Genomic DNA, 57,671 nt, shown 5'->3' with positions numbered 1-57,671 from the left:
CACCCTGACGGTAGCATTCGCGGAGTTCCTTGCTGGAGTATGGCTTGTCCGCACTGACGTCCCGTTCGGCGTAATTGCGGAGCCTGAATTCGAGGGGATCGATTCCGAGCTGATCCGCAAGTTGGTCCATGGTGGTTTCGATGGCCAGCATTCCCGTACTGCCTCCGGGCGCGCGCATGTCGAGGGGGGTGAAGCGATCGAGGGGAACGAGCTTGTAGTCCAGTGCGACGTTATCCGCCGGATAGAGCATGTTGGCGTGATTGACCACTACTTCGTTGTAATCCTCGAAGCGGGAGGTCTCCGCCAGGGCGACGTGATTAATGGCGGTGAGCTTGCCATCAGCCGTAGCTCCGAAGCGGGTATGCTGAATGGTCTCCGGCCGGTGGCCGAAGGTGAACATCTGGGCGCGGTCCATAACTACCCGTACGTTGCGCCTGAGCTGCAGGGCGGCCATTACGCACAGCACGAGTTGGTACTGCGGCCGCAATCCCGACCCGAAGCCACCGCCAACAAAGGGAGCGATGACGCGTACGTCCCTGAAACTCAGACCGAAAAGATTGCTGACGTAAAGTTGGGAGTTGGTCGTCCCCTGAGTCTTATCGTAGATCGTCAGTTTGCCGTCCCCTTCGTACACCGTGGTGGTGGCAAATAATTCGAGCGGATTATGGTGCTGGGAGCCGTGGTGAAAGTGTCCTTCGAACCGAGCATCCGCTTGCGCGTAGGCGGTTTCGAAATCCCCCCGTGGGCCGGGAGGTAGCGGTTTGATCAGCGTAGCCAGTCCCTTAGATGGCTTCCGCGCCCGGGCCAGATTGGTCAATAGGTCGACGTCAAACGATTCCTCCTCATAGTGGATATTCAACAAGGAGGCCGCGTAACGCGCCGCCTCGAAGGTTTCGGCAACCACCAGGGCAATGGGTTGACCGTTGAACCGGATGTTTGCATCGTACAGTGGTCGGAAGGGGGAACCGGGCGGCGCATCCATATCCGAGTAAATCACGTCGAAGCCGGGTAATTTCGAGCGGCGTTCGTGGTGAAAGATCTCCACCACTCCCGCTACCGAGCGCGCGGCGGCTTCGTCGATGGCCGTGATCCTGCCCCGGGTTATGGTACTGTTGACAATGTATCCGTACAGCAGATCGGGTACATTGTACTCTGCCGCATACTTGGCCTGGCCGGTAACCTTTCGTGCACCCTCGATGCGTCGGCGTGGTTGTCCTATTTGCTCGTGCTCATTCATGATCGGGGTGCTTTAGAGGGAAGGCTGGGCGCCGGGTCTTTGGGTGGAAGGATCGAGTGCCATCATACCGTTGCGAATGATGGCGCGGCGGGCCAGTTCGATCTTGAAGTCGTTGTGGCCGTAACCGGTTGCTCCGGCCAGCAGCAGATCGGCGGCTTCCGCAAATGCTTCCGGAGTGGGCGCTTTATCCACGAGGATGGCCTCGGCGGCCGGGACTCGCCACGGCTTGTGGGCAACGCCGCCCAGCGCGATGCGGGCATTGCGTATGCGTCCGCCCTCGATCTCCAGGCCGGTGGCCACGCTGACCAGCGCAAAGGCGTAGGAATTGCGATCGCGTAGCTTCAGGTAGCTGTGGTGATCCGCGAAGCCGGTAGACGGCAGATCGATCGACGTGATCAGCTCGCCGGCACCCAAGGTGTTGTCGCGCGCCGGTTCCGCTCCCGGCAGTCGGTGAAAATCGGCGATGGGTATTTCCCGCGCGCCCTCCGGTCCGGTGACCCGCACGGTGGCCTCCAGTGCGGCCAGGGCCACGCTCATATCGGAGGGGTACACGGCGATGCAGTGCTCACTCTCCCCTAGAATGGCGTGCAGTCGGTTGTGTCCCGTAATGGCCGGACACCCCGAGCCGGGATTCCGCTTGTTGCAGGGGGAGGCCGCATCGTAGAAGTAATAGCAGCGCGTGCGCTGCAACAGATTGCCGCCATTGGTGGCACTATTGCGGATCTGGGCAGTCGCACCGGCCAGTATGGTTCGGGATAGCAGGGGGTAACGTTCCTGCACCAGTGGGTGGTAAGCGGTGGCGTTGTTACTGACGAGAGCACCCAGGCGCAGGCCACCGTCGGGCAGTTCCGAGATCGCCTTCAACTCGCTCAGTCCATTGAGATCGACCAGCATTTCGGGGTGGGTGAGGTCGTATTTCCACAGATCGATCAGATTCGTACCACCGGCGATAAATTGACCCTCGGACTGGGTAGCTACCGCACTGACGGCCTGATCGATGCTCTCGGCTTTCGTGTAGTTGAAGTTATTCATACTTTCCTTCCTTTACTGCCATGATCGCATCGATGATGTTCGTGTTGGCCCCACAACGACAAAGGTTGCCGCTCATCAGGTCCTTCACCTCCTCGCGGGATTCGCCGTGACCGGCGTCCAGCATGGCTACTCCGCTGCAGATCTGTCCGGGGGTGCAGTAGCCGCACTGAAAGGCATCGTAATCGATGAACGCTTGCTGAAGGGGATGCAGTCGGTCTTCGGTGCCGATGCCTTCGATGGTGGTGACCCTGGCGCCATCTTTCATCACAGCCAGGGTGAGGCAACTGAGTATTCGATCTCCATCGCAGATTACCGTACAGGCTCCGCACTGCCCGTGGTCACAGCCCTTTTTGGTACCCGTCAGGTCAAGGTGATCGCGCAAGGCATCGAGCAGCGAAACCCAGGGGGGTACCCGCAGGGTAGTTTCCAGCCCGTTGACCTGTAGGGTGATATGATGGGATGAAGGGTTATCTCGGATGGTCACGGGCTTAGGCATGGGCAGGGAATTCTGACGAACAGTCTCACCAAGGCCAACTGCTATACGTAACGGTGATGTTCGCTAATGAGCGAAATGATCACACAAGTGAATTTGGGTTCACCAGTCAACAAATCGTTGAGATGGTGTCCGCATTTGCGCACCAGTAGTCGAACACCATCCGGCACGCACTGGCACACTGGCGGGTGAAGGGATGCGCGTACTCTTCCCAGTTCGTGGCGCTGAAGGCACAAGCTTCGGCACAGCTACGCAGTTTGTCGTAGGCCTCCTCGCTGCGGAGTTCGATCAGGATCGTGGCGACCTCCAGGGCGAGAATGACGTCCGGCAGGGACTCGTGGCAGGCTTCCTCCGGCGTAGTTTCTTCCAGACAGTGGCGGCACATTCCCAGGCAGGCCCGGCAGCGGACTAAGTATTCTGTATAGGCTGGCGTGATCGGTGCGGGCATGGTGTCCTGAAAGTTATGCTCAATAGATCGGCGGCCGCCCCCATCAGTTGGTCGGGCCCGAGTTAGAAAAGGCAGACGGCCAATTTTTGGAATAGCGAGCCGCAGCGTCTTGAAAATATTCGACCCTCCGCGAAGGATTTGTACTTTCCGACAGTCAAAGTACAGAATATCGGGCGTTGATGACCGAAGTAACCGACCAGGAGTTGATCGCCGGCATCGCCGCACAGGACGCCGAGGCGCTGCGTGCCCTGTACCATCGTCACAACGCCCGCGTATACAACACCGCCCTGAGTTACCTCCAGGATACGTCCGATGCCGAGGAGGTCACCCAAGATGTATTCGCTAAGGCGTGGCGCGCTGCCGCAACCTTTAAGTCCGAAAGCCAGGTAACGACCTGGTTGTACCGCATCACCGTCAATACCGCACTGACGGCGCTGGATAAGCGCCGACGGCAACGCGGCATCTTTGGCGCGCTCTCGGCCACCAGAGATCCGCCCGATTTTTACCATCCGGGCGTCCAACTGGAGGAGCGGGAAACGAGCCGCGCCCTGTTTGCCGCTATTTACCGCCTGCCGCCGCGGCAAAAAACGGCCTTCGTGCTCAGCTACGTAGAAGAACTGCCCCGCCAGCAGGTCGCCGAGGTGATGGAACTGACACTGAAGGCCATCGAAGGGTTGCTGATGCGTGCCAAGAAAAGCCTGAAAACCTACTTACATGCCGAATATCCCCACCGGGGCTGACACTAAACTCAACCTAAAATGGAAAAACTCGACCCTGATTTTGAAGACCTGATCGGACGATTAGGCAACTTACCCCGGGCACGCCCCGATCGTGACTTACTGCCCGGGATCGAAGCCCGGATCGCGAGGCCGGAGGCGGTGGTCGTCCCCCTGCGGCAGTGGCGCGCGATGGTAGCGGCGGCCGTTCTGCTGCTGCTGTTAAATGCGGCGGCGATTACTTTTTACACTAACGAGTCATCCGGTCAGGACCAAACCCTCGCCCTGGTTTCCGATTACCTTCTCTACGAATAATGGACAAGCTTAAGGTCTACCAATTTGCCGCGATTGGCCTGTTGCTGCTCAATCTTGCGCTCCTCACGTTCATCGTACTCGCTCCCGGCCGGATGAGCCACGGTCCCCTGCAGGCCGTCAAACGCTTTGATTTCGACGCCGCCCAGCACGATCAGTTCATGACTTACGCCCACGCCCACGATGCTAAGATGAGGGCGTTTAACCAGCGACAAGCCGCCCTACTGGAAACCTACTTCCGGCAGTTGACCACTCCGCAGGCCACCGATCCCGGACCACTGCCCTCCGAACTCGGTACGCTGGAACTGGAAAAAATATTGACTACGTACGCCCACTTTCTGGAGGTAAAGGATTTGCTCCGACCAGAACAGGAGGAACACTTTCCCGCCTTTGTCGATGCGGTGTTGCAGCAAATCCTGCTGCGAAAGGGAGATAAGCGAGCTGGACCCAGTGGGGGAGCCAGGGGATCCGACGCTGACTAAGCCAGCCATCAGGGGTTCCGAGCCGGGGGGGAGTACTTTCGTGGAGTGTAAGCACTGGAAAACCCACCGGAATGAACTACTACTTAATCGCCTCGGGCCTGATCTTTCTGGCCGCCGCCTTCGGCTACCTCAACGTTCGTTTCCTGAAGTTGCCGACCACGATCGGCCTGATGCTGATTACCATCGTGTACACCCTGGGAGTACTGGCCGTCAGCGTATTCGATGATACGCTGCTGAAGGCGGAAGCGGAGTTGATCCGACAGATTGACTTCGAGACGATACTGATGGACTACATGCTTAGTTTCCTGCTGTTCGCGGGGGCGCTGCACACCAATTTTCAGGAGCTCAAAAAGCTGCGTTGGCCGATCATCGCCTTTGCTACCCTCGGGGTGATCACATCTACCTTCCTGATCGGAACGGCGACGTACTATCTGCTCGCAGTGCTGGGTACTCCGGTCAACTATATCTACTGTTTGCTCTTCGGTGCGGTGATTTCGCCTACCGATCCGATCGCCGTGCTGGGGATACTGAAGCAGGCAAACGCCCCGAAAAAGCTGGAGATAAAGATCGTCGGGGAGTCGCTCTTCAACGATGGCGTCGGTGTGGTGCTGTTTCTAACCCTGTTCAGCATTGCTTCGGCTACCGGCCCGGCCGTGGGACCTGCGGACATTCTAAAACTGTTCGGCCAGGAGGTGTTCGGCGGCATCCTGCTGGGACTGCTGATCGGGTGGATAACCTACCGGTTGCTCAAGTCCATCGATGACTTCAGTGCGGAAGTCATCATTACCCTGGCGGCCGTGATGGTCGGAACGGTTATTGCCGACGAATTGCATCTCTCCGCTCCCCTCGCCATGGTGGTGGCGGGACTACTGATCGGCAACGATCGCGCCAGAAGCGCCGCCATGTCAGAAATAACCGAGCAGTACGTGGATAAATTCTGGGAACTGATCGACATTCTGCTCAACGCCCTCCTGTTTGTGCTGATCGGAATGGAGATGCTGGTGCTGACCTACGAGACCAATTATTTGCTCGCCGGCTTGCTGGCCATTCCGATCGCACTGCTCTGCCGTTACGCTTCCCTGTGGGTACCGGTGAAACTATTCGAACGGAAGCTGGATTTCGTTCCCCACACCAATTTGATCATGACCTGGGGAGGATTGCGGGGCGGCATATCGATCGCGCTTGCCCTGAGCCTCTCGGAAGAGATGAACCGGGAAATGTTTCTCGTGATGACTTACGTCGTTGTCGTTTTTTCAATACTGGTGCAGGGGCTTACGATCGAAAGGGTGATCGGACGACTGCTGCGCGACAGGTAGGTAAATCCGAAACTCGCTGTCACTCCGAAATGGGTACATCGAATTTACCGTCGGTAATCCGTAGGGTGACGTCTGCGTCATCGGCCGAGACCAGCACCATTTCGAAGGTTCCGCGGAGGGCGGGACCTTCGTCGCGCTCGTAGGTTTCGTAGGTTAGATTTACCAGTGAGCCGGGTGATGAATCATCGCTCTCGAAGGTTGCATCAATTTCCCCGTCTTGGTATGAGAAGCCGTAAGCACCCCATACACAGGGTATGTCGTTATCGAAACAATCCTCATTCATGCTATAACTTCCACTGGCGGGAACTGTCGGACTTTCGAAGAGCGCCACGATATAGATTGCCTCCCCGTCTTCGTCATTGCGGATGTCGCCACCGATGATCGAAAGAGCGGATAAGCCGGAATTATCGACGTTCTCTCCTTTCTCCGCCCAGGCAATACGGCCCCTAAAGGACCGACCGTCGATACGGGCACTCAGCTCGCCCTCACCGTACTCCTCCTCAAATTCGTCTATCTCGTCGCCCGTAAGGTTGTTTACGCATCCGGTACCGAGAAATAAAAAGAGCAGTACCAATAGGGGAAATAGGGTCTTCATGGATATGTGTTTATCCCAAATTATCCCCCCAAACGACTTTGTACAAGTTTAGACGTACAATACGTACATTAATACCAAGATATAGTGACCCGAGATATCTTCTTTTGGTCTGACAGCAGAAACGCCGGTGTGGCATTCCGCAAATATTGCTTACTTTATTTGCCGCTTCGCTTTGGGTTATCGACCGAGCTACGCGGACACACGCCTAAACAATTGCACTATGAAACTAGCCGTACCCACCCTGTTGCTCTTCGCTCTTCTCTGCTCCTGCGACCCCGCCACCGAAACCGTTTCGGAAACACCGGAGGTCACGACGTCCGACCCGACCGAAAACAGGGCCCAACTGGTCGATATTGATTCCGACGAGGCGCGCATCGCGACCGCCCTACTCGCCGCCCCCGCCGCCAGTCGGGATGGCGCCAAGGTGATCGGGTACAACGCGGCCGGGGAATTCGTGACCCTGCGGGAGGGCACCAATGAGTTTATCTGCCTGGCGGACGACCCCAACAAGGACGGGTTCAACGCGGCCTGCTACCACCAGAGCCTGGAACCTTTCATGATGCGGGGGCGGGAACTACAGGCAGAGGGAAAAAGCGCGCAGGAGATCTTTGCCCTCCGGGAGGAGGAAGTAAAGTCGGGCAAGCTAACGATGGGCGATGCCGGCTCCACGCTTCACGTCTACTCCGGCCCGAACGCAACCTATGATCCGGAAACGGGCAAGGTGGACGGTGCGAGTTACCGCTACGTGGTATACATGCCCTACGCTACCGCCGCTTCTACGGGTCTGCCCGAATCGCCCATTGCCCCCAATCACCCCTGGATCATGGATCCCGGAACCCACCGGGCTCACATCATGATATCGCCTTTGAAGGGAGAAGACTAAGCATACCCGGGCATCTCCGCATCACGTCCGCGTAAACAGCCGGCCGATGAAGACGGCTATGTTCAGGGTAAGCAGTTTGCGCCGTATGGTAGACGCGGAAAACAGTTTGATGGGGTGACTGACGTGACGCCAGTACAGCTTATCGGTGAAACTGGGCCGTTCTCCGGTCTTGAGGACATTACTGACGAAGTGCTTGCTCCACGGTTTGCTGCGACCCGCGGCGTGCGACATGACGTACCCGTATCTGTGAAAATCCATTGCATCCGGCCCCATCAGGCTGACCCGTTCGACCAGGTCCTTGGTCACGTTGAGGGCGTCCTGGTCCATGAAGTGGAACATGTTCCAGCGGTCGGCGATACCGATGCGGTCCTGCTTGCCCGTGTGTAACTTCATGTACTGTTGTACTTCTTCCCACCGCTCGGCGAAACCCCGGTCGCGCCGGTTGATGCCGACGAAGCCGCCGTTGACGTAGACCGCGTCCCGTGGCTGGTAATCGATACCGAATTTCGCGTAGTAGGCCTGCCACTGCAGTCGGAGGGGGTGTGACGGTGGGATCGGGGAGTTCATATCCTCGCACATGGCAACCCCGTGCTGCGCCCACGCCTCGAAGTGCTCCCACTTGGCCTTGATCACGATGTCGCAATCGATGTAGAAGACGGTTTCCACCTCCGGCCCGTACCGTTCCCAGACCTGCTGAATCAGGGCCGGCTTAATGTTGGCCAGCATTTCGTCGGTTTCCTGGTACGCAAAGTGAACCGTCAGCTCCGGGACCACCTCGAATGCCGTGATGCCGCCCTCCAGAGGTACCGTATTCACCGCCCAGGGGGGCAGTTCGCCCCGGTATCCCGCATAAATGACCCCCCGGTATTCGCAGCTGTAGAGGGAATTGATCAATGCCCCCAGGCCATAGTGGTAATGGTTCTCGAACAACGTACAGATTACACTTTTCGCCATTTGTATCACGCCCGGAGGGAAGATTTGGTTGATTGTAAAACGATGAGCCCACAAGTCTACGCTCAACTATCATATCTACGTAACGCCATAGGAAGTTGTGTCGAACCGCAATTGTTAACTATTAACGAACCACCTTCTGTTGTCGTACCTATCTTGCGCTGCCCCGCCCCAGGCCGCTAACTTCCCCCCAAAATTGCTGCATATGCGCACCCTGCTTTTTCTGATTTTCTTTGCTCCCGCGCTTGCCGCCCAGGAAAAAGTTACGCCGGTCGTACCCTTCGGAGGCATCTACGACGTGCCGGAAGCCACCGTACTCCTCGATACGAACCTGACCTACAACTTCGTGGTGGACGTAGCCTCGGGAAGCCAAGAGCCCGACAGCCTGAGTGAGGGCCTCTACCGCGTCGCGCGCATGATTAACCTCTTCGCCGTGGGCGGTGTGCCCGACGAAAAAGTAACCATCGTGCTGGCCATCCACGCCGGCGCTACGGTAGGCGTGATGGACAATGCCCACTACCGCGAACGCTTCGGCGTCGATAACCCCAACATCGAACTGATCCGCTCGCTCAAGCAGGCCGGGGTGCGGGTGACGGTTTGCGGACAGTCCCTCCTCGGACGCAATGTGCCCCCTGATGCTGTCATTCCGGAAGTGGAAATCGCTACCTCCATGCTGACCACCGTAGCCATGTACCAGATGAAAGGATACGGGGTGTTCAAATTTTAAATTGGGAATTTTAAATTTTAAATTTTCCGCCGTGATTGAATTAGTTGACCGTGCACAGGAGTTCGCAGACCGCACCGCCGTAGTCAGTAACGGGCAGAAACATAGCTACCGGGAACTGTTGGACGCCTCGGCTCGCATTGCGCGGGGCCTGCTTGCCGGCCGTGAGGACCTCAACGAAGCACGCATTGCCTTCCTGGTGCCGCCCGGATTCACCTACGTGGCCCTACAGTGGGGCATTTGGCGGGCGGGAGGGATCGCCGTGCCGCTGTGTACCAAGCACCCCACCCCATCGCTCCGCTACGTGATCGAGGATACGGCCGCCGAGCACGTGCTGTATACCGGAGAATTTTTAGACCAGCTTGCACCACTCATTGAGGAGAACATCTCCTCCTTTGCACGGGCGGAAACCTTCGGGTCGGCTACCGATGGTCCACTTCCTGACATCAGTTCCGACCGCCGCGCCATGATCCTCTACACCAGCGGCACCACCGGTAAGCCAAAGGGTGTGGTGACCACCCACGACAACATCCGGGCGCAGATCGTAGCACTAGTCAACGCTTGGGAGTGGTCCGCAGACGATCGCATTCTCAACATTCTGCCCCTGCACCACGTCCACGGCATCATTAATGTGCTGTCCTGCGCACTCTGGAGCGGGGCGAGTTGTGAGTTCCTGCCGCGCTTCGGGGAGGAGGCCATTTTCGAACGATTCCTCAGTGGGGAGATTAACGTTTTCATGGCCGTACCCACCATCTACTTTAAGCTCATCGGCCACTACGATTCCCTGCCCGCCCACGAGCAACGGAAGATCAGTGCCGCGCTAAGTGACTTTCGCCTCATGGTCTCCGGCTCCGCCGCCCTGCCCGTCTCGGTGCTGGAACGCTGGCGCGAGATCAGCGGCCACACCCTTCTGGAACGCTACGGCATGACCGAAATGGGTATGGCCATCAGCAACCCCTACCGTGGCGAGCGCAAACCCGGCCACATCGGCCAGCCGCTGGACGGCGTACACGTCAGGCTGGTAACTGAGGCGGGGACGCAGGTGCCGGCAAATTCCGTAGAAAGCGGAGAAATTCAGGTAAGGGGCAACAATGTTTTCCGGGAATACTGGGGCAGACCGGAAGCCACGGCCAGGGAATTTACCGAAGACGGCTGGTTCCGCACCGGCGACATCGCCGTCTTCGAGGGCGGTGCTTACCGCATCCTGGGCCGCAACTCGGTCGACATCATCAAATCCGGAGGCTACAAGATCTCCGCCCTCGAGATCGAGGAAGTGTTGCGTACGCACCCCCTGATCCGGGAGTGCGGTGTGGTGGGGCTACCCGACGATGAGTGGGGAGAGATCATCGGTGCCAGTCTGATCGCCGACCCCGCCGCCGTGAACCTCGAAGAGCTCGCCGCCTGGCTCCGTGAGCGACTGCCCGGCTACAAGCTGCCGCGGCGGTACATCTTCCAGGACGACCTGCCGCGCAACGTGATGGGGAAGGTCACCAAGCAGGAGCTCAAACGGGCCTTCGCATGACCATCTATGGCGTAGCCCTTCTTGCGTTCTGCTTTCTGGTTGGCAAGATCACCGGCACCCTGCTGGGCGCGGCCATTGGCATCGACGGCGACGTGGGGGGCGTGGGATTTGCCATGATCCTGCTGGTGGCCGGAAACACCTGGCTGAAGCACCGCGGCGGATTACCCCCGGCGACCGCGGGCGGCATCCTGTTCTGGAGCGCCATGTACATTCCCATCATCGTAGCCATGGCCGCGGTGCAGAACGTCAAAGCGGCCCTCTCCGGCGGTTGGCTGGCCCTGCTGGCGGGAACGGCGGCTACCGTGGCCGGACTGCTGCTCGTGCCCGTCCTCTCCCGCATCGGTCGCCCCGACCTACCCCAGCCACGAGCCGATGATTGAGCTGGTCGAAAATGTACTGATTAAAAACGGACTGCTCTTCGCCTTCCTCTGCGTGGGCGTGGTGATGTGGGCGGCCTTCTGGGTGTCCCGCAACGTACTGGGTGGTAAGATTCCCGGCGTGGCCCTGGCGATCATCGCGGGCCTGGCGCTCGCTTTTCTGGGGGATAAAAAGGGGCTGGCCGACATTCCACTCTTCGCCGGCCTCGCACTGCTGGGCGGCTCGATGCTGCGCGACTTCGCGGTAGTGGCCACCGCCATGGGGGCCGACCTGGATAAGATCAAGACGGCCGGACTGGCGGGGGTAGTGGCGTTGGGACTGGGCATTCTATCGGCCTTTTTCATTGGGGTAGGCGTTGCCTTCGCCATGGGCTATGCGGATGCGGTGAGTCTGACGACCATCGGGGCGGGGGCTTGCACTTACATCGTAGGGCCGGTCACGGGTTCGGCGCTGGGTGCCTCCTCGGAGGTGATCGCCATCAGCATTGCGGCGGGGGTGGTCAAGACCATCGTGACTACGGTAGCAACACCGCTGCTGGCGCGCTTCATCGGGCTCGACAATCCACATTCGGCCGTTGTTTTCGGCGGACTCATCGGCACCACCAGCGGCGTAGCGGCGGGACTGGCGGCCACCGATCCGAAACTGGTTCCCTACGGCGCACTGACGGCAACATTCTATACGGGACTAGGGTGTTTACTCTGCCCTTCGGTACTCTACCTCCTGCTGGACTGGATCATGGCTTAGGCCTTGCGCACGATAGCTTCCAGGTCCGGCAGCCGCGCCAAAAATTCCTTGGTGAGCCGCAGCTGATTGCGTGCCCGCATGAGATTGTGGTCGGGGGAGGCAACTTTGTAGTACACATCGCCCGCCAGGTAATCCGTCAGGAACCGGACGCCCATGATGTAGGCCATGTACGCTCCCGACAGGCCCAGGTACTTGAGTTCAATCGCGGACAGTACGTCGCGGGTGACTCCCAGATAGCCAGAGGAAAACCCCCGAAACTTTTCCAGGTCGACGGTGACTAGGTTAAGGTCCGCCTCATCTTCGTTCGCGGTGCCGGTACCCGTGCGCACGCCGTCGCCAAAATCGAAGTGGACGATCCCCGGCATAACGGTATCGAGGTCGATCACGCACTTGCCCCGGTCGTCGGGGGTGAGCAGAACGTTATTGAACTTGGTGTCGTTGTGGGTGACGCGCCGGCGGATTGAGCCCTCCTTATGCAGGCGATCGATGGCTAACAAAGCATCGGCCAGGCCAAGTACGCTGGTGATCTCATCGCGACAGGCACTTTCCCTCCCCGCGGCGGGTTGTTCCTGCACCGTCCGGAAAGCCCGCAGCCGAAGATCGAGGTCGTGAAATCCGGGAATCACCTCGGTCAGTCTGTCGGCCGGAAAGTCGTCTAAAAATCTCAGGAAGTACCCGTAGGAGCGGGCGCCTTCGTACGCCTGCTCCGGCGTCGTTACCAGATCGTAGGCCACGAGTTCCTTCAGAAATTCGAATACCCGCCAGTAGTTTCCGTCGGCATCCCGGTGAAATCGCCCCCCGGTATGCGTCGGTACCACTTGTAGCGTCGTCTGCTCGTTTGCGGGGTAGGGCGCTCCGGAAATTCTGCTCCTTATATGGTCGGTGACGAGGTCGATGTTCTCCATCAGGCCCGCGACGTCCGGGAAGACATGGTGGTTGATGCGCTGCAGCAGATAATCCGGTGCACCGGTATCGCCGTTAAACACCCGGTAGGTATCGTTGATGTGCCCGCCGCCGAAGGCTTCGATGCGGTCGATGCTTCCCTCGAGGTGAAAGCATTGTGCGATTTGATCCATATTCCGTTTCTGACGATTTACACCCCTACCCTAAAACCCGCTTCAGCAATCCATTACCGGCTCTTCGGGTTGCGCGCGGCTGTTTTCCAGGATGCGCTCGTAGTAGGTTTCGTACATCGGAATCATTTCTTCGATATCGAAGCGGGCGGCTTGTTCGAGGGCGGCATCACGAAAGCGCTGCAGCGTCTCGTCGCTTTCGAAGATTTTCATAACGTCCTCAGCCATTTTGTCGACCATGCCTACTCCGGAGGTAAAGCCGGTGACGCCGTCGATATTTACCTCGGGAATACCACCGACATTGCTCGAGATTACGGGTACCTGACACGCCATGGCTTCCAGAGCGGCTAGTCCGAAACTCTCACTGGCAGAGGGGAGCAGAAATACGTCGGCCACCGCCAGCAGTTCCTCCACGGCGTCCTGCTTGCCGAGGAAGCGAATATCCTTGGTAAGGCCCAGGCGGCGACTTAGGTCCTCGCACTTGCTCCGCTCGGGACCGTCGCCAATCAGCAGCAGCTTGCTGGGCGTTTGGTCGTGGATGATCTTGAAGATGTAGATCACGTCGTCCACCCGTTTGACCGGGCGGAAGTTGGAAATGTGGATCAGGATGCGTTCGCCGTTAGGGGCAATGGCGCGCTTGAAGTGCTCCTTGTTGTTGCGCTTAAAGCGCTTGAAGTCAATGAAGTTATAGATCACCTCGATGGGCCGGCAAACTTCGAAGTTGTGTAGGGTATCGGCTTTGAGTGATTCCGAAACCGCCGTCACGCCGTCCGATTTATTAATGGCGAACGTGATGGTAGGTGCGAAGGCCGGATTAGATCCTACCAGCGTAATGTCGGTACCGTGCAGGGTAGTGACAAACGGCACGTAGCGGCCCCGGGCGTGAAGAATCTTGCGTGCCATATAGGCTACCGCGGCGTGGGGCACGGCGTAGTGCACGTGCAGCAGGTCGAGGCCATAATTCTCCACCACGTCGACCAACTTTGAGGCCAGAGAGGTCTCGTAGGGAGCAAATTCAAAGAGGGGGTAATCGGCACCGCTGTCCACCTCGTGATAGAACACGTTCTCGTGGAAAAATCCCAGTCGGGCGGGTCGCCGGTAGGTGATGAAGTGAATCTCGTGTCCGCGCCGGGCCAGTCCCAGACCGAGTTCGGTAGCCAGGACACCACTTCCACCGTAGGTGGGATAACAGACAACGCCAATCTTCATACAACCTTCGTTTACCCCAAAATAACTAAGCGGATGCGGGGGTCTATCTCAAATGCAAAAGTGCCGTAAATAGTTTGGCTACTCGTCGGCTACTCGTCGGCCGACTCCAAGTCGTCCGCCGAGTAAGCTGGGGGGAAAAGATCCGAGCAGCTAGATGAATAGCATTACCCGCCACCAAGTCGTCCGCCGAGTAAGCCGGGGGGAAAAGACCCGAGCAGCTAGACAAATAGCATCACCCGCCACCAAGTCGGCGGACGAGCCTCGTGCCTCGGTCGACCGACGACGGCTACTCGTCGGCCGACTCCAAGTCGTCCGCCGAGTAAGCCGGGGGGAAAAGATCCTAAACAGCTAGACGAACAGCATCACCCGCTAACAAGTCGTCAGACGAGTAAGCCGGGGGGAAAATATCCAAGTAGCCAGACGAATAGCATCACCCGCCACCAAGTCGGCGCACGAGCCTCGTGCCTCGGTCGGCCGACGACGGCTTACTCGTCGGCCGACTCCAAGTCGTCCGCCGAGTAAGCCGGGGGGGAAAGATCCTAAACAGCTAGACGAATAGCATCACCCGCTAACAAGTCGGCGGACGAGCCTCGTGCCTCGGTCGGCCGACGACGACGCACTCGTCGGCGGACGACCACGTGAACCTGCTCCCCCCAGACGACCTTACTGCACTATGATCATCAAGCTACTGCCGGCAACCGGAGAAGACGAATACTCCGAGGCCGTTCCCCCCGATACCTACCTGCGCACCGTCACCCCACCTGGGTTCATTGCACGTCTGCCGGAAGACGCGGCTCCTGCGTCCGCGCAAAACCTGGGACAGCTCCTCAGCCACAAGGAAGCAAAACACCTAAACGGCGAAGTAGAAATCACCGCCGAGGGGGTGGAAGACCGGCTTACCGCTGCATTCATCGGTGGCCTGCGCCTGGGCGCCTACTCGGCCGGACACCTGAAGGAAGATCACGAAGCACACCCCCTGGCGGAAGGCAAGATCCACTGGGGCGGGGACGCAGGTGCAGTGGAAATTCTGGCGAGCGTACAAAATCGGATACGCGCCCTGGTCGATGCCCCCGCCAATAAGAAGCGGCCACAAGATCTAGCCGCTTGGGCTACCGAAAGTGGAAAAACCTACGACTACAGCGTCAGGGTGCTCGACAAAGCTGCCTGCGAGAAAGAAGGACTACACGCCCTCTTGGCCGTCAACCGGGGCAGCGAAGATCCCGCCGTACTCATCGTAATGGAATACCGCGGCGGCAAGCCCAACGACGATACCACCGCCCTCATCGGCAAGGGAATAACCTTCGATACCGGCGGAGTAAGCATCAAGGGAAGCCAGAACCTGCACCTGATGAAGAGCGACATGGGCGGCGCGGCGGCCGTCTTCGGGACTCTCGAGGCGGCGGCCCGACTCAAGCTCCCCGTAAACGTGGTCGGTATCGTACCCGCCACCGACAACAGCGTCGATGCCCTAAGCATCAAGCCCAGCGACGTCATCGAGAGCCACGCCGGCAAAACCATCGAGATCATCGACACCGACGCCGAGGGCCGCCTCATCATGGCCGACGGACTCAGCTATGCCGTAAAACACTTCCAACCCACTACCCTGATCGACGTCGCCACCCTAACGGGCAGTGCCGTCCGCACCTTCGGCTACGAATGCGCCGCCACCCTGAGCAAGAACGAGGAACTGATCGAGCAATTCCGCCGCGCTGGGGACGCAGTTGGCGAACGCGTCTGGCCCCTCCCCCCCTGGGACGATTTCGCAAAGGGACTCAAAAGCGACGTTGCCGACGTAAAAAACTTCAGCGGCACCCCCCTACACGGCGCCACCGATGCCTTCAAATTTCTCGAAAACTTCACCCACGGCCACGAGCGCTACATCCACTTCGACATCGCCGGAGTAGCCCTCAAACAAGGACCCTACGCCAAAGACCGCCAAGCCACCGGCTTCGGCGTACGCCTATTCATAGAGTGGCTGAAGGGAACGATCGAAGCCTAAAATCCGCGTAAATCCGTGCCCGAGCGCAGCGAATCCGCGCCCCGGCGAAGCCGATCTGTGTTAAAACCACCCACCGCACCGCCCGCTTATCAGGGTCGCCTTAGAAAGGCTCAACCTCTGAAAATCCGCGTAAATCCGTGCCCGAGCGCAGCGAATCCGCGCCCCGGCGAAGCCAATCTGCGTTAAAACCACCTACTGCATGCCCACCCTTCAGGGTCGCCTTAGAAAGGCTCAACCTCTGAAAATCCGCGCAAATCCGTGCCCAAGCGCAGCGAATCCGCGCCCCGGCGAAGCCAATCTGCGTTAAAGCCACCCACCGCACCGCCCGCAAATCAGGGTCGCCTTAGAAAGGCTCATCCTTCGCCTACCGACTGCAATTGTTTTGTTTTGAAAAATACCGAACAAATAGTTTGTATTTACCTTATACTTATCAAAAGCAAAAATATGAAAGTCAACGTACAGGAAAAACCCCGCCTACAGAACGGTCGCCACGTAGTGACCATCACCGAGATCTCCGAAGGGGAAAGTGAGTATAAAGGAATCCCCTTCTTCGCCGCCCGCATGGAAACGGACGACGCCTTCGTCGAGCAACGCTTCTACGACAGCGAGCCCAGCAAACCCATTCTGGCAGAACTGATGCGCGCCGTAGAGATGGAAGGAGAAACCCTCGACACGGAAAAACTCGTCGGCAAGCAACTCTCCGTGGAAGTCCACGAGCGCAGCTACCCCGATCCGGATACCGGCGTGGAAAAGACCATCACCGAAGCCGGCCATTTCCGCAAAGTAGGTGAGGCCGATACGAGCGATCAGCCCAAATAAGACCGTCGGCCGTCTAAACACGGTAACCGTTCATCGAATAGTACGGCCGCAGCTAACCCGCCCGCGCTCAAATTGGTTAAAGGGGGTAGATGAGACGAATGCTACCCACCTTATTATTGATGGTCCTTGCGACCACCATCGGTCAGGCCCAGACCAACGTGACCGTCAAGGGATACGTGCGGGATGCCTCCAACGGAGAAACCCTGATCGGGGCGACCGTCTACCTCGAGGAAACGAGCAAGGGCACGGTCACCAATGAGTACGGCTTTTATTCCCTTACGGTATCGCCGGGCACCTACACCCTGGTGGCGAGCTATCTCGGCTTTGCCGATCAGCGGCAGGAGGCGGAGTTGTTGGGGAACGCTACCTACGATTTTGCCCTCGGTGAATCCGGTAAACTCCTTACGGAAGTGATAGTGACCGCCGAGGAGGAAGACCGCAACGTCAGCACGGTGCAAATGAGCGTGGAGCGGCTCGACATGACCACCATCGAGAAACTTCCCAGTCTGCTCGGAGAAGTGGATGTACTCCGCAGCATTCAGTTGCTGCCGGGAGTAACCAGTGTCGGCGAAGGGGCGGCGGGCTTCAACGTACGCGGCGGCAGCATCGACCAGAACCTGGTGATCCTCGATGAGGCACCTGTTTTTAATTCCAGTCACTTGTTTGGCTTCTTTTCAGTGTTCAATCCGGATGCGGTAAAGAGCGTCAAACTGTATAAGGGTGGCATACCGGCGCGCTACGGTGGACGCCTATCCTCAATCCTCGACGTACGCATGAAGGAGGGGAACAACCAGCACTTTGAAGTACAGGGGGGCATCGGCACCATTTTTAGCCGCCTGAGCGTAGAAGCACCAATCGTAAAGGACCGGTCTTCTTTCCTTTTGGCCGGCCGTCGGAGTTACATCGACGTTCTTGCCGGCCCGTTCTTAAACGATGACCTCGCGGGGACGAAGCTAAATTTTTACGACCTCACCCTCAAGACCAACTACCGCTTCAGCGATAAAGACCAGGTGTTTTTGTCTGGCTATCTGGGACGTGACATTTTCAGCCCGGGTGATGCCGCCGGATTTAGTTGGGGCAACGCGACGGGCACCCTGCGGTGGAATCATTTGTTTACGGACAAGCTATTCTCCAACCTAACCTTCTACTACAGCGACTACGACTACGCAATCAATTTCGGCGACGAGCCCGAAGAGGATGCCTTCAACTGGGATGCGAGCATCATAAATACAAGTGTAAAGCCTGAGTTTTCCTACTTCATCAGTCCGACCAACGTCCTACGCTTCGGCGGTCAGGCCATTCATTATCGTTTCGAGCCGGCCAACGCCGTTGCGGTGAGCGACGGGGATGAGATCGACATCAGCATCAGCCGGCAGTGGGCCCTCGAATCCAGCTTGTTTGTAGAAAATGAGGTGACCCTCTTCGACCGGCTAAAACTCAACTACGGACTGCGCGTAAGTCACTTCGCTTACCTCGGAGGGCGCAACGTGTACGAATTTGGCGAAGCCCCCCGCGTCGGCCTGCCCCGCCCCCTCACCGGCATCACCCCGACCGATCGGGACGAAACGATCAAGGATTGGTTCAATTTCGAGCCCCGGGCCGCCGCCCAGTTTTCCCTCAACGACAACAGTTCCCTCAAGGCCAGTTACCAGCGTACGGTGCAGTACATACACCTGCTTAGCAACACGACCGCCTCGATCCCCCTCGACATCTGGACGCCCAGCACCAACAACATCGATCCCCAGTTGGCCGATCAGTACGCCATCGGCTACTTCCGCAATTTGGCGGAAAATAAGTACGAGCTGAGCCTAGAAACCTACTACAAAGACTTCTCCAATCTGGTAGACTACATCGACGGGGCCGATCTGGTCCTTAATGAGTTCGTGGAAGGGCAGGTGCTCGCCGGCAAGGGCCGGGCCTACGGTACCGAACTCCAGCTAAAGAAAACCGAGGGCCGGGCTTCCGGCTGGCTCAGCTATACCCTGGCGCGTACCGAGCGGCTGGTCGAAGGCATCAACAACAATACCTGGTACCCCACCCGCTTCGACCAAACGCACAACTTCAACCTGACCGGCTTCTACGAGCTGAACGACCGCATCACGCTGAGCGCGACCTTCGTCTACAACACCGGCACCCCCCTTACCCTGGCCAACAGCGGCTACTACCAACTCGGCTACTTCGTGCCCAACAACGCCGGGGATGCCCGCAACAACTTCCGCATTCCCGACTACCACCGGCTCGATTTCTCCCTAACCCTCGATCCTAAAGCGGAGAAATCCGACCGGCGCTGGCAGGGGCAGTGGATCTTCGGCGTGTACAACCTATACGCCCGCCGCAATCCCTTCACCGTGTACGGCGACCAGGTTGACGGGCGCACCGCACCCGGCGCGGCCATCAACACCGAAGCCATTAAGCTTTCCGTGGTTGGAAGCATCATCCCCTCCGTATCCTACAACTTCACCTTCAAATGATGCGCGCCCTACTGCTTATCCTGCTGGCCGGCGGTCTCTGGACCTGCACCGACGTCATCGAACTGGAGACGGACTTCCAGGAACCCGAGTTGGTTGTAGATGCCTGGCTTACCGACGAGTCCGTACCCCAGACCATCCGCCTTACCCTCAGTCAGGATTACTACGCCAATCGCCTGCCCACCGGCGTGGAGAATGCCGAGGTAGTAGTGTGCCGGACGCAGCCCGACACTACTTGTTTTATTTTCGTTCACCAGGATTCCGGACGGTACGTTTGGACACCCGCCGCCGGGGAAAAGCTCGGGGACGTAGGGCAGGAATTTACGTTGGGAATCCGGTACGAGGACGGTGATTACGTCAGCCAGACCAGCATGCGCCGGGTGCCGCCGATCGACAGCATCAGCTTTCAGTTTGAGGAGGATCAGCTGGGGCTCGATGAAGGGCTTTACGCCCAGATCTACGCCCGGGACCTCCCCGGCGCGGGTGATGCTTACCTGATTCGGAGCACCATCAACGATACGCTTCTCAACCGCCCTTCGGAGCTTAACCTGGCCTACGATGCCACCTTCGACGCGGGGAGTGGTACGGACGGTATTGCCTTCATTTTCCCGATACGCTTTAGTATCAATAAAACCGACGAGGACGGGGCCTTCGTTCCACTGGTATCCGGAGACAAGGTCGAGGTGGAAATTTGGTCGCTTAGCCCCGAAGCGTTTTATTTTCTGAGTATTGCCCGCGACCAGATTCAGAACGGAGACAACGGAATATTTCAAATACCGGTGGCCAACGCACCGGGCAACGTATTTAACGTCGATACTGGGGAGGCCGCGCTCGGTGTGTTCAACGTGGCGGCGTCCAGCAGGGCCGTCAGAGTGGTGGAATAAGCGCGAATTTCTGGTGCATATGTGACGTCCTTCGTACTTTAACGTCTCACCTTTAGAACTCGAACACGTTCGGGTCGCGCACAACAAATTACATGCCAAGCGGAGCACCAACCAAAGGCTGTGATACTTCGATGGAGGATATAGACATCATTCGCGCCTACCGGGAACGGAGGCACGCTACCTGTTTTCAAATCCTTTACGATCGCTATTCCACGAAAGTGTACAGCAAGGCGGTGACTATGCTGCGTAAGCAGAGTGAGGCGGAGGACGCTACCCAGGAAATATTCACCAAGATCTTTCTGAACCTGGGAAAATTCCAGGGGCAGTCAAAGTTTTCCACCTGGGTGTATTCCATCACTTACAACTTATGCATCGACAAGATCCGCCGGGAGAAAAAAGTAAGGGACCTCTTTAACACCGAAATGGAGGACCCGCCGGATACCGTCGAGGAAGTACCCGACGAGGCTCTCCTGAACCTACAGCTCAACGAACTGAAATACGTGCTGAGCAAACTCACCGACACCGAGCGTATGATGCTCCTAATGAAATACAAGGACGGCGTAAAGATCAAGGCCATCGCCAGCTTGCTGGACAAGAGCGAGTCCGCCGTCAAAATGCAACTTAAACGAATCAAAGAAAAAGCGAAACGGATCCACGAGCACCGGTTTGCGTCTACACCTTCATGAGTCAGATGAACAGTTTTCTAGCATTGCAGGAACAGGAGCTGACCGCTTTCACCGAAGCGCGGCAAGTCCGTGTGCGCCAGCGTGTCGAGCGTGAACTCAAGAGCGCGGAGTTCATCGGCAGCCTCATCGAGCTCTTCGGGCCGGTCATGGCCGATACCGTAAATGTCCTCGGTGGTGGCGACCCCCTCGTCCAGGACGAGACGTATTTGCTGCTACAGGAGTCTGAGGACGATGACCCCTACGGCAGCCCGCCCCCCGGCCCCGGAGATTCCGGACAGATTATCCGTTAATTAGCCCTATGGAGTCAGTAATTAATATTCTCAAGTTACAAGCCTACCAACTGCTCACGGTAATCCCCGCCCTGATCAAGGCAGCGGTCATCTTTCTGGTCGGCTACGTGATCGCCCGGGTGCTTTACCAAGTTATTCGCCGGGCGGTGGCGGCCTCCGGTCTGGATCGCCTGACGGACCGGCTGCTGAATATCGATCTCTTCCGCAACACCGATCTTAAAATCCTCCCCAGCCGGGTACTGGCGAGCATCGTGTACTACTTCGTGCTGATCGTGTTCGTTATGGCTGCGGTAGACGCCCTGGGCATGCCGATGCTTTCGGCCATGATGGCCGACCTGATCGCTTACATTCCCAATGCCATCACCGCCTTCATCATCCTGATCGGAGGTATTTTTCTGGCCGACTTCATCAAAAAGCTGGTGACCAACACCTGCCGGTCGCTCGGCATTCCGTCCGCCAACCTGATTGGCAACGCCATATTTTACTTCATCCTGCTCAACATCGTGCTGATCGCACTCAGCCAGGCCCAGTTGCAGACGGAGTTCATGGAGGCCAACATCAGCATTCTACTTGCCGGGATCGCAGGAGCATTCGCAATTGGCTACGGCATGGCTTCCCGGCACATCATGGGAAACATACTGGCGAGCTTCTACAACCGCAACCAGGTGCGGGTAGGCGACGAGATCAGCATCGACGGTAAGCGTGGAGAGGTCATTCAGCTCAGTAGCCTGTCGATCACCCTCCAGGCGGAAGATTCGGAGCACACCATTCCCTTCAGCAAGCTCAGTAGCGACGGTTTCGAGGTACACTCTCGGCGGGAAGACCGCACTGCCCTGCCCCCCAACCTTGGCAGATAGCCGTATCATTGCACCCGCGTACCCGTCCTAAAACTTCCCTTAAGCAAGTCTCCATGTCCAAGGCGAGCCTGTTCCTCCTTTTTTTATTTGTCACCGCTGGGCTGATGGCGCAGAAAAAAGAGGCCGAGGAAATCCCCGAAGGCTGGAACCGGGGCGCGGGGGTAGGCTTTGATTTCGCGCAACTGCTGCAGATCAATCCCAAACAGGGGGCGGGGCAGAACAGATTGGGCCTGGGTGGGGCGTTCGACGGATTTGCCAACTACAAGATGGGCCGTCAGGCCTGGGACAACACCGTGCTCTGGCAGTTTGCCGTACAGCGACTCGGAGCCGGCGTAATTGCCCAGGGAGCCACCTCCAAAATTCCATTCCAGAAAACGATCGATGAATTCCGGCTGGGCAGCAAGTACGGATTTCAGATCAAGCCGGACGGCAAACTCTACTACTCCGTCAACGGGACGTTCCTAAGCCAGTTGACGTCTACTTACCAATTTCCCGACCTCTATTCGGGCAATTTTGTTTCCGACTTTATCGACAGTGGCCGTAGCCCGTTGTCGAAGTTTCTTTCTCCCGCGACGGTGACCCTTTCCTTGGGTATCGACTACAAGCCGAACGATCAGTTGTCGATCTTTTACTCGCCCCTGGGCAGCAAGTTCATTATCGTGGCCAGCGACAGCATCGCCAGTCGCGGGGTGCACGGCAACGAAGTGAGCGGCGAGCCCACCAAAGGTATCTATCCCGAATTCCAGAACCTGGATGCGCAGATCGGTTCCCTGGCACAGATCAAGTATAAGGTGACCTTCGGCGGAGAAGACCGATTTGGCTTCTCGTCTAACCTCGGGCTGTACTCCAACTACCTCGACAATCCACAGAACGTGGATGTAGACTGGCAAAACACCCTGTCCTTCGCCTTCACCGAGAACCTGCACCTCAACGTTTTCCTCAACGTGTTCTACGACGACGACATCCGCGTGCAGATCACCGACTACAATGCCCCCAACGGGGTGGCCGGCCTCGGTAAGCGCGTCAGCATCACCGAGCAACTCGTGATTGCGTACGCCCGTAGTTTCTGACCCCGGATGGCGAAGGGCTACACCCCCACTTACGAGCATCCCCTACTGGAGCGCGCCCGGGCGTGTGCCGTTTGTGCGGAGCATCTTCCCCTTGGCCCCAATCCGATCTTTCGCATCCACCCCGAGATGAAGGTCGTGCTCATCAGTCAGGCACCGGGGCGGTTGGCCCACCTGTCCAGTGTAGCCTGGGACGATCCGAGCGGCCGCCGGTTGCGGGAGTGGCTGGGGGTGACCGACGCGGAATTTTTTCAAACCCCGACCTTTGGGATTCTACCCATCGGCTTCTGCTATCCCGGCAAGGGGAAGGGTGGTGATTTACCCCCGCGGCCGGAGTGTGCCCCCCTCTGGCAGGATCCGTTGCTCTCGCTAATGCCTAAACTGGAGTTGAAAGTGCTCGTCGGGGCTTACGCTCAGGCGCACTACCTGGGCGATCGCCGGAAAAAGAGCCTGACGGAGACCGTCCGCAACTACCGGGAATACCTCCCGGAGTATTTTCCCATTCCCCACCCCAGTCCGCGCAACCGAATATATCTACGGCGCAATCCGTGGTTCGAGGAGTTGAACGTACCGCACCTGCAGGAGATCGTGGCCGGTCTGCTCGATTAAATGCTGCCCAGTCCACCGTCGACTCCGATCACCTGACCGGTAATGGAGGCGGCCTGATCGCTGAGTAGAAAGGCGGCCATGGCAGCGACTTCGGAAGCGGGAGCAACGCGGTTGAGGGGATGGCGCTTGGCACTTGCTTCCCGCTTTTCATCGCTGGACAGCAGCTTTTCCGCCAGTGGCGTATCGGTGAGCGAGGGAGCGATGGCATTGACGCGCACCGCGGGTGCGTACTCGGCGGCCAGGCTGCGGGTGAGTCCTTCGATGGCCCCCTTCGCCGCGGCGATGGAAGCGTGAAACGGCATACCCCGTTGGACGGCTACCGTAGAAAAGAGCACCACCGAAGCCGAACCGCCCTTTTTAAGGACCCGCTCCGTGGCCTGCAGGCAACGCACGGCACCTACTACATTGAGCTCGAAGGCTTCGCGGAAGGCGGCGGGTTTCAGGCTGCGGAAGGGGCGCAGGTCGATGCTGCCCGGACAGTAGGCCAGTCCGTGCACTTCTTCGGGTACGGCGGATTTGAGGTCACTTGCCTCGTCGGTGACGTCGATGGGGGTGAAGCGAACCGTACCGGGTAGGTCACGTTGCTCCCGCGCCCATACGTGTACCTCGGCGTCTTCCCGGGTAAGGAGCTGGTCTACGAGGGCACGGCCGATGCCGGAGCTTCCGCCGATGATGAGGTAGGTGGGCATGGGTGGGAGGGGTTAGATTGGGAATGGAGATAAACGAGAACGACCCGGCCGGCGGGTGCCGGTCGGGTCGTTGTGACGGGCCACGGGGGCCTAATGGAAGCGGGTGGTTTTAGTTGACCGACTCGCTCAGTTTTTTCCCGGGCTTGAATTTTACCACGTTCTTTGCCGCAATCTGGATGGTTTCATTGGTGCGGGGGTTACGTCCTTCACGGGCGGGGCGGTTGTTCACCGAAAAAGTACCGAAGCCGATGAGGCTTACGCTGTCTTCCTGCTTCAGGGCATCTTCAATAGCTCCGAGCATGGCGGTCAGTGCGCTTTCTGCTTGATCTTTGGTGAGGCTGGCTTTGTCGGCAATGGCCGATACGAGATCTCCTTTATTCATTAGTCTGGATTTTGAAAGGTTAAAATATGGCAAGTGCAGGTTGCCGTGGAAAATGGTTAGTTATTAGGTAAATTAGGGCCGGAACGTTGCTTGCGCCCCAGCTTCCCTAGTTCAGCCTACAAACGTATGAAAAACCGCAGTGTTTATCCCCTTTTCCTTATTTTACTAGGGTTCGTGGTCTTATTCACCTCGGCCTGCAACCGTAAATCGGGCTGCGCGGCGCTGGACAAGTCCGTCAAAACCGATACCAAGAAGAAGCGGGGCGGTAACCGTGATCTATTCGGGCGCGGGTACTGAGCCGGTCGATCGATCGCGTGCCGTCGCCTGCGGGTTCGCGGACGGAGCGAGGGGCAGGGCATGGGTACGCTTTACCTCCCTGATCTTGTAGGGCCGTTTGTCCTGGCTCTCGTAGTAGGTTCGCATCAGCACTTCAACGATAATTCCTACCGTAACCAGTTGAATTCCAGCAAGTACGAGCATTGCTCCGAGAATAAGCAGGGGCTTCCCCCAGATGTCCTGGCCCATAATTTTGAGCACCAGCAGGTAGGTATTGATGAGGGCACCAAGGGTAAATAGGGCGAGTCCCGCCTGGGCGAAAAGGTGCATCGGACGCTGTAGGTACTTCTTCAGAAACAGCATGAGGAGCAGGTCGCTGACGACCTTAAAGGTGCGTCCCAACCCGTACTTGCTCTGTCCGAATTGGCGGGGATGGTGCCTGACCGGGACCTGAGTAATACGGGCCCCTTCCAGGCTAGCCAGCACGGAAATAAATCGGTGGAGCTCCCCATAAATACCGATGTCGCGGGCAATTTCGGTGCGAAATACCTTCAGGGCACAGCCGTAATCGCGTAAATGGACCCCACTCAGGTTGCGGATGATCCAGTTAGCGATGCGGCTCGGGATGCGGCGCAGGATGGCCCCGTCCTGCCGGTTGACGCGCTCCCCTACCACCAGGTCCCACCTACCGTTCTCAACCAAGTCGAGCATGGCCGGGATATCGGAGGGGTCGTTCTGCAGGTCACCGTCCATGGTGGCAATGTAGTGCCCCCGTGCTACGTCAATGCCCGCCATCAGAGCGAGGCTCTGTCCGTAGTTCTTGCGGAGTTCGACCACCACCAGGCGGGGATCGTCGATGGACTTAAGGAGTTCGGTGGATCCGTCGGTGCTGCCGTCGTCGACGTAGACGATCTCGTAGTCGTAGTCGTAGTCCTTCAGGGCCGCGTGGGTGCGTTCGATCAGGGGCCGGATGTTGTCCAGCTCATTCAGGATAGTGACGACGACGGATAGGTGCATGAAGGAGTTACAGTTTAGGGAGTACCGTTTACAATGTAGGGTTTACCGCGTACCGCGCTTATTCGATCCGTATTCCGGATCCCATTCCATCGCGGAGATCCGCGTCGTCCGAACCGGGGACCGGGATGGGATTGGCCAGATGGCCTACCGGATAGAGGGTATCCAAATGGCGGAGGTAAAGGGAATCGGTAGCCCGGATGCGAAGCTCACGGTACTGAAGGGGGCTGCCGACGTAGATCGCCTGCGGGTCGTAACGATCGAAGTGGCGGGGGACGACCCGGCCGTATGCTTCCGAGAGATAATACCCCGTCGCTGGCTCGACGAGGGTGTAGCGGTAGATGGCTAGTTCCCTTCCCGCATTGGTGCGCACGACAGACTGGGCGGTAGCACGGACGGCATTGCCCCGCTCGTTGGTGGCGGCGCGAACCGGAAGAACGAACAGATTGAACCCGATCCGCAAAATCAGCAGGAAGCAGCACAGGAGAAGTAGAAAATTGCGTCGGTCGCGCCAGCTGCCAATTAACACTGCACCCGCGACCCCGCCCAAAACGATGCTCTTGACCCAGGGGAAGGTCACTGCTTCGACCTGAGGAAGCAGCGGCACGAAAGGAAGGGCGATGGTGCAGAGGGTCATTATACCCAGGAGCAGATAACGCAGGCCGGTATAGGTTTGGGTGCGCCGCTCGGCGTGCCAGCGATGGAGGTACAGCAGACCGGCAAAGAGCAGGGGGAAAAGCATGAGCAGGTAGCGCGGGTACACTTCCGGCGAAAGCCAGTACACGGGGATATTGACCAGAAAGGCAACCAGGCAGAAGGCGGCAAAGTCACTGGATTTGAGTTTCCGCCAGGCTCCGCGCCGCAGCAGGTAGACGAGCAGCAGCGTCCAGGGAAGGAAGTGGTAGCTCATCTCGAAGGGAAAGGCAAAAACATGTCCCACCGTCTCCCAGATTCCGTGGGCGGCGGCCGTGCGCTTACCGCTTTCGACAAAGAGGCGGCGACCGACCTGACTCAGGTCAACATACTGGCTGTACTGTAAATAGTAAATCCCCAGCAGCGCGACGCAGACCAGGCCGGTGATCAGGTGGGCCGGACGGATGAGTTGACGCCACTCCCGCCGCCAGCCCAGAAGGGCGAAAATGCTGAGTCCCTGGAATACTATGGCCGGCAGTCCTTTGAGCATGAAGGTGGCCACCGTGAGCAGGTAGGTGCAACCAAAGGCGAGCCACCAACGTCCTTTACTACCGAAATGATAGAGGAGCATAATCTGAGTATACACCAGCCAGCTGAAGCACACGTCGATGAGCCCCAGCATACTGTCCCAGAACAGCATCCGGCCGCAGGTGACCACGGTGAGCGCGTGAACGGCCGCCAGGTAGTTGCCGAAGTGCCGGCGGCTGAAGAGGAAGGTAGTGAGGGCGAACCCCAGGAGGCTGAGGACCGTCGGCAGTCGGGTGGCCCACTCGCTGGCGCCTCCGTGGAGGGTGAAGCTGGCGGCGAGGATCCAGTTCCAGAGGGGTGGCTTGTTGAGGTAGGCATCGCCGTGCATGGCCGGGGCGACGAAGTTTCCGGACCACAGCATTTCCTGGGCGACCAGGGAGCGGATGGCTTCATCGTCAATGAATACCATCAGGCCCAGGTTGATCAGCAGGGCCGGAAAGAGCAGCAGAACTGCCAGAATGAGGTACCCTTTTCGCACCGGGGCGAAGATACGGCAGTGGGGCAACCCGGCCTAAAATCAAATTAATGTGGTGTTAAACAGCTTTATGGCCGGGGTATTACTCAACAACCCTTCCCCGCAAAACATTTACATACAGCAACTCCGGAAGTACCTGTACTGAAAATGGGTAATCGTGGGAGATGTAAAAAGAATCTATATGAAAACGCGAGGCCCCCTGCTTTTTTCTGCCTTAGTGCTCGTCTTTGCCCTCTTTGCGGCCGTAAATCCGACCGCGACGCCTCCCGGTGATGCCCCGTCGATCATCCTGAAGACGATGCTCACCAACCTGCAGACATACCACTACCAGCCGACCGACATCGATGACGCCTTCTCGGAGCGGGTCTATGATCAGTACCTCAACGACCTCGACGGCGCCCGGCTGTTCTTTACCCAGGACGACATCGACGCGTTCGCTCCCTACCGAACGCTGATCGACGATGAGAGCAAGGCCGGTGAGTACACCTTCTACAACCTAGTACAGGAACACTGGACGGCGGCCCTCGACAAGACGGAATCATGGTACGAGGAACTGCTGGCCGAACCCTTCGATCTGGCTAAGTCGGGCAGCTTCAAGGACCGGGACGAAAACTCCGGGTGGGCGGCCGACGACGCCGAGCTTAAACAATACTGGCACGACTACATGAAGCGCGACCTGCTCAGCCAGATCGTCGACAAGCGGGAAGAGATGGCTAAGGACACTACCGGAGCCGTGCAACCCAGCCTCGATTCGCTTGAAGTAGAGTACCGGGGCAAGATCCTCGAACGCTACCATGATTGGTTCAAGCGGATGCGCGAGATGAAGCCCAGCGTAAAGACCTCCCAGTACCTCAACTCCATGACTGCGGTATTCGACCCGCACACCAGCTACTTCCGTCCCAAGGACAAGGAGAGCTTCGACATTCGCTTCAGCGGCCGACTCGAGGGAATCGGTGCCACGCTTCAGACCGACGACGAGTACACCAAGGTAACCTCCGTGGTCGTAGGCGGCCCGGCCTGGAAGGGCAAGGAGCTGAAGGAGGACGACATCATCATGGGCGTTCGCCAGAAGGGAGAGGAAATGGTCGACATCAAGGGCATGCAGCTCGAAGATGTCGTGGACAAAATTCGCGGTAAAAAAGGCACTGTTGTTAGCCTGAAGGTGAAGAAACCAGATGGCACGATCCGTGATATTTCCATCGAGCGCGACATCATCATCATCGACGATACCTACGCCAAATCGCTGATCATCGACGACAATGTGGGTGGTGAAAAGATCGGATACATCTCCCTGCCCAGCTTCTACGCCGATTTCCAGAACGACGACGGCCGCTTCTCCGCCAAGGACGTAGCTGCCGAACTCGATAAACTCAAGGCACAAAATGTAGACGGCATTATTCTCGACCTACGCAACAACGGCGGTGGCTCACTGCGCGACGTGGTGGATATGACCGGCTTTTTCATTCCCGAAGGCCCCGTCGTACAGGTGGCCGGGCGCAATATGGACAAAGAAATTCTCGAAGACAAAGATCGCCGGGTGCAGTATGACGGACCCGTAGTAGTCCTCGTAAATCAGTATTCCGCATCTGCCAGTGAGATCCTGGCCGCCGCCCTGCAGGATTACAACCGCGCGGTGATCGTCGGCAGCACCTCTACCTTCGGAAAGGGTACGGTACAGCGCTTCATCGACATGGATCGCACCATCAGCGGCCATAACGACATCAAGCCCCTCGGCACGGTAAAACTGACTATGCAGAAGTTCTACCGCATCGACGGAGGTTCCACCCAACTACGTGGCGTAGTACCCGACATCATTCTGCCCGACAGCCGCTCCCTACTCGAGACCGGTGAAAAAGAGCAGTCGGCTCCCCTGGCCTGGAGCGAGATCGAACCGGCCAAGTACAGTCAGGACGTCTACCGTATCCGCAACATCGACGAGCTCAAAGCCCGTAGCGCAAGCCGCGTGGAGAACAGCCCCACCTTCACCCGCATCCAACAGAACGCCGAACGGGTCAAGCGCCAGCGCGATCGTGATACTTACCCACTCGCACTCACCGACTTCGAGGAATTGCAGCGCGCCACCCGGACCGAAGCCGAGATGTACGACGACCTCTTCGAAGACGTAGTCAATCCCGGTGTGCTCAACCTCCAGGTAGACCTCGAGCCCATCCTCTCCGACGAAAGCAAGACCGCCCGCAACGACGACTTCAAGAAGAGCGTCAGCAAGGATGTCTATATCCGCGAGGCAGTGAGCATTGTGGAGGATATGATTAAGCTGGAGGGAAAGTAGATTAGTACGGTAGTAGTTTTAGTACGGTAGTACGGTAGGGTGCACTACCGTACTATTGTACTACCTAACTACCGTACTAAAACTCCACCTCCTCCTGCTCCCCACTCCCCATATCCTTCACCGTATACCTCCCGCTCTGTGCTTCGCGGCTTCCGATGATGATGACTTTGGGCACATTGCGCTGGTCGGCGTACTTCATCATCTTGCCGAGCTTGGCGGCCGTGGGATAGAGATCGACGTGGTGACCGGCGCTGCGCAGTTTACCGAGAAGCTGAAATCCGTGTAGGAGGGTTTCGTCGTCGAGGCAGACGATGAGGTAATCGAGGTCGTGGCTGGTGTCTTCGGGGAAGAGGGCGAGTTCTTCCAGTACGTCGTAGACGCGTTCGGCTCCAAAGCTGATGCCTACGCCCGGAAGGTCGCGACCGCCGAAAATACCGGTCAGGTCAGCGTAGCGGCCGCCGCCGGCGATGCTGCCCATTTTAATGTTCGGGTGAGCGTCGGTATCGACGGCTACCTCATAGATGCAGCCGGTGTAGTAATTCAGGCCACGGGCGAGGGTGACGTCGAATTCCAGGCGATTGGTGAGTGGGCCGACGGTGTCGAAGACGGTCTGTAACTCGGCAATACCCTGACGGCCGATCTCGCTGTCGGCGAGCAAGGGCGCTACCCGGTCGAGACTGGTCACGCCGAGAAACTGCTTGATGACATCCACCGCAGCGGCATCTACGCCCCTTTCCAGGAGTTCTTTTTCCACGCCCGCTTCACCGACCTTGTCGAGCTTGTCGATGGCGATGGTGATGTCCATCATTCGATCGGCGTGACCGGCGATCTCGGCCAGCCCGGCGAGAATTTTGCGGTTGTTGAGGCGGATGACGGCTTTGAGCCCGAGTTCCGCGAAAACGGCATCCAGCAGTTGGGTAAGCTCCGCCTCGTAAAGCAGGGAATCGGATCCGACCACATCCGCATCGCACTGGTAAAACTCATTGTAGCGTCCCTTCTGCGGCCGGTCGGCGCGCCAGACGGGGGCGATGGCGTAACGCTTAAAGGGAAAGGCAAGGTCGTTTTGGTGCATCACGACGTAGCGGGCAAAGGGAACGGTAAGGTCGTAGCGCAGTCCCCGCTTCGAGATCTGGGGCAGCACGGCATTGCTGTCTTTGTCGGCCAAGTTTTGGGCGTCGGCCTTGCTCAGAAAATCGCCGTTGTTGAGCACTTTGAAGAGCAGTCGGTCCCCCTCTTCACCGTACTTTCCGGTTAGGGTCGAGAGATTCTCCATTACCGGCGTTTCGATGGGCTGGTAGCCGTAGCGGTGGAAATGCTTACGGATCACATCGAAGAGGTAGTTGCGCCGACGCACTTCGCCGGGCAGAAAATCACGGGTGCCTTTGGGTATGGACGGTTTCATGGGCGCGAAGGTAGGGAATTGATGGGGTGTGGGTAAAGTAGGTGATGCTTCTCGGGTATTTGATTGAGTGGTTGCAGGGGCACATTAAGGTTACGGGTCGCTGGGGAAGTTTCCGAAGAACAATCAACTGCGGTTGCGGAAAAAGATGCTATAATTGCTACGTATCGACGCCGGTACGCAATCGATTGATCTATGTACATACACTCCTTCCTCTCGCATACTTTTAGTGCCCTATGTTTTCTCCTGCTTATTTCCTGTGGCCGCCCGGCATCCACCGATTCAATAACCACCCAACCCATTAGTACCGGTATTGGGGCTGCCTACCAAGACCACTTCTACATCGGGGCGGCCGTCAACCGGTCCCTGCTCGATGGGCGGGACACGGCCGGACTGCGACTACTCGCCGAGTTCACCTCCATTACCCCGGAAAACGTGATGAAGTGGGAAAACATACAGCCCGCAGCCGATTCCTTCGCGTGGGAAGCCGCCGATGCTTACGTCGAACTTGGGGAAAAACAGAACAAGTGGATCGTCGGTCACACCCTGGTCTGGCACAGCCAGCTGCCGGATTACGTAAAGGAAACGACCGACCCGGACCTGCTGCGGCAGTACCTGCGCGAGCACATCACCGCCGTGGCCGGCCGCTACCGGGGGCGCGTCGACGGATGGGACGTCCTGAACGAGGCCCTGAACGAGGACGGCAGCTACCGCGAATCCGTTTTCTACACCGTGCTGGGTGAAGCGTACATCGTCGAAGCCTTCCGTCTCGCGGCCGAAGCCGCCCCCGATACGGAACTGTATTACAACGACTACAACCTCAACAATCCCCAAAAACGGGAGGGGGCCGTCCGCATCGCCCGCTTGCTACAGGACAACGGCGTTCGCATCGACGGCACCGGCATGCAGGCGCACTACAACCTCAACGGGCCGCCCATCGACGAGGTCCGTGGAAGCATAGCCGCCTTTGCCGCCACCGGCGTGAAGGTCATGATCACCGAACTCGACCTCACCGTGCTGCCCAATCCCTGGGACCTGGAAGGAGCCGCCGTGGAACAGAATTACGAGGGAAGCCCCTACATGAACCCTTACCCCGATCAGCTCCCGGATTCCGTCGCCACCCGCCTGGCCGATCGCTACGAAGAACTCTTCCGCCTCTTCCTGGAATACGACGACGACATCACCCGCGTGACGTTCTGGGGCCTCCACGACAACCAGACCTGGCTCAACAACTGGCCAATCCGGGGTCGTACCAATTATCCCCTGCTGTTTGACCGGTCCTACCGCCCCAAGGCCGCCTACGAACGATTACTACAGCTCGCGGCCAAAGGCTGATCCCTGCCATCCACCCTAATCGATCATGCCCTCATCTATATACGGCCGCCCCCTGGACTTCCCACCAAGTGTAGGTCCCAGATGCCGCCGAAAAGGATGGAATATACCACCTGTGCGAATGGCGGGGAACGTGGTACCTGTTCTACCACGATTCGATCCTGTCCGGTGGGGTCACCCACCTGCGCTCCGTTGAAATGGCGGAGATACGGCACGACGAAGACGGAATGATCGAAACCCTGCACTCCTACCGTCCGGCCTAGGTCAGGAGGATGCCCGTGGAACCACCTTTGTGTTCAGGCGAACGGTGATCGCGGTATTCGTTTCGGCATCGGGCTGTGTGATAATTTCCAGGGCCTGCCGTAGGGCCAACCTTCCCATTTCGGCGGCCGGGTGGCTCATCGAAGTCAGGTTCGGGGTAATGATCGTACACATCGGATCGTCGTTCATTCCGATGAAGGCCACGTCCTCGGGGATTCTTTTGCCCACCGACTTGACGTACTTCATCGCACCGATGGCCGCCGAGTCATTGGTAGAGAATACGGCATCGGGCGGGACGGACAGCTTCAACATGCCGGCGATCAGGGCCGTGCCTTCCTCGATGCTCAGGCGGTGGCTGTTTCCGATCAGGGACTCATCGATCGGAATTCCGTTATTCCGCAGGGCGGCCACGTAACCGTCGTACCGGTCGCGGTATATCTTCTGCTTTAGCGATCCGGAGAACAGGGCGATCCGCTTCCGGCCCCGGTCGATCAGGTACTGGGTCGCGTCGTAGCCGGTCTGGTAGTTGTCGATCATGACCTGATTACCCCGGTAATTCATCGGTACCCGATCTACGAATACGACCGGCGTTCCCTGGCGCACGGCATCGTTGAAGTGACTATAATCGGTGGTTTCCATCGCCAGGGAGACGATAAGGGCCTGCACCCGGCTGTCCACCAGCGCCTTCGTGTTCGTCACTTCCGTTTCGTAAGAATCCTGCGTCTGCGCGATGAGCACGTTGTACCCGGCCCGCTGGGCGGATTCCTCTATGCCGCTGATGAGCGTGGAGATGAAGGGGCGGTTCACCCACGGCACCAGTACCCCGATGGTGTTGGAATGTTGGTTCCTCAGATTGCTTGCCAGTACATTGGGCCGGTACCCCCGCTGCTTAGCGAGGGCCTTGACGGCCTTGGTCGTCTCCTGGCCGATGCTGGTGTGATCTTTTAGTGCTCTGGATACCGTGGAGGGAGATACGTTCAGTTCCTTAGCCAGATCGTAGATGGTTACCCGCTTGTTATTTTTCTGGCCCATTTGGTACTGCACTATTTAGGACAACTGTTGGGCAAAATTACCATCCGAATCATCATCGCGCTTACCATTGCGGCCGGATCCCGGGCGCGTAGGGATACGTCAGGGCTTTGTATTCCTCGAGTGTTTGGGGCGGTGCGGGTACTCCCTCCGGCAGGGGTCTGCCGGACACGGAGCGGAAGTACGCCAAACATGCATCGCGCCACCACTCGGCTTCCCGCTGCTGGATAGCGAGATGCTGGCTGACGTGCCGGAAACGTTCCGCGTCGATGCGCCCCTCCAGGCCCGACCAAATGTCCGCCATCTCCCCGACCTGTTCCACGCCTAGCTGGTACCGCAGGCCGAGTTCCCGCCAGAGCGTGTTCCCGCCGGCCAGCTCGTAATCCCAGGGCAGCCGGTGAAACCACAGGAGAAATTTCTCGGGCGTAGTGGCCGGATCCGCGTACCGGCGGGCAAAACCCTCGGGGTACTGGGAGAGGGCATCGCTGCCGGTCGACGTACGATCAAAACCGATGCTGTCCCGGGTAGCCCCGTGGTAGTAATAAGGGTTCCAGTCGGCCCGACCGAGGTCGTCGATCCAGGGACCGGGGCCGTAGTGGTGGCCCGTATTCATTATGTGGTGGAGACCCAGGGGGGTCATGTAGTTGACGCAGGCGGGATACGAAAGCGCAAGCATTTGGGTAATGGAATCGATCACCTCCGGATCGCGGCCGAAGGTGAGGCCAGCCCACTCCGCAAAGATTTCCCGGGCGGCCGTTTGCGGTGCCCAGGCCAGGCGACCAAAGGCAAACCAGTCGGCCTGACCGAAGAGGTTGCCCGTCCAGTTGCGGGCCGTCCCGATATTGCTCACACCGGCAATCCCCGAAATGAGCTGGTGAACCTCCCCACCGGGTTCCGTCGGGCGCAGGTCAGTACCGAGCACCTCTTCGTACATGCTCGCCAGCCCGACAAGGTGAGTGCCCTGGCCCAGGTACTCCTTCGTGATCTGCAATTCGAGCATCAGGGGGGTCCGGGGCATAGCGGCGAAGAGCGGCGATACGGGTTCCCGGGGCTGGAAGTCGATGGGTCCGTTCTTGATCTGGACCAGCACGTTGTTACGAAAGCGGCCGTCGAGGGGCGTAAATTCATCGTAGGCCTCCCGAAACCGGTCCCGGCCCGCCTCGTCCGAGTACACGAAGGCCCGCCAGACGACGATCCCACCGTGGGGGGCCAGCGCATCGGCCAGCACGTTCGCCCCCTCGGCGTGGGTACGCCCGTACTCCCACGGTCCGGGCTGTCCCTCAGAGTTGGCCTTTACCAGGAAGCCGCCAAAGTCGGGGATGCGCGCATAAATTTCTTCGACCTTCTCCTTCCACCAAGCAATCACCGCCGGGTCCAGTGGGTCGGCGGTGTCCAACCCTCCCAGTTCCATGGGAGAACTAAACCGGGCCGTCAGGTACAATTTGATGCCGTAGGGGCGGAAAATGTCCGCGAGCGCCTTTGCTTTGTCTAGGTAGTCTTCCCGGAAGATCAGCGAGTTAGCGTTCACGTTCGTAACCACCGTGCCGTTGATGCCGATGGAGGCGTTGGCGCGCGCGTAGTCCACGTACCGCTGGTCGATGTACTCCGGCAACTGGTGCCAGTTCCAAATGGAAAACCCGGCGTACCCCCGCTCTACCGTGCCGTCGAGGTTATCCCAGTGGTTGAGAATACGGTGCGCGTAGGCCGGTTGCTCGGTACGGTTGAGCGAGCGAAGGTCCGTCAGGGCTTGTACCTGCCGCAACAGATCGAAGGCACCGTACAGTAAGCCCGGCTCGTCGTCGGCCAGCAGCAACACATCACCGTCGTGGTACACCAGGTGATAGCCCTCGGACCCCAGATCGGGCACGTCGGCGGTGGCCAGGTAGTGGTCAAGACGCGCGGAACGACCGCGCAGCCCCAGGTAGATCCCGTGGGCACCGGCTTCTCCGGGCCCGCGGAGCGGTTGTACGCCCAGCAGCTCGCTGAGTCCGCGCCGCAGTTCGTTCGTGGCGGTAGTGGCGACCTCCCCGCCGCCGGTACTGCCGTCGATGAAGGTTAGCGCCGCTCGGTAGTCCTGTCGGACGATCGAATCCTCGATCAATTGGTGCCCGAGCCACAGGGCGTATCCGTCGGAGCCGGCCAGGGGGCAGGAGAGGCAAATGACAATAATCCACAGGAGGGTCCGCATATTGACATACAGGTTTTTGGAAATCCCGGAAGTAGCGCGGCCAGTTCCGCCATTTCAAAACTTCCCTAAGGTATTCCCTTCAAATGATTTCGCGTATTTTACGCAATCGATAGCGTAAAGCTACGGCATCGCCCTAACACTTGTAGTATGAAAGCTGGTCCCCTGCTGATTTTACTCATCATTCTGCTTACTGACCCGGTTGCCGCACAGGTACGGCTTCCCCACCTGATCTCCGACGGGATGGTCCTGCAACGGGACGAAAACCTTGCGGTCTGGGGCTGGGCTGGCGCCGGCGAGGCGGTGGAAGTCCGCATCGGCGACGAAAGCTACCGGACCAGTGCCAACCCTGACGGCCGGTGGTCCGTCACCCTAAACGCGCGGCCCGCCGGCGGACCGTATGCGATTACCGTGAAGGGCACCAACGAGATCACCGTCCGCAACGTCCTCTTCGGCGACGTATGGCTGTGTACCGGCCAGAGCAATATGGTACACCAGATGAAACTGCACCGCGTCCGTTACGCCGACGACATCGCGCAGGCGGACTTCCCTGAGATCCGCCACTTCTCGATACCCTCTACCCCGCAGCTGGCCGGCCCCGCCAAAGAATTGGCCGGAGGGGAATGGAAAGCCGCTACCCCGGAAAACGTCCTGGAATTTACCGCCGTCGGCTACTTCTTCGCCCGCGATATTTACGAGAAACACGGAGTACCTATCGGACTGATCAACGCCAGCGTCGGCGGAACCCCCATCGAGGCGTGGACCAGCGAAGCGGGACTGCAGGATTTCCCCGACCTCACCGCCACCATTCACCAAAACAAGGATACCGCCTACGTAAATCAGGTGAACCGCCGCGCACGGCAGTTCGCGAGCGAAGCGACGCCGTCCGACGCGGGCACCGCCGGCCCCACCCCCTGGTACGCTGAAACGCTTGTGCCGGGACCGAACTGGCGCCCCATCAACGTACCGGGGTACTGGGAAGACCAGGGTTTAAGCAATTTGAACGGCACGGTCTGGTACCACCGCGAAGTGGACCTCCCCGCCGGAATGGCAGGTCAGGAAGCCGAGGTCTTTCTCGGGCGTATCGTGGATGCCGACGAGCTGTACATCAACGGCCGGCACATCGGCAGTACCGGCTATCAGTACCCCCAGCGCCGCTACCCCGTACCGGCCGGGCTGTTGAGGGCCGGGAAGAACCGCTTCACCGTCCGGGTGACCAACCACGGGGGCAAGGGCGGCTTCGTGCCGGACCGCCCGTACCAGATCCATACGGCTTCCGACACCGTCGACCTGAAGGGCACCTGGCAGTACCGGGTGGGCGTGGTATTCCCCCCACCCCGGTCTCGCTCCGCTCCGGGGATTTCCGCCCAGCACCAGCCCACCGCTCTTTTTAACGGCATGCTGGCACCGGTCACGAAGTACGCCATCAAAGGAGTACTCTGGTACCAGGGTGAATCCAATGCCGGCCGGCCGGAAAGTTACGCCGCCCTCCAGGCCGCCCAGATCGCCGATTTTCGGCGCCAGTGGGATCGCCCCAACTTGCCGTTTTTCTTCGTTCAGCTTCCCGGCTTTATGGACTTTACCTACCTGCCCGCCGAGAGCAACTGGGCCGCCCTGCGGGAAGCCCAGCGCCAAACCCTCCGCATCCCCCATACGGGCATGGCCGTGGCCATCGATCTGGGCGAGTGGAACGATATTCACCCCGACAACAAGCGGGACGTCGGACTGCGGCTGGCCCGGCTCGCCCGGCAGCAAGTGTACGGAGAACCTTTGGTCGCCAGCGGCCCGCTCCCCGATCGAACCGAAGTCCGGGACGGCGTAGTCCGCCTCTACTTCACCGATTCCGGGGGTGAACTGATGAGCAGCGACGGCGAACCGCTGCGCGAATTCGCCCTGGCCGGATACGACGGAACGTTCCACTGGGCGGAAGCGAAGATCGTCGGGGACCACCTAGAAGTGTCTCACCCCGATATCCCGTACCCGCGTACCCTTCGTTACGCCTGGTCGGACAACCCCCGGGTGAACCTTTACAACCGCCAGGGATTGCCCGCGGCACCCTTTGAAATGGTCGTCGGCGCTCCGGCCCCGCCGCGCTGGCACGGCAAACAAGCCGCCGTAGTGCTTACCTACGACGATGCCCTGGAAGTACACCTCGATCATGCCCTCCCCGCTCTCGACGAGCGAGGCCTCAGGGGCACGTTCTACCTCACGGCCGCCGCCCCCGCCAGCCAAAACCGTCTGGAAGACTGGCGCCGGGCAGCCGCAAACGGGCACGAACTCGGCAACCACACCCTGTACCACCCCTGCGACGCTACCCTGCCCGGCCGGGAGTGGGTGCAGCCGGAGCGTGACCTGAGCCGGTACACGACCGCCGATATCGTCGCCGAAGTCCGCATGACGAACACCTTCCTGCACGCCGTCGACGGCAAAAGCGAACGAACCTTCGCCTACACCTGCGGCGATACCCAGACCAGCGATGGTTCGTTCATAGGAGCCATTGCCGACGATTTTGCCGCCCTCCGCGGGGTGCGCGGCAGACTCAGTACCATCGACAACGTCAACCTGCAAAACGTAGACACTTACGTCGTCGACGGCCACTCGGCCGAAGACATGATCGGGTGGGTTAAGCAAGCCGAACGGGAAAACGCCCTGCTCGTAATCCTCTTCCACGGGGTCGGCGGCGGGCACGGCCTAAATGTCTCCCTCGACGCCCACCGGGAATTACTGGATTACTTGTCCCATAACGCAGACACCCTGTGGGTAGCCACCATGCTGGAGGTCGCCCAACACGTCAAAGCCTTTCGACCATGATCAACCTATTGCATTTAGGCGGGGCCACAGGAGCAATCGCCCGGGTAAAGCAAGCCGCTACGGCACTGACCCTCCTGCTCTGCCTGGCGCTGCCGGTAGCCCTGCCGGCACAGGCCGACCCGCCGGAACCCGTAACCCTTACCGACGAAGAAGCCCGCGCCGATATGCTGAGAAAACTGGGCATCACCCAACTGAGGCCCGGCCCCAGCGGCGACCCCGCCGCTCCCAACGCCGCGAACTACGACGAGGCGCTGGCCAACCCCTGCCCCGACCTGCCCCCCGTCTTCGAAACAACAAGTGGTGAGCCGGTCACTACCCCCGACAAGTGGTGGGACGTACGGCGCCCCGAACTGGTCTCCCTTTTTGAGCAAGAAGTCTACGGACGGGTCCCCGATCGGGTGCCCAGCGTTACGTGGACCACCAAAGTCGAGGATCGGGAGTACGTCGGCCGCATCCCCGTGGTGGCCAAACAACTGATCGGCCACGTAGACAACAGCAGCTACCCCGCGATCGAGGTGGACATCGAAATGATGCTGGTCGTGCCTACGAATGTGTCCGGCCCGGTGCCGGTGCTCATGATGTTCGGCCGCCCGGAATTTCCCGCCCCCGCCCAACCGAACAAGGAAGACCTCGAAGTTTTGAATACTGCCTTCAAGGAAATGCTGATCGAAGCGCGGCCGGACACCCGGGAAATATTTGACCGTTACCCGGCCTATACGCCCATTACCCGCCTACCGCCCGCTAATTGGTTCGCCCCACCGCCCAATGGGGACTCTCCCACTACGGAGCAACTCCTCGCCGCCGGTTGGGGGTACGCCACCATCAGTCCCGCCAGCATCCAGGCCGACAATGCCGCCGGCCTGACCCGCGGCATCATCGGCCTGGTAAACCGGGGGCAGCCCCGTTCGTCCGAGGACTGGGGGGCCCTGCGGGCCTGGGCCTGGGGAGCCGCGCGGGGACTGGACTACCTCGAAACCGATTCGCTCGTCGACGCCCGTCGCGTGGGCATCGAGGGAGTTTCCCGCTACGGAAAGGCAGCACTGGTGACCATGGCCTTCGAACCGCGGTTCGCCGTGGCACTTCTCGGATCTTCCGGAAAGGGGGGCGTGACCCTCCACCGACGGGTGTTCGGCGAAGCCGTGGAGAGTCTCGCTGGCTGGGGCAGTTACTGGATGGGCGGCAACTACGTAAAGTACGGGGCCGAGCAATCCACCTTCGGTAAACTAACCGGCTGCGACCTACCCGTGGATGCCCACATGATGCTGGCACTCTGCGCCTCCCGGCATGTGTTTGTCAGTTACGGTATACCCGAGCAGGGCGATGCCAAGTGGTTGGACCAGCGCGGAAGCTACATGGCCACCGTGGCGGCCGGCAAGGTGTACCGGCTGCTGGGTGCCGCGGACCTCGGTGTCACCGACGACTACCTGAACGAAGCCATGCCCCCCGTAAACACCGGCCTCCTGGACGGTAATCTCGCCTGGCGACAGCACGACGGCGGACACACCGATCAACCGAATATCCAACACTTCATCCCCTGGGCCAATCGAGTGCTGGCCGCGAAGCCGGAATAACCGATAGCTCCCGATAAATCACCACTCACGCAGGAGGTTACGGGCCGCGGAGGCGTAGGGGTGGCCAGCCTGCATACCGATTGCCTCCAACTGAACGCGGGCTGTCCCGGTGTCACCCGTGCCCATAAGCGCCAGCGCCCGGTACCATTCGGCCGCGTCCGCGTAGGGGCCCAGTGGGTCGACGCGCTCGAACCATTCCCGCGCCCGGGCCGGATCCCCCAGTGCCAGCGCCGATACACCCAGGTAAAGTGGGGCGGCTGGATAGGCATCGGCAGTAGGCAGCAACTCCTCGTAAGCCGTGTGGTAATCGCCCCGGTCGTAATCGTACAGGATGCGCTGCAGGTCGCTCTCCCCCTCCGTCTCCGGGGGCACGTCGGTAAAGACATTTGGGTAGGGAGTGAAGTATTCGGTATAAAGCTCGTCGGGAGTCTGCTGTCCGAAGGTATCGTACATCAACCAGAGGAAGATACCAAAGACCACGGCCGCCACCACCATCCCCGGAGCCGGCAGCGAAAGGGACGGCCGGTAGCGGGGGGACAACTTCACCTCGGAAGCGGCGGTGGGCGGGGGCGCAGGAGCGGAGAGCTCGGTCCGCCGACTTTCTTCCCGTTCGAGGGTCTCAATCAGGTCCAGCCGGCCGGCTACGGTCACAACGTCGGGCCAGAGAAGCGAAGCATCAGAAATTTGCTGTTCGAGGTCGGCGCGGCAGTGCAGTACTCGGTCTGCAATTGGTTCTCCCGTTTCGTCTCCACTGAAGGCCCGCGACAGGGCAGCGTCGGACAGGCGGTGGTAATCGGCCAGCAACAGTAATTCCCGACACTCGGTACCGGAGCCCTGGAACCGGCGCAGCAGTTCCTGCCCTTCCACCGAAAGCTTAACCGTACGCGGGAAATGCCCGATCGGCCGGTCGGTGGGATTATCCTTCCCGAAGTACACGCGAGCGATCGCCGTTACGTAAGGCAGCAGTTCGCCCCGGTAGGGATCGTCTTCGTCGATGCTTGCCTCGTACCAGGCGACCAGGGCGCGCCGGTAATTTACCAGGGCTTCCGCCCGCGCATGCCCGTCCTCCTTAGCCCACATCAGATATTCTTCCCGGTAATCCGAGTAGTGCTGAATAAGCTGAGTGAGAAAGTGTCCGTCCTGCATGGGTGGGGGTTTACCGACTTTGGCGAGCGTAATATACCGTGATGCGCAACCGGACCAAGGTAAGCGAAAAGCATTCCGGGCGTAGGACCTGAGTCTACCCGGATCGATTATCTTGGGCGGGATGACGCGACAAACTTATCCCTGGCCCATTTTTTTCGTTCTGCTCTCTCTGTTCCTCCCGGGATGCCACCGAAGCCCGTCGAAAACCGTGGAGACCGGACGGGGGGAGGACTCCCCAAACATCATCTACATCCTGGCGGACGACCTCGGCTACGGTGACCTGGGCGTTTACGGGCAAACCAAAATCGAAAACCCCAACATCGATGCCCTGGCCGCCGGAGGGATGCGCTTCACCCAGCATTATTCCGGTGCACCGGTCTGCGCACCCGCCCGCAGCGTTCTGCTCACCGGCCGTCACCTGGGCCACTCCCCGGTTCGCGGCAACGACGCCTGGCGTTCGCGGGGCGACGTGTGGGACTACCGGGCCGTGATCCAGGATTCTACGCTAGAGGGCCAACTGCCCCTGCCCGCAAACACCCACCTATTCCCCCAATCCCTCCAACGCGCCGGCTACCGTACCGGCATGGTCGGTAAGTGGGGACTCGGCGCCCCGCATACGGAGTCCATCCCCACCCGCATGGGCTTCGACTATTTCTACGGCTACAATTGCCAGCGGCAGGCCCACAGCCTTACCCCCATCCACCTCTACGAGAACGAGCACCGCGTATATTTACACAACCGCGATACCATTGTGCCCGGGACCGGCATTCCCATGCACGCCGACCCGCGGGATCCGAAGTCCTATGCGGCCTACAATCAGGAGGATTACGCGCCCACCCTTTCGTTCGCCAGGCTTATGGAGTTCGTCCGTCAGGATAGTGACCAGCCCTTCTTTCTGTACTGGGCCACCCCCATCCCACACCTTCCCCTGCAGGCGCCACAGCGGTGGGTAGACTACTATGTGGATAAATTCGGTGACGAAGAGCCCTACTACTTCCGCGAAGGCGAGAAGGGCGCGTACTTCCCGGTACGGTATCCGCGCGCTACCTATGCGGCCATGGTGTCTTACCTGGACGAGAACGTCGGAAAATTGGTCGCCTACCTGAAGGAAAGTGGTCAGTACGACAACACGCTCATCATCTTCACCTCCGACAACGGGCCCACTTACGTTGCTGGCACCGATTCACCGTGGTTCGATAGCGGCGGCCCCTTCCCGGAAGAGTACGGTCGCGGCAAAGGATTCCTGTACGAAGGGGGCATCCGGGTACCGATGATCGCCAGTTGGCCCGGACACATCCCCGCCGGAACGGTCACCGATCACGTTTCGGGATTTCAGGACGTCCTGCCCACGGTCTGTGAGATCATCGACCGCCCCGTTGCGGATAGTACCGACGGCATCAGTTTCCTCCCTACTCTTCTCGACCGGGGCGAGCAGCCGGAGCATGAGTACCTGTACTGGGAATTCCCCGAGTACAACGGACAGGCAGCCGTGCGCCTCGGTAATTGGAAAATGATCTGGAAGGAAATCAAACAGGGCAACGAAGCGGTGGAAGTATACGACCTGACTACCGACCCCGCCGAACAGCTTGACCTGGCCGCCGACCACCCGGAACTGGTGACCAGATTCTACGAGATCATCCGCAGGGAGCACGAGCCACCCGCCAACGAGCGTTTTTCCATCCCGGGGCTGGAGGCGGTTTATCGGGGGCGGTAGCGATTTCGGACTGGGACCTTACTCTTTCTCGAGCTTCCAGGTGCGCACCCAGTCGATGTACATCGTATTGACCGAGTCGTCCAGCAGGTCGTTGCGGTCTGGGAGTCCGCCCAGCCAGGGTTCGTCGACGGTCCACAGGTCCCAGATCAGGTTGAGGTCACGGGTGAAGTCTCTTTCCGAGACTACGCTGCCGGCCGGCTCGCCGTCCAGATAAAATTGGATGTGCCGCGCATCTTTCCACCATACGCCCACAACGTGGTATTCCTCGTTCCAGGGGATTCCCTTCAGGGGATTGTCGTCCGACAAATTACGGTTGTCGAAATTACCCTTCGCCCGCCGGGTGTCGTCGTCGATCACGTGGAAGTACTGGGCATTCATTTGCCAGGGAAAGTCCGGCTGACAGCCGCAGGACGGCTTCGAGTTGTTCTCAATAACGTCGATCTCGTTGCGGTTCGAGATGTTGCCGTTGTTGAGCCAGAAGGTATTGTAGGCAGAGAGGTGGGCCGTTTTGATCCGGCTTTCGGTGTACATGGGGTAACTGATGCGGGCGCGGGACTGAATCCGGGATGTCTCGAACCACCGCTCGGCTCCATCGTCCAACGTCGCTCTGATCCACAGATTTCCGTCCGCAACCCCGGAATTCTCGGCGCGCATTTGCACCGGAACGCCGTAGTTCCACAGCGATTTGAACCACTTGCCGGTATCCCAGCGGTCGAACGCGTCGGTCAGTGAGTCGACTGCTACCCACTTCATGCCTTCCGGCGTGGTATCGTCGACGGACACGAAGAAGGGCTGATCGGGATCGGGGTTCGTAAAGCGACCCACCGGTGCGGGAGGGGAAGTAAGCATTTCTCCGTCGTCCTGTCCACAGGCGGAGGCCACCAGGAAAAGCAGAAAGACGTAGGGGAGGAATTTTTCAGGGTACATATACAGGGGTCGGGTAAGGAGCAAATTGAATCCGGCTCCCAATAAGCGATCAATCAACCGATTAGTGACCGCCGCGATCCATCCGTTGTGGAAAAATGACGATACGTCCGCGTCTTTTTTGTCCCGGATGGTTTTGGCTGCTTGGTGAAGAAGGTTGCTGTTCCGGTATTCCAGTGCACCCGCGTCCCCGCCCACCTTTTGCCGGGGCCGTTGAAAAGTGAAGGGTGCAATACATTTGTCCGGGAAATCGGAGAATAAGCGCAGACTTAATTCGGCGGGAACGCAGGAGCGGGGAACAAATGGCGGAGCGATGGGAGTAAAATGCCTAAATTCGCGGCTTCGCGCCATCGCGATAACAAAAAAATCACCCCCCTACATGGCAGATATTCAGGAACTCAAACGCGTTGCCTCGCAGGTACGGCGCGACATCATACGTCAGGTATACCTTTGCCAGAGCGGCCACCCCGGCGGAGCCCTCGGTAACACCGACCTGCTCGTCGCCCTATTTTTCGAGGTGATGAAGCACGACCCCAGCTTCAACATGGAGGCCCACGGGGAGGACGTATTCTTCCTCTCCAACGGACACATCTCTCCGGTGCTCTACAGCGTGCTGGCCCGCGCCGGCTACTTCCCGGTGGAGGAGCTCAAGACCTTCCGCGCGATCAACAGCCGGCTCCAGGGCCACCCCACCACCCACGAGGGACTGCCCGGCGTGCGGGTGGCTTCGGGCTCACTCGGACAGGGCGTAAGCGTGGCGTCTGGCATGGCCCTCCAGAAGCGCATGGACGGCGACGACCGCACGGTCTTCGTCCTCACCGGCGACGGCGAACAGCAGGAAGGACAGATCTGGGAAGCGGCCCTCTTCGCTCCCCACAACAAACTGGAGAACCTGGTCCTCATCATCGACGACAACGGTCAGCAGATCGACGGCCCCACCAGCGAGGTACTGCAGCTCGGCAGCTTCGCCGATAAGTACGCTGCCTTCGGTTGGGACATCATGGAAATGGACGGCAACAACCTAGAAGAAACCATCGAGGTGCTCAAGAAGGCGCAGGCGAAGCGCAACGGCAAGCCGACCTGTATCGTCATGAAAACCGATATGGGCATGGGCGTAGATTTCATGGTCGGTACCCACCACTGGCACGGCAAGGCTCCCAATGAGGAACAGGCCATCAATGCACTCGGACAGCTGGAAGAAACTCTGGGCGATTTTCCTGCGGAAGGGATCTGAGCGCATTCAAACTTAACAACCCTCCCGACACTGCTCGGGAACCAAAAATAAACTATGCTAAGCCTAGATAAACTTCAATCCACCGGCAAGAAGGCCACCCGCGACGGTTTTGGTGCCGGTCTCAAGGCCGCCGGTGACCAGCACGACAACGTGGTTATGCTTACCGCCGACCTGCGGGGCTCCATGAAATCGGAGGACTTCATTAATACTTACCCGGACCGCTTCATTCAGGTGGGCATTTCGGAGGCGAATATGATGGGACTGGCTTCCGGTCTCGCTACCGGTGGCAAGATCCCGATGACCACCACCTTCGCCAACTTCAGTACGGGCCGGGTGTACGACCAGATCCGCCAGTCGATCGCCTATAGCGACAAGAACGTGAAGATCTGCGCCAGCCACGCCGGACTGACCCTCGGGGAAGACGGTGCCACCCACCAAATCCTCGAGGACATCGGCATGATGCGGATGCTTCCGGGCATGACCGTCATCAACCCCTGCGATTACAACCAGACCAAGGCCGCCGTACAGGCCATCGCGGACCACCACGGCCCCTGCTACCTGCGCTTCGGTCGTCCGAGCTGGCCCATCTTCATTCCCGAAGACACCAAGTTCGAAATCGGCAAGGCCCTGCACCTCAACGAAGGTTCCGACGTTTCCATTTTCGCCACCGGCCACCTGGTGTGGTACGCCGTCGAGGCCGCCCGCCAGCTGGAGGAGGGAGGCATCAGCGTCGACCTGATCAACATCCACACCATCAAGCCCCTCGATGAGGAGGCCGTCATCGCCAGCGCCAAAAAGACCGGTGCCGTCGTCAGCTGCGAAGAGCACAACAAGTACGGTGGACTGGGTAGCGCCATCGCAGAATGCCTCTCCAAGCACCAGCCCACCGCTCAGGAATACGTAGCCACCGACGACACCTTCGGTGAATCCGGAGAAGCGGAAGAACTGCTCGAGAAGTACGGCCTCGGCGTGAAGGACATCGTCGCGGCGGTGAAGCGCGTGGTGAATAGAAGGGATTGAGGGATTGATGGGTAGAGGGATGGAGGGGTTGAGGGATTGAAGGGTAGATGGATTGAGGGGATGAAGGATTAATGGGTAGAGGAGTGTGGTACACCCGTCCCCTCAATCCTTCAGTCCCTCACTCCCTCACTCCCTCATTCCATCATTCCTTTATTCCCCTAACTTCGGTAAGTACTTCACCGGACGACTATGGAACCAATCAAGATTACCCTTGCGCGGAAGGATGCCCAGCTCAAGCAGATTCTGGAGCTGCAGCGGATCAACGCCCTGGAAAGTATCGATGCGGATACGGCTAAGGCGCAGGGATTCGTAACGGCCCGTCACGACCTGCCGCTGCTTAAGCAGATGAATGCCTCGGCGGCTTCGGTAATCGCCTTGCAGGAGCGGAAGTTGGTGGGGTACTGCCTGGCGATGACCCGGGAGTTCAGCAAGTCGCTCGCTTCCCTGGCAATTCTTTTCGAGCGGCAGGATGTGATCGAGCACCGTGGGCAGTTGCTTGGCGAGGTTGAATACTTGGTGATGGGACAGGTGTGCGTTGCCGAAGAAGCCCGGGGTCAGAAACTGGCCGACCGGATGTACAAGTACTTGCGTGCCTGCTACCACCTGCGGTTCCCCTATTGCCTTACCGCCATCGATGCCCGTAATACCCGCTCCCAGCGCGTGCACGAGCGCATCGGCTTCGAAGAGCTTCACCGCTTTACCGCTCCCGACGGCCGCAATTGGATCCTGATCATCTGGAACTGGCGCGACGGCATGGAGGGCTTTTAACCAAGTTACTCACTCGGGCGTTATTCGTGTACGTACATCAAATATACGGTCATGACTCCTCGCTCCGTTGCCAATATCCTGCCGGCCCACGCCATCGACATGGGCGGCACCACCATCTATCAGCCCCTGCCGACGCAGCGGGTGGACCAGATCGACCCCTTTCTGTTGTTGCACCACTTCGGTCCCTTTACCGTGGAGCCGGGGGGGCGGGATTCGCTGGACGTAGGTCCCCATCCGCACCGGGGGTTCGAACCCGTCACCTTCCTGTATTCGGGGGGGCTGCGTCATCGCGACAGCCGGGGCAACACCGGTTATCTTAAGGGAGGGGACGTGCAGTGGATGACCGCCGGGCGGGGCATCATCCACAGTGAGCGGGCCAGCAAAGAATTTGTCGAGCGCGGCGGTACAATGGAGGGCATTCAGCTCTGGGTCAACCTGGCTCCCGAGCATAAGATGGTGCAACCCCGCTATCAAGACATTAAGGCCAACACGATTCCAAACGTCGCATTCGACGGCGGTGCCAACGTACGCGTCGTAGCCGGGGAATTAGCCGGGAACGCAGGAGCAGCGAAAACCCACGGTGCCGTCCTCGCCTGGCACCTGGAGCTACCCGAAAATGCAACGGTTGAATTACCCGTTCCGGCCAGTTATAATCTGGCGGCCTACTTACTGGATGGAGCGATCACATCCAGCACCGGCTTCGAATACGGGCCCCGTACCCTACTCCACTACCGCAACGACGGCGACGGCATCCGACTCACCGGTAAAGCGCCCCTGACCCGTATCCTCCTGATCGGCGGAGAGCCTATCGGCGCACCCGTAGTCAGCCACGGCCCCTACGTCATGAACACCCAGACCGAGATCATGGAAGCCATGCGCGACTACGGAATGGGAAAGATGGGCTTCTACGTCGAAGAGTAGCGTCGGCTTCAGCCGCAATGCTGTATATCTCGTTTGTAATAACAGCAGCTGGTCGGCTGAAGGCCGACGCTACTTAGAACGGCTCAAGCGGTCCCACCGCTAAAGCCGTCCGACGGGGTGACCCCCTCGGCGATTTGAGATGGTGGACGGAGTGTAAGTTACCGGCGCACCCGCCCGCTGCCATCGCCCTCCATCAGTTCGACGACTTCTCCTTCGGTGACCAAGTTGACGTCGCCGGGTATGGTATGCTTGAGGGCGGAGGCAGCTACGGCAAAGCGGAGGGCATAGGTGAGGTCGTTCGGCCACTTGATGAGGCCGTGAATCAATCCGCCCATGAAACTGTCGCCCCCGCCGACCCGGTCGACAATGTGGGTGAGCTCGTAGGTAGGGCTCGAGTGGAGGGTGTCTCCGTCCCACAGGAGGGCAGTATAGGTATTGTGGCTGGCCGAGATCGAATCCCGTAGGGTGGTTACGATATGGCGTGCCTTGGGAAATCGCTGTCGTAGTGCCTTCGCCAGTGGGGTGAAGTCTTCCTTATCCTCCACCTCGATCCCAAAGTAGCGTTCGGCTTCGTAGCTGCCGCCGACGATTACGTCACAGAGTTCGACCAGTTCCGGCATGACTTCAGCGGGTGTTTTGCCGTACTGCCAGAGCTTACTGCGGTGGTTGAGGTCCACGCTGATCGTGATGCCCCGCTCGGCCGCGGCCCGACACGCCTCCAGGCAAACCGCCGCCGCAGAAGCACTGACCGCGGGGGTGATGCCGGACCAGTGAAACCAAGAAACCTTGTCGAAGGTCCGGTCCCAGTCGATGTCGCCGCTCGATAGGGTGGCCATGGAGCTGTCCTCCCGGTCGTAAATCACCTTGGAGGGTCGCTGTACGGCGCCGGTTTCGAGGAAGTAAATGCCCAATCGCTTGCCGCCGCGCACGATGTAGGAAGTGTCGATGCCCGCCGCCCGCAGGGATCGAATGGCGCATTCTCCGAGGTCGTTGTCCGGCAGTCGGGAGACGAAGCGGACTTGCTGTCCGTAATTGGCCAGGGAAACCGCAACGTTGCTTTCGCCACCGCCGTACTCTACTTCCAGGTTACTGGCCTGACGGAAACGCTGGTGACGGGGGGTAGTGAGGCGCATCATGATCTCGCCGAAGGTGACTATTTGCATGTGCGAAAGGTACGCTAGCCGGAGAAAATGTCGGCTTCTGTCGGTTACACTGCACCTGCGCGCCGCCGCTCACAAATTACGGTGCAGGATATCAAGCCAGTAAAGAAGTATTGCTTCCTCCCGTTTGGCCCAAATATTTCAATTGTGCCGAAAAATAACAGTAGACATTTGGATAACCCGAAAAAGGGCGTATATTTGGTCAACCAATTATTGGTCAACCAATTCCTGGTCAACCAATATTCTGGCTAACTGCGATACGGAGCGGTTAAAGTCGAGTGCATACCCCGGGTGGGTTACAGTGTGGGCAATAGAGATTATAGCGATACACTGTTCAGTACCTCTAGCAAAGATTTACGCCTTCGTACGATATGAAACAATGGTTCTCGTGGGGAGAATCTCAGCTTAATTTTAAACAATTCCGATCATGCATACGAGATATTTACAGTCACGCTATTTATCGGGGAGAGTTACGCTACTGTTGCTTCTGTTCATGTCTGTAGCCACTGGTCAGTACGCCCGGGCAAACGACGTTACGGGTGCCGACGAACGGACGGTTCTGGAAGTAGTGGAGATCACCGGAACGGTTACGTCCGCCGAGGACAATTTCCCCCTTATCGGGGTATCCATCACCGTACAGGGCACTTCGAGTGGTACGGTAACCGACTTAGACGGGAACTTCTCCCTGGACGTCGAAGAGGGTGCCGTACTCATCTTCAGCTATACGGGTTTTGCTACCCAGGAGGTGGTCGTCGGTTCACAGACAACCTACAACGTTGTGATGCAGACCAATTCCGAGCTTCTGGAGGAAGTCGTCGTGGTTGGCTACGGTACGCGTAAGAGGTCACACAATACCGGTGCGATCGCACAGGTGGGAGGTGAGGATGTTGCAGCCATTCAGGCCAGCCGCGTTGACGATGCCCTGGCGGGTAAGCTGGCGGGCGTCCTGATCCAAAATCAGGATGGAGCACCGGGTGCGGACCCGAAAATTCAAATCCGTGCGGCTTCCTCCATTTCGGGCGATTCCAACCCATTGATCGTAGTAGACGGCTACCCGATCTCCGGAAGTTTGGCCACGGTCAACCCCAATGACATCGAAAGCCTGGAAGTACTGAAGGATGCCGCCTCAGCGGCCATCTACGGTTCCCGGGGAGCGAACGGCGTCATCCTGGTCACGACCAAAAGCGGAAGGACGGGCGCGCCCAGCATCAGCTACAATGCCTACGTGAGTTCTTCAAACAGGTACCGCGGCGACGTGGAACAACTTAAGACCGCGGGGGAATGGGCCAACGAACTGAATACCGGCATCGCCAACGGCACGTACGACGTCTCCGAGCTGGATCCGGCATTCCTGAACTACAAGCTCAATGCCTACGCAAATTCGCCCGACGTCGTAGCGGTTGAAGATTGGCTCTTCCGTACGGGGTACAGCACCAGCCACGACTTCAGCATTAGCGGCGGTACGGATAATGTGAACTACTATGCTTCGCTCGGGTACCTAAACACCCAGGGTATCGTAATTACGCAAGGCTTCGAACGATACAACACCCGGTTGAACGTCGACGCTAGGCTGGGGGATAGATTCAAAACGGGACTGAACTTCAACGGTTACCTCGGCGACCGGGACATCGTAGGTCACGATATGCGGGACCTTCTGAGAGCGTACAGCGTTCATCCCATCTACCACACGGAAGCGTCCATCGCGTTCGTCCAGCAACTGGACCAACAGGCCCAGGCACTGGGTCTGGAAGGATTTGACGAAGGATACCGGGGAGGCGAATCGCCCTTCAACAACAGCATCTACACACTGGAACCCGGCATGACCGCCCAGGACTGGCACTACGGCAGAAACGGCAACGGCATCGGCGGATCGGGTGACGCAGGACCGGCCACGAAGCTGGACAATACCGACCGCTACGAGAAGACCCTGTTCGGAAACGTGAGCACCTATCTGGAGTTCAGCATCCTCGAAGGATTGAACATACGGACCGTACTGGGTGCCGACAGAAGAGATGTCAAGGATTATTTCTGGAGGGGACTGGAGTTCGACTCCCGCGGCCGCACCAACCAAACCGCGCTGGACCAAACGGACGTAGCCAGATCTTCCGTACTGAGCGAAACCACGCTGAACTTTGCACGGGTGATCGGTCGCCACGACGTATCCGCCGTCGCCGGTCTGGAATTCCAGAACTTCTACGTCGACGGGCTCGCCCTGAGGGGTACGAACGTTCCCTTCGGTCAGCCACGCAACTTCGCGCTCCTGGATCCGGCGGACATTGCCGTTACGGAGCGGGATGAGACGATTGCACGTCGCAGTGTTTTCGGCCGGATCAACTACGCGTACGACAACCGCTACCTTGCCTCGGTATCCGTGAGGAGAGACGGTGATTCCCGCTTCGGGGAGAACAATCGTTTCGAAACCTTCCCGGCCATCTCCCTGGGCTGGAACGTCCACAACGAAGCGTTCTACACCTCGAGTATTCTGACGGACCTGAAGCTCCGGTACAGCCTCGGATCACTGGGTACGACTTCCTTCCTGGGAGCCTACAACTCGCTGAGCCTCCTGAATCCGCAGGCAACCATATTCGGTACCGGATTCCTCATCCCCTCGGATGTGGCCAACCCCGATCTGACGTGGCAAACGAATACGGAGGCCAACTACGGCATCAACCTGGGCTTCCTGGATAACCGTTTCCGGGTCAGCGTTGATTACTACACCTCCGACATTCAGGATATCCTGATCAACCAGAGCGTATCCGAGGTGCTCGGTACCACTTCCATCGCCCTTAACTCCGGAGATGTCAGAAGTTCCGGCGTAGAACTCGAGCTCGGTGCGGCACTAATTAACAAGCCCGGCTTCCGGTGGAACGTCAGCGGAAACCTTTCTACGGTCAATTCGGAAATCACCGACCTCGGTGGCCTCGATGAGCTACCCCGGGTGATCTACGGCCAGTCCGGTCGCGGCCCGGTATTCAGAAACTACGTCGGCGGAGCCATCGGCGAGATGTGGGGACTGGAAACCATCGGCATAGTCGAGTCGGAATACATCGAAGACCCGACGCGTGCCATCGGCATCAGCAGCTCGGAGTACTACGTTGTCGATCAGAACGGCGACGGGGTGATCGACCGGAACCGCACCGTAGAAGAAGGGGGCGACCTGGTCAAAATAGGACAGAACACTCCCGACTTCTACTGGGGCCTGAACAGCCAGATGACCTTCGGAAACTTTGATGCGTCGCTGCAGTTCCAGGGAGCCCAGGGCGGTGAAGTGTTCAATATCGACGAGATCTACTGGAGATCGGAATTCGGCGGCAGGCTGCGGTCCAGCTTCGATGCCGACAACGACGGCTTTGCCGACCACAACGGCCTACCGTACACTCAGTCGAGAAACCAGCTGGATGCCCAGGTACAGGATGCATCTTACTTAGCCCTGAGAAACATGACCATCGGTTACACATTCAGTCCGGACAGGGGTATCGGCAGTTACCTGAACACGCTGAGGGTATACGCCGCCGCTACCAACCTTTTGTACCTAATGGCGGACAACTACACCTCCCTTAATCCGGAAGGCGTAGAGACTACGCAGAGTGACTACCTGGGCCCGACGACCTACGGGGTGCAGGTAGGCGCGAGCCCGACCGTGAGAAGCTTTACGCTGGGACTGAATGTTAACTTCTAAATAAAAGACGATGAAATCTTTATATATCATATTAGGATCATTGCTGATGTTAACGGCGTGCGACAATGATCTGGACCAATCTCCGCCAAACATCGCCAGTTCGAGCTCGCTGACCGACTACGAGCAGGTCCTGAACGCCGCGTATTTTTATCAGCACGGATCCGTCACGCCCCTTGCGGTGATGGGTGATTTTCGGGCCGATAATGCGATCATGCAGGAACCGCCCTTTACTGAGTTCGACATGTTCGGTCCCAACCTGACGGCCATGGAAGATCAATTCTTCGGCCCCTTCTACACGGCACTGTACAAATCGATACTGAGTGCCAACAACGTCATCGAAAACTCGACGCGTGCAACCGACGTAGCCGAAGCCAAGTTCCTGAGGGGCCTGTCTTACTTCAAACTGGTGCGCGTATTCGGGGATGTGCCGGTGAATCTATCCGGTTCCCCTAGTGTAACCGATGAGTCGATATTAGTCCGTCAACCGGTCGGCGCGATATACGACAACGTAATCATTCCCGATTTGGAGGATGCAATTGCGGCGTTGAGCAATTCCGGATTAACGACCGGACGGGCGTCTAAGATCGCCGCTCAGGCACTGCTGGGCAAAGTATACGTGGAAAGATCCGATTACGCTAACGCAGAACCCTACCTGGCCGCCGTCGCAAACGGAGCTGCCGAGGCGGGAGTAAGTCTGGTAGCCGATTACGCCAATATTTTCGGCGTCGATAACGACATGAATTCGGAGATCATCTTTGCCACCCAAATATCGGGTTCCATCAACGACGAATACGGTTTCTCCGAATTTTGGTCGTGGTACGGCGGTCTCGATACGAAGTCCCTCGAGCCCCTGGATCCGGACCTGATTGCCGCCTACGACGCAAGCCCCGGAGATTTGCGTAGAGACGTCAACATCGATACGGCCCTCATGGCATCTAGGAAGTACCCGCAAACCGGAGGTCCCGATCACGACTGGATTGAAATCCGCCTGGCGGACGTTATTCTCCTCTACGCGGAAACGCTCAACGAGCTCGGTTCTTCTCCCGAGGAAGTACTCAATCTCCTCGATCCGATCCGCACCCGGGCAGGACTGGACCCGTTGGACCATACCGTATTGAATACCCAGGAGCTGGTTCGCCAGGCCATCCAGGACGAAAGAAGGCTTGAGTTAGCCTTCGAAGGCCAGCGGTGGTTTGACCTGGTCAGAACCGGTACGGTCAACGAAGAAATGGGACAGTCAATCGATAGTGACTACTATCTGTTCCCGATTCCCACCTCGGAAGTACTCGCAAGCTTTGGGGTAATTACCCAAAACGACGGCTACTAGTTTCCAAAAACAGATTGTCTAATCCGTGCGCAACGGAGGGAGCGGGTAATTTACCACCTTCGTTTGCGATGCGCCTTCTGCAGGGGTAACCGTGGCCCGCATACGGTTCCCCACTAAATTCTTATACCAACTAATAACTCAACATGAAATTGAAAGGAAAAACAGCCCTTATAACTGGCGCAACCGGCGGCATCGGCTTTGAAGTTGCCCAACACCTAGGGCGGCAGGGCTGCACGGTAATTCTGAACGGAATCAGCGACGAGCACGGAGCCGAACGGCTGCAAACACTCAAGGAAGAAGGCATTGAGGCGGAGTACTACGGTTTCGACGTAACGGACGAAGACCAAGTAAACAAGAACATCAAAGCCATAGGAGACAAATACGGCAAGATCGACATCCTAATCAATAACGCCGGCGGACTGGGTGGAAGATCCAGATTCGAGGAAATGACCACCGAATTCTACCGGTCGGTCATGGCGCTGAACCTTGATTCGACCTTCTTCGTCTCCCGAGCCGCGATCCCCTACCTCAAAAAGGGCACACACCCGACCATCATCAACTTCACTTCCAACGCCGCCTGGAACGCCGGCGGCCCGGGAGCAGGAATTTACGGCACCTCGAAGGCCGGTGTACACGCCATCACGCGGGCGCTGGCTAAGGACCTGGCCGAGTACGGCATCCGGGTCAACGCCGTGTCACCGGGCACCATCGATACGCCCTTCCACGCGCAGATAAAGTCCACTAAGCCGGAAGTTTTCGCCTCCTGGAAGAACAATATCATGCTGGGAAGGCTTGGACAACCCCGGGACGTTGCGGCCGTAGTCGCTTTCCTGGCTAGTGAAGATGCCGCCTTCATTACCGCCGAAACCATCCAGATCGGTGGCGGACAGGCACTGGGCATTTAAATCGAATAGAAAACGTAGAATTTGTGAAAAAACTTACAGGCAAAGTAGCTGTCGTAACCGGCGGTTCCCGCGATATCGGCCGGGCCATCGCCATCAAATTAGCTAAGGAAGGTGCCAACGTGGTCGTAAATTACCTCAATACGGAAGCCGGTGCGCTGGAAACGGTAAAGGAAATCGAAGCACTCGGTCAAAAAGCCATCGCGGTCAAGGCCGATGTTTCGAAACTGGCCGACATCACCAAACTAAAGGACGAAACCGTTGCCGCATTTGGCGATAAAGTGGATATTCTGGTCAACAACGCCGGGGGGCTTTTCGCCCGCAAGACCCTGCCCGAACTGGATGAGGCGTTCTACGATCAGGTCATCAACGTCAACTTTAAATCCACCGTATTCGTATCCCAGGTGTTCGAACCGCTGATGGGTCAGGGTAGTGCGATCATCAACATATCCTCCCTAGCAGCGAGGGACGGCGGCGGCGGTGGCTCCTCCCTCTATAGTGCCTCGAAGGGTGCCGTAACCACCTTCACCCGGGCAATGGCCAAGGAACTCGGTCCCAAGGGAATCCGGGTAAACGCGGTTTGTCCAGGTCTGATCGGCACTAAATTTCACGACGATTTCACGAAGGACGAAGTCCGCGCAATGGTTGCCGCAAAAACACCGCTGCAGAAAGAAGGCGCGGCACACGAAGTGGCCGACCTGGTCGCTTACCTCGCCTCCGCTGAGTCCTCGTTCATTACGGGCAGCAACATCGACATCAACGGAGGGCTCGCCTTCAGTTAAGCATTTCCCCTAGCTACGGGACGTTTGGGCGGGTACGCAGGTGCACTATTTTTTGGCATCACCAACCGTCTAAACGTCCCGACCTGGCTTGTCCTTGGTCCACGAGATTCCCGCCCGGATGGGCCTGGCGGGCACCCCCGCTGCTATGACGTTAGCGGGTATCGTACCGGTCACTAAGGACATGGTACCAATCATGGAACCCGCGTTAATTCGCGCTCCCTTTAGGACGGACACCATCCGGCCGAGCCATACGTGCTCACCGATATATACATCATTATCCGGGTTGATCCGGATCCCGTCAGAGTCAAGAATGCTGTGACTGTCCGTCGTGCGAACATCAACTTGTGTTGAGATATAGCAAGCCGGGCCAACCTCAACCTTGGTGCCGCCGTGTACGATAAAATTAGCGCCGGCGATCTTGGTATCCTTTCCAATCCGTAGGGTATTACCGTCTCCGAAGAGTTCTATCGTCCCCGTGAATTTGACACCGGGTCCGAATTCCAATCGGTTATCGTTACCCTGAACAAGTATCTGTGCGTCCCTGACCCTGCTGCCCCGGGGAATGATCACGGTAGATCTCCCCCTTACCCTTACGGTTGTACCGATCAGATTTCCCGTGATCGATACCGTACTCTCCCTACACCGCTGAACAGAATTGGATAATCCCCACCGGTTCCGGATCAGGATCATCCGTTGCTTGAATCGATTTTTCATTCTGATCTAAATATACAGTCATAGGAAGACTAAATCAGTAGCCGTAAGTGAGCAGTGCCGCCGAAACAGTATACTGGACGCTATGGGGATGCCGCCGCCGCCTGACTTCAGGTAATTCCAGCATTAGTCCGTTCAGCCTCACCAGGAAGCACAAAAAAATCTGGCCGACTGCAATCAGTCGGCCAGATTCATCAAGCTTGTTATCCAATCTGTGGGGGAGCTTGCTTAGCGCTTTACCGGATGCAAGGGCTCGATCCTCGGACACAGGATCCAGACGCTCGCGATGGCGATGGAGGCGAGTGTTGCGCCGATGACGAAAGCAGGCGTGTAGTTTCCACCGGCCGTCAGCCAGGGGACGAGGGAGGTGAGTCCGGCAACCGCCAGCTTCGCGGCCATGCCCGACAATCCCGCCAGGGTACCTACGGTTTTACCCCCAAAGAAATCGCTGGGCAGGGTCTGTACGTTTCCGATGGCGGTCTGAAATCCGAAGAGGATCACAGCCATCAGCAGGACGGCGTTGACGGGCGCACCGGGATTGGACATGGCCAGCAGCGCGGGCAACATGATCAGGCAACCCAGGGTGATGACCAGTTTGCGGGTACTATCCACGTTCCAGCCGGCCTTCAGGCGGTTCTGGGCGAGGAGTCCGCC

51 protein-coding genes (2 of these 51 running past the window's edge) are annotated in these 57,671 nt (G+C 58.6%); 31 read left to right on the top strand and 20 right to left on the bottom strand.

What is annotated here, in order from left to right; translation table 11 throughout:
* From GGR28_RS11140 to GGR28_RS11125, 4 genes are all read right to left on the bottom strand, one after another.
* Nucleotides 1–1,237, bottom strand: partial view of a xanthine dehydrogenase family protein molybdopterin-binding subunit gene (locus GGR28_RS11140; RefSeq protein ID WP_183495865.1) — the 5' portion only. Its footprint begins 1,001 nt before the window's first position; 1,237 of the gene's 2,238 nt are visible here — the first part of the coding sequence; its start codon is at nucleotides 1,235–1,237; the stop codon falls past the left edge of the window.
* A 12-nt stretch (nucleotides 1,238–1,249) separates the two neighbouring features.
* The gene (locus GGR28_RS11135; RefSeq protein ID WP_183495864.1) at nucleotides 1,250–2,269 is read right to left on the bottom strand and encodes an FAD binding domain-containing protein; all 1,020 of its coding nucleotides are present in this window, start codon (nucleotides 2,267–2,269) and stop codon (nucleotides 1,250–1,252) included.
* Nucleotides 2,262–2,765, bottom strand: coding sequence for a (2Fe-2S)-binding protein (locus GGR28_RS11130; protein ID WP_183495863.1), 504 nt, complete (start codon nucleotides 2,763–2,765; stop codon nucleotides 2,262–2,264). The genes GGR28_RS11135 and GGR28_RS11130 overlap by 8 nt, the downstream gene beginning before the upstream one ends.
* Before the next feature lie 106 nt (nucleotides 2,766–2,871).
* On the bottom strand, nucleotides 2,872–3,210 hold the full coding sequence (locus tag GGR28_RS11125; protein ID WP_183495862.1) for a hypothetical protein: 339 nt from the start codon (nucleotides 3,208–3,210) through the stop codon (nucleotides 2,872–2,874).
* Nucleotides 3,211–3,389: 179 nt separating this feature from the next.
* Here GGR28_RS11125 and GGR28_RS11120 point away from each other — a divergent pair, with 179 nt between their 5' ends.
* The 4 genes from GGR28_RS11120 (at nucleotide 3,390) to GGR28_RS11105 (ending at nucleotide 6,036) form a co-directional block, all read left to right on the top strand.
* Entirely contained in the window at nucleotides 3,390–3,950 is a 561-nt protein-coding gene (locus tag GGR28_RS11120; RefSeq protein ID WP_183495861.1) for an RNA polymerase sigma factor, read from the top strand.
* An 18-nt stretch (nucleotides 3,951–3,968) separates the two neighbouring features.
* Entirely contained in the window at nucleotides 3,969–4,241 is a 273-nt protein-coding gene (locus GGR28_RS11115; protein WP_183495860.1) for a hypothetical protein, read from the top strand.
* The gene (locus GGR28_RS11110; protein ID WP_183495859.1) at nucleotides 4,241–4,720 is read left to right on the top strand and encodes a hypothetical protein; all 480 of its coding nucleotides are present in this window, start codon (nucleotides 4,241–4,243) and stop codon (nucleotides 4,718–4,720) included. The genes GGR28_RS11115 and GGR28_RS11110 overlap by 1 nt, the downstream gene beginning before the upstream one ends.
* A gap of 71 nt (nucleotides 4,721–4,791) precedes the next feature.
* On the top strand, nucleotides 4,792–6,036 hold the full coding sequence (locus GGR28_RS11105; RefSeq protein ID WP_183495858.1) for a cation:proton antiporter: 1,245 nt from the start codon (nucleotides 4,792–4,794) through the stop codon (nucleotides 6,034–6,036).
* Nucleotides 6,037–6,055: 19 nt separating this feature from the next.
* Here GGR28_RS11105 and GGR28_RS11100 read toward each other — a convergent pair whose 3' ends face one another.
* Nucleotides 6,056–6,631 carry a hypothetical protein gene (locus tag GGR28_RS11100; RefSeq protein ID WP_183495857.1) on the bottom strand — a complete coding sequence of 192 codons (576 nt, stop codon included), beginning with the start codon at nucleotides 6,629–6,631 and terminating at the stop codon, nucleotides 6,056–6,058.
* 220 nt (nucleotides 6,632–6,851) lie between these two features.
* Between GGR28_RS11100 and GGR28_RS11095 the strand changes: the two genes are divergently transcribed.
* Nucleotides 6,852–7,514, top strand: coding sequence for a hypothetical protein (locus GGR28_RS11095; protein ID WP_183495856.1), 663 nt, complete (start codon nucleotides 6,852–6,854; stop codon nucleotides 7,512–7,514).
* Nucleotides 7,515–7,535: 21 nt separating this feature from the next.
* On the opposite strand, the gene GGR28_RS11090 is transcribed toward GGR28_RS11095, so the two are convergent.
* Nucleotides 7,536–8,444: a hypothetical protein gene (locus GGR28_RS11090; RefSeq protein ID WP_183495855.1), complete on the bottom strand. Its 909-nt coding sequence runs from the start codon at nucleotides 8,442–8,444 to the stop codon at nucleotides 7,536–7,538.
* Nucleotides 8,445–8,670: 226 nt separating this feature from the next.
* On the opposite strand from GGR28_RS11090, the gene GGR28_RS11085 reads away from it, so the two are divergent.
* The 4 genes from GGR28_RS11085 to madM are packed head-to-tail and all read left to right on the top strand — an operon-like array spanning nucleotide 8,671 to nucleotide 11,833.
* Complete coding sequence (locus GGR28_RS11085) at nucleotides 8,671–9,192, top strand: DsrE family protein (protein WP_183495854.1); 522 nt, start codon at nucleotides 8,671–8,673, stop codon at nucleotides 9,190–9,192.
* Between the two features lie 31 nt (nucleotides 9,193–9,223).
* On the top strand, nucleotides 9,224–10,711 hold the full coding sequence (locus tag GGR28_RS11080) for an acyl-CoA synthetase (RefSeq protein ID WP_183495853.1): 1,488 nt from the start codon (nucleotides 9,224–9,226) through the stop codon (nucleotides 10,709–10,711).
* Nucleotides 10,708–11,091, top strand: a complete 384-nt coding sequence (madL, locus tag GGR28_RS11075) for a malonate transporter subunit MadL (protein WP_183495852.1) — start codon at nucleotides 10,708–10,710, stop codon at nucleotides 11,089–11,091. The genes GGR28_RS11080 and madL overlap by 4 nt, the downstream gene beginning before the upstream one ends.
* On the top strand, nucleotides 11,084–11,833 hold the full coding sequence (madM, locus tag GGR28_RS11070; RefSeq protein WP_183495851.1) for a malonate transporter subunit MadM: 750 nt from the start codon (nucleotides 11,084–11,086) through the stop codon (nucleotides 11,831–11,833). The genes madL and madM overlap by 8 nt, the downstream gene beginning before the upstream one ends.
* On the opposite strand, the gene GGR28_RS11065 is transcribed toward madM, so the two are convergent.
* Nucleotides 11,830–12,909 (bottom strand): phosphotransferase enzyme family protein, encoded by a 1,080-nt coding sequence (locus GGR28_RS11065; protein ID WP_183495850.1) that lies wholly within the window; start codon nucleotides 12,907–12,909, stop codon nucleotides 11,830–11,832. The two genes, madM and GGR28_RS11065, sit on opposite strands and share 4 nt — an antisense overlap.
* Before the next feature lie 42 nt (nucleotides 12,910–12,951).
* Entirely contained in the window at nucleotides 12,952–14,115 is a 1,164-nt protein-coding gene (gene bshA, locus GGR28_RS11060; RefSeq protein WP_183495849.1) for an N-acetyl-alpha-D-glucosaminyl L-malate synthase BshA, read from the bottom strand.
* Between the two features lie 673 nt (nucleotides 14,116–14,788).
* Here bshA and GGR28_RS11055 point away from each other — a divergent pair.
* The 9 genes from GGR28_RS11055 (at nucleotide 14,789) to GGR28_RS11015 (ending at nucleotide 23,794) form a co-directional block, all read left to right on the top strand.
* The gene (locus GGR28_RS11055; RefSeq protein ID WP_183495848.1) at nucleotides 14,789–16,114 is read left to right on the top strand and encodes a leucyl aminopeptidase family protein; all 1,326 of its coding nucleotides are present in this window, start codon (nucleotides 14,789–14,791) and stop codon (nucleotides 16,112–16,114) included.
* A 444-nt stretch (nucleotides 16,115–16,558) separates the two neighbouring features.
* Nucleotides 16,559–16,933 (top strand): hypothetical protein, encoded by a 375-nt coding sequence (locus GGR28_RS11050; protein WP_183495847.1) that lies wholly within the window; start codon nucleotides 16,559–16,561, stop codon nucleotides 16,931–16,933.
* Nucleotides 16,934–17,022: 89 nt separating this feature from the next.
* Nucleotides 17,023–19,404, top strand: a complete 2,382-nt coding sequence (locus GGR28_RS11045) for a TonB-dependent receptor (protein ID WP_183495846.1) — start codon at nucleotides 17,023–17,025, stop codon at nucleotides 19,402–19,404.
* Complete coding sequence (locus GGR28_RS11040; RefSeq protein ID WP_183495845.1) at nucleotides 19,401–20,285, top strand: DUF4249 domain-containing protein; 885 nt, start codon at nucleotides 19,401–19,403, stop codon at nucleotides 20,283–20,285. The genes GGR28_RS11045 and GGR28_RS11040 overlap by 4 nt, the downstream gene beginning before the upstream one ends.
* Before the next feature lie 131 nt (nucleotides 20,286–20,416).
* The gene (locus GGR28_RS11035; protein ID WP_183495844.1) at nucleotides 20,417–20,971 is read left to right on the top strand and encodes an RNA polymerase sigma factor; all 555 of its coding nucleotides are present in this window, start codon (nucleotides 20,417–20,419) and stop codon (nucleotides 20,969–20,971) included.
* 5 nt (nucleotides 20,972–20,976) lie between these two features.
* The gene (locus GGR28_RS11030) at nucleotides 20,977–21,261 is read left to right on the top strand and encodes a hypothetical protein (RefSeq protein ID WP_183495843.1); all 285 of its coding nucleotides are present in this window, start codon (nucleotides 20,977–20,979) and stop codon (nucleotides 21,259–21,261) included.
* An 8-nt stretch (nucleotides 21,262–21,269) separates the two neighbouring features.
* A complete protein-coding gene (locus tag GGR28_RS11025; protein WP_183495842.1) occupies nucleotides 21,270–22,118 on the top strand; it encodes a mechanosensitive ion channel family protein in 849 nt (282 codons plus the stop codon).
* 53 nt (nucleotides 22,119–22,171) lie between these two features.
* Nucleotides 22,172–23,188, top strand: a complete 1,017-nt coding sequence (locus GGR28_RS11020) for a DUF3078 domain-containing protein (protein ID WP_183495841.1) — start codon at nucleotides 22,172–22,174, stop codon at nucleotides 23,186–23,188.
* Between the two features lie 6 nt (nucleotides 23,189–23,194).
* Nucleotides 23,195–23,794, top strand: a complete 600-nt coding sequence (locus GGR28_RS11015) for a uracil-DNA glycosylase family protein (protein ID WP_183495840.1) — start codon at nucleotides 23,195–23,197, stop codon at nucleotides 23,792–23,794.
* On the opposite strand, the gene GGR28_RS11010 is transcribed toward GGR28_RS11015, so the two are convergent.
* From GGR28_RS11010 to GGR28_RS10995, 4 genes are all read right to left on the bottom strand, one after another.
* Nucleotides 23,791–24,483, bottom strand: a complete 693-nt coding sequence (locus GGR28_RS11010; RefSeq protein ID WP_183495839.1) for an SDR family NAD(P)-dependent oxidoreductase — start codon at nucleotides 24,481–24,483, stop codon at nucleotides 23,791–23,793. The two genes, GGR28_RS11015 and GGR28_RS11010, sit on opposite strands and share 4 nt — an antisense overlap.
* A gap of 109 nt (nucleotides 24,484–24,592) precedes the next feature.
* A complete protein-coding gene (locus GGR28_RS11005; protein ID WP_262890772.1) occupies nucleotides 24,593–24,898 on the bottom strand; it encodes an HU family DNA-binding protein in 306 nt (101 codons plus the stop codon).
* A gap of 243 nt (nucleotides 24,899–25,141) precedes the next feature.
* Nucleotides 25,142–26,158, bottom strand: a complete 1,017-nt coding sequence (locus GGR28_RS11000) for a glycosyltransferase family 2 protein (RefSeq protein ID WP_183495837.1) — start codon at nucleotides 26,156–26,158, stop codon at nucleotides 25,142–25,144.
* Between the two features lie 58 nt (nucleotides 26,159–26,216).
* Entirely contained in the window at nucleotides 26,217–27,854 is a 1,638-nt protein-coding gene (locus tag GGR28_RS10995) for an ArnT family glycosyltransferase (RefSeq protein WP_183495836.1), read from the bottom strand.
* Between the two features lie 178 nt (nucleotides 27,855–28,032).
* On the opposite strand from GGR28_RS10995, the gene GGR28_RS10990 reads away from it, so the two are divergent.
* Entirely contained in the window at nucleotides 28,033–30,141 is a 2,109-nt protein-coding gene (locus GGR28_RS10990) for a carboxy terminal-processing peptidase (RefSeq protein WP_183495835.1), read from the top strand.
* A gap of 76 nt (nucleotides 30,142–30,217) precedes the next feature.
* Here GGR28_RS10990 and hisS read toward each other — a convergent pair whose 3' ends face one another.
* Nucleotides 30,218–31,543 carry a histidine--tRNA ligase gene (hisS, locus tag GGR28_RS10985; RefSeq protein ID WP_183495834.1) on the bottom strand — a complete coding sequence of 442 codons (1,326 nt, stop codon included), beginning with the start codon at nucleotides 31,541–31,543 and terminating at the stop codon, nucleotides 30,218–30,220.
* 192 nt (nucleotides 31,544–31,735) lie between these two features.
* Here hisS and GGR28_RS10980 point away from each other — a divergent pair, with 192 nt between their 5' ends.
* Complete coding sequence (locus GGR28_RS10980) at nucleotides 31,736–32,875, top strand: endo-1,4-beta-xylanase (protein WP_183495833.1); 1,140 nt, start codon at nucleotides 31,736–31,738, stop codon at nucleotides 32,873–32,875.
* 261 nt (nucleotides 32,876–33,136) lie between these two features.
* On the opposite strand, the gene GGR28_RS10975 is transcribed toward GGR28_RS10980, so the two are convergent.
* Nucleotides 33,137–34,165 carry a LacI family DNA-binding transcriptional regulator gene (locus GGR28_RS10975; RefSeq protein ID WP_183495832.1) on the bottom strand — a complete coding sequence of 343 codons (1,029 nt, stop codon included), beginning with the start codon at nucleotides 34,163–34,165 and terminating at the stop codon, nucleotides 33,137–33,139.
* Between the two features lie 61 nt (nucleotides 34,166–34,226).
* Nucleotides 34,227–36,350 carry an alpha-glucuronidase family glycosyl hydrolase gene (locus tag GGR28_RS10970; RefSeq protein ID WP_183495831.1) on the bottom strand — a complete coding sequence of 708 codons (2,124 nt, stop codon included), beginning with the start codon at nucleotides 36,348–36,350 and terminating at the stop codon, nucleotides 34,227–34,229.
* A 147-nt stretch (nucleotides 36,351–36,497) separates the two neighbouring features.
* Between GGR28_RS10970 and GGR28_RS10965 the strand changes: the two genes are divergently transcribed.
* Both GGR28_RS10965 and GGR28_RS10960 read left to right on the top strand, forming a co-directional pair.
* Nucleotides 36,498–39,158 carry a sialate O-acetylesterase gene (locus tag GGR28_RS10965; RefSeq protein ID WP_183495830.1) on the top strand — a complete coding sequence of 887 codons (2,661 nt, stop codon included), beginning with the start codon at nucleotides 36,498–36,500 and terminating at the stop codon, nucleotides 39,156–39,158.
* A complete protein-coding gene (locus tag GGR28_RS10960; RefSeq protein WP_221233866.1) occupies nucleotides 39,155–40,729 on the top strand; it encodes an alpha/beta hydrolase family protein in 1,575 nt (524 codons plus the stop codon). Before GGR28_RS10965 ends, GGR28_RS10960 begins: the two co-directional genes overlap by 4 nt.
* 18 nt (nucleotides 40,730–40,747) lie before the next feature.
* Here GGR28_RS10960 and GGR28_RS10955 read toward each other — a convergent pair whose 3' ends face one another.
* The gene (locus GGR28_RS10955) at nucleotides 40,748–41,875 is read right to left on the bottom strand and encodes a tetratricopeptide repeat protein (protein WP_183495829.1); all 1,128 of its coding nucleotides are present in this window, start codon (nucleotides 41,873–41,875) and stop codon (nucleotides 40,748–40,750) included.
* Between the two features lie 121 nt (nucleotides 41,876–41,996).
* Between GGR28_RS10955 and GGR28_RS10950 the strand changes: the two genes are divergently transcribed.
* Entirely contained in the window at nucleotides 41,997–43,589 is a 1,593-nt protein-coding gene (locus GGR28_RS10950) for an arylsulfatase (protein WP_183495828.1), read from the top strand.
* An 18-nt stretch (nucleotides 43,590–43,607) separates the two neighbouring features.
* Here the strand turns inward: GGR28_RS10950 and GGR28_RS10945 are convergent, their stop codons facing one another.
* Entirely contained in the window at nucleotides 43,608–44,516 is a 909-nt protein-coding gene (locus GGR28_RS10945; RefSeq protein ID WP_183495827.1) for a LamG domain-containing protein, read from the bottom strand.
* A gap of 376 nt (nucleotides 44,517–44,892) precedes the next feature.
* On the opposite strand from GGR28_RS10945, the gene GGR28_RS10940 reads away from it, so the two are divergent.
* The 4 genes from GGR28_RS10940 (at nucleotide 44,893) to GGR28_RS10925 (ending at nucleotide 48,456) form a co-directional block, all read left to right on the top strand.
* Entirely contained in the window at nucleotides 44,893–45,747 is an 855-nt protein-coding gene (locus tag GGR28_RS10940; protein WP_183495826.1) for a transketolase, read from the top strand.
* A 54-nt stretch (nucleotides 45,748–45,801) separates the two neighbouring features.
* Nucleotides 45,802–46,767 carry a transketolase family protein gene (locus tag GGR28_RS10935; RefSeq protein ID WP_183495825.1) on the top strand — a complete coding sequence of 322 codons (966 nt, stop codon included), beginning with the start codon at nucleotides 45,802–45,804 and terminating at the stop codon, nucleotides 46,765–46,767.
* Nucleotides 46,768–46,956: 189 nt separating this feature from the next.
* Nucleotides 46,957–47,535, top strand: coding sequence for a GNAT family N-acetyltransferase (locus GGR28_RS10930; protein WP_183495824.1), 579 nt, complete (start codon nucleotides 46,957–46,959; stop codon nucleotides 47,533–47,535).
* Between the two features lie 51 nt (nucleotides 47,536–47,586).
* A complete protein-coding gene (locus tag GGR28_RS10925; RefSeq protein ID WP_183495823.1) occupies nucleotides 47,587–48,456 on the top strand; it encodes a pirin family protein in 870 nt (289 codons plus the stop codon).
* Nucleotides 48,457–48,614: 158 nt separating this feature from the next.
* On the opposite strand, the gene GGR28_RS10920 is transcribed toward GGR28_RS10925, so the two are convergent.
* On the bottom strand, nucleotides 48,615–49,619 hold the full coding sequence (locus GGR28_RS10920) for a sugar kinase (protein ID WP_183495822.1): 1,005 nt from the start codon (nucleotides 49,617–49,619) through the stop codon (nucleotides 48,615–48,617).
* 490 nt (nucleotides 49,620–50,109) lie between these two features.
* On the opposite strand from GGR28_RS10920, the gene GGR28_RS10915 reads away from it, so the two are divergent.
* The 4 genes from GGR28_RS10915 (at nucleotide 50,110) to GGR28_RS10900 (ending at nucleotide 56,306) form a co-directional block, all read left to right on the top strand.
* Nucleotides 50,110–53,295 carry a SusC/RagA family TonB-linked outer membrane protein gene (locus GGR28_RS10915; protein ID WP_183495821.1) on the top strand — a complete coding sequence of 1,062 codons (3,186 nt, stop codon included), beginning with the start codon at nucleotides 50,110–50,112 and terminating at the stop codon, nucleotides 53,293–53,295.
* 10 nt (nucleotides 53,296–53,305) lie between these two features.
* Complete coding sequence (locus GGR28_RS10910) at nucleotides 53,306–54,622, top strand: RagB/SusD family nutrient uptake outer membrane protein (RefSeq protein ID WP_183495820.1); 1,317 nt, start codon at nucleotides 53,306–53,308, stop codon at nucleotides 54,620–54,622.
* A 143-nt stretch (nucleotides 54,623–54,765) separates the two neighbouring features.
* Nucleotides 54,766–55,527: an SDR family NAD(P)-dependent oxidoreductase gene (locus GGR28_RS10905; protein WP_183495819.1), complete on the top strand. Its 762-nt coding sequence runs from the start codon at nucleotides 54,766–54,768 to the stop codon at nucleotides 55,525–55,527.
* 23 nt (nucleotides 55,528–55,550) lie between these two features.
* Nucleotides 55,551–56,306, top strand: coding sequence for an SDR family NAD(P)-dependent oxidoreductase (locus tag GGR28_RS10900; protein ID WP_183495818.1), 756 nt, complete (start codon nucleotides 55,551–55,553; stop codon nucleotides 56,304–56,306).
* A 69-nt stretch (nucleotides 56,307–56,375) separates the two neighbouring features.
* Here the strand turns inward: GGR28_RS10900 and GGR28_RS10895 are convergent, their stop codons facing one another.
* Both GGR28_RS10895 and GGR28_RS10890 read right to left on the bottom strand, forming a co-directional pair.
* Nucleotides 56,376–57,020 carry an acyltransferase gene (locus tag GGR28_RS10895; protein WP_183495817.1) on the bottom strand — a complete coding sequence of 215 codons (645 nt, stop codon included), beginning with the start codon at nucleotides 57,018–57,020 and terminating at the stop codon, nucleotides 56,376–56,378.
* 225 nt (nucleotides 57,021–57,245) lie between these two features.
* Nucleotides 57,246–57,671: the end of an MFS transporter gene (locus GGR28_RS10890; RefSeq protein ID WP_183495816.1), read on the bottom strand. It continues 879 nt past the right edge of the window; only the last 426 of its 1,305 coding nucleotides appear in the window; its start codon lies beyond the right edge, outside the window; the stop codon is at nucleotides 57,246–57,248.

The sequence above is a fragment of the Neolewinella aquimaris genome (assembly GCF_014197245.1).
Classification (GTDB): domain Bacteria; phylum Bacteroidota; class Bacteroidia; order Chitinophagales; family Saprospiraceae; genus Neolewinella; species Neolewinella aquimaris.
This window is presented reverse-complemented; position numbering and strand designations above follow the sequence as displayed.

Excerpts from the sequence above, each read along its gene's own strand:
- GGR28_RS11135 (WP_183495864.1), bottom strand. The coding sequence starts at position 2,269 with ATGAATAACTTCAACTACACGAAAGCCGAGAGCATCGATCAGGCCGTC.
- GGR28_RS11130 (WP_183495863.1), bottom strand. The coding sequence starts at position 2,765 with ATGCCTAAGCCCGTGACCATCCGAGATAACCCTTCATCCCATCATATC.
- GGR28_RS11125 (WP_183495862.1), bottom strand. The coding sequence starts at position 3,210 with ATGCCCGCACCGATCACGCCAGCCTATACAGAATACTTAGTCCGCTGC.
- GGR28_RS11120 (WP_183495861.1), top strand. The coding sequence starts at position 3,390 with ATGACCGAAGTAACCGACCAGGAGTTGATCGCCGGCATCGCCGCACAG.
- GGR28_RS11115 (WP_183495860.1), top strand. The coding sequence starts at position 3,969 with ATGGAAAAACTCGACCCTGATTTTGAAGACCTGATCGGACGATTAGGC.
- GGR28_RS11110 (WP_183495859.1), top strand. The coding sequence starts at position 4,241 with ATGGACAAGCTTAAGGTCTACCAATTTGCCGCGATTGGCCTGTTGCTG.
- GGR28_RS11105 (WP_183495858.1), top strand. The coding sequence starts at position 4,792 with ATGAACTACTACTTAATCGCCTCGGGCCTGATCTTTCTGGCCGCCGCC.
- GGR28_RS11100 (WP_183495857.1), bottom strand. The coding sequence starts at position 6,631 with ATGAAGACCCTATTTCCCCTATTGGTACTGCTCTTTTTATTTCTCGGT.
- GGR28_RS11095 (WP_183495856.1), top strand. The coding sequence starts at position 6,852 with ATGAAACTAGCCGTACCCACCCTGTTGCTCTTCGCTCTTCTCTGCTCC.
- GGR28_RS11085 (WP_183495854.1), top strand. The coding sequence starts at position 8,671 with ATGCGCACCCTGCTTTTTCTGATTTTCTTTGCTCCCGCGCTTGCCGCC.
- madL (WP_183495852.1), top strand. The coding sequence starts at position 10,708 with ATGACCATCTATGGCGTAGCCCTTCTTGCGTTCTGCTTTCTGGTTGGC.
- madM (WP_183495851.1), top strand. The coding sequence starts at position 11,084 with ATGATTGAGCTGGTCGAAAATGTACTGATTAAAAACGGACTGCTCTTC.
- GGR28_RS11065 (WP_183495850.1), bottom strand. The coding sequence starts at position 12,909 with ATGGATCAAATCGCACAATGCTTTCACCTCGAGGGAAGCATCGACCGC.
- bshA (WP_183495849.1), bottom strand. The coding sequence starts at position 14,115 with ATGAAGATTGGCGTTGTCTGTTATCCCACCTACGGTGGAAGTGGTGTC.
- GGR28_RS11055 (WP_183495848.1), top strand. The coding sequence starts at position 14,789 with ATGATCATCAAGCTACTGCCGGCAACCGGAGAAGACGAATACTCCGAG.
- GGR28_RS11050 (WP_183495847.1), top strand. The coding sequence starts at position 16,559 with ATGAAAGTCAACGTACAGGAAAAACCCCGCCTACAGAACGGTCGCCAC.
- GGR28_RS11045 (WP_183495846.1), top strand. The coding sequence starts at position 17,023 with ATGAGACGAATGCTACCCACCTTATTATTGATGGTCCTTGCGACCACC.
- GGR28_RS11040 (WP_183495845.1), top strand. The coding sequence starts at position 19,401 with ATGATGCGCGCCCTACTGCTTATCCTGCTGGCCGGCGGTCTCTGGACC.
- GGR28_RS11035 (WP_183495844.1), top strand. The coding sequence starts at position 20,417 with ATGGAGGATATAGACATCATTCGCGCCTACCGGGAACGGAGGCACGCT.
- GGR28_RS11030 (WP_183495843.1), top strand. The coding sequence starts at position 20,977 with ATGAACAGTTTTCTAGCATTGCAGGAACAGGAGCTGACCGCTTTCACC.
- GGR28_RS11025 (WP_183495842.1), top strand. The coding sequence starts at position 21,270 with ATGGAGTCAGTAATTAATATTCTCAAGTTACAAGCCTACCAACTGCTC.
- GGR28_RS11020 (WP_183495841.1), top strand. The coding sequence starts at position 22,172 with ATGTCCAAGGCGAGCCTGTTCCTCCTTTTTTTATTTGTCACCGCTGGG.
- GGR28_RS11015 (WP_183495840.1), top strand. The coding sequence starts at position 23,195 with ATGGCGAAGGGCTACACCCCCACTTACGAGCATCCCCTACTGGAGCGC.
- GGR28_RS11010 (WP_183495839.1), bottom strand. The coding sequence starts at position 24,483 with ATGCCCACCTACCTCATCATCGGCGGAAGCTCCGGCATCGGCCGTGCC.
- GGR28_RS11000 (WP_183495837.1), bottom strand. The coding sequence starts at position 26,158 with ATGCACCTATCCGTCGTCGTCACTATCCTGAATGAGCTGGACAACATC.
- GGR28_RS10990 (WP_183495835.1), top strand. The coding sequence starts at position 28,033 with ATGAAAACGCGAGGCCCCCTGCTTTTTTCTGCCTTAGTGCTCGTCTTT.
- hisS (WP_183495834.1), bottom strand. The coding sequence starts at position 31,543 with ATGAAACCGTCCATACCCAAAGGCACCCGTGATTTTCTGCCCGGCGAA.
- GGR28_RS10980 (WP_183495833.1), top strand. The coding sequence starts at position 31,736 with ATGTACATACACTCCTTCCTCTCGCATACTTTTAGTGCCCTATGTTTT.
- GGR28_RS10975 (WP_183495832.1), bottom strand. The coding sequence starts at position 34,165 with ATGGGCCAGAAAAATAACAAGCGGGTAACCATCTACGATCTGGCTAAG.
- GGR28_RS10970 (WP_183495831.1), bottom strand. The coding sequence starts at position 36,350 with ATGCGGACCCTCCTGTGGATTATTGTCATTTGCCTCTCCTGCCCCCTG.
- GGR28_RS10965 (WP_183495830.1), top strand. The coding sequence starts at position 36,498 with ATGAAAGCTGGTCCCCTGCTGATTTTACTCATCATTCTGCTTACTGAC.
- GGR28_RS10960 (WP_221233866.1), top strand. The coding sequence starts at position 39,155 with ATGATCAACCTATTGCATTTAGGCGGGGCCACAGGAGCAATCGCCCGG.
- GGR28_RS10955 (WP_183495829.1), bottom strand. The coding sequence starts at position 41,875 with ATGCAGGACGGACACTTTCTCACTCAGCTTATTCAGCACTACTCGGAT.
- GGR28_RS10950 (WP_183495828.1), top strand. The coding sequence starts at position 41,997 with ATGACGCGACAAACTTATCCCTGGCCCATTTTTTTCGTTCTGCTCTCT.
- GGR28_RS10945 (WP_183495827.1), bottom strand. The coding sequence starts at position 44,516 with ATGTACCCTGAAAAATTCCTCCCCTACGTCTTTCTGCTTTTCCTGGTG.
- GGR28_RS10940 (WP_183495826.1), top strand. The coding sequence starts at position 44,893 with ATGGCAGATATTCAGGAACTCAAACGCGTTGCCTCGCAGGTACGGCGC.
- GGR28_RS10935 (WP_183495825.1), top strand. The coding sequence starts at position 45,802 with ATGCTAAGCCTAGATAAACTTCAATCCACCGGCAAGAAGGCCACCCGC.
- GGR28_RS10930 (WP_183495824.1), top strand. The coding sequence starts at position 46,957 with ATGGAACCAATCAAGATTACCCTTGCGCGGAAGGATGCCCAGCTCAAG.
- GGR28_RS10925 (WP_183495823.1), top strand. The coding sequence starts at position 47,587 with ATGACTCCTCGCTCCGTTGCCAATATCCTGCCGGCCCACGCCATCGAC.
- GGR28_RS10920 (WP_183495822.1), bottom strand. The coding sequence starts at position 49,619 with ATGCAAATAGTCACCTTCGGCGAGATCATGATGCGCCTCACTACCCCC.
- GGR28_RS10915 (WP_183495821.1), top strand. The coding sequence starts at position 50,110 with ATGTCTGTAGCCACTGGTCAGTACGCCCGGGCAAACGACGTTACGGGT.
- GGR28_RS10910 (WP_183495820.1), top strand. The coding sequence starts at position 53,306 with ATGAAATCTTTATATATCATATTAGGATCATTGCTGATGTTAACGGCG.
- GGR28_RS10905 (WP_183495819.1), top strand. The coding sequence starts at position 54,766 with ATGAAATTGAAAGGAAAAACAGCCCTTATAACTGGCGCAACCGGCGGC.
- GGR28_RS10895 (WP_183495817.1), bottom strand. The coding sequence starts at position 57,020 with ATGAAAAATCGATTCAAGCAACGGATGATCCTGATCCGGAACCGGTGG.